This window comes from Nocardiopsis sp. SBT366, assembly GCF_001083815.1.
Taxonomy (GTDB): Bacteria; Actinomycetota; Actinomycetes; order Streptosporangiales; family Streptosporangiaceae; genus Nocardiopsis; species Nocardiopsis prasina.
On sequence record NZ_LAVM01000036.1, the window covers coordinates 1 to 56501 of the forward strand.

Annotated in this window: 57 protein-coding genes, 3 tRNA genes and 2 pseudogenes (1 of these 62 running past the window's edge); 28 read left to right on the top strand and 34 right to left on the bottom strand. The window is 68.1% G+C overall.

Annotation, left to right across the window (positions count from 1 at the left end; translation table 11 throughout):
- Window positions 1-42: 42 nt before the first annotated feature.
- Entirely contained in the window at window positions 43-1092 is a 1050-nt protein-coding gene (locus tag ADX84_RS12905; protein WP_082206455.1) for a DUF4037 domain-containing protein, read from the top strand.
- A 133-nt stretch (window positions 1093-1225) separates the two neighbouring features.
- Complete coding sequence (locus ADX84_RS12910) at window positions 1226-2080, top strand: oxygenase MpaB family protein (protein ID WP_049572848.1); 855 nt, start codon at window positions 1226-1228, stop codon at window positions 2078-2080.
- Between the two features lie 22 nt (window positions 2081-2102).
- Here the strand turns inward: ADX84_RS12910 and ADX84_RS12915 are convergent, their stop codons facing one another.
- Together ADX84_RS12915 and ADX84_RS26330 are read right to left on the bottom strand one after the other, a co-directional pair.
- Entirely contained in the window at window positions 2103-5081 is a 2979-nt protein-coding gene (locus ADX84_RS12915) for a BTAD domain-containing putative transcriptional regulator (protein ID WP_304413746.1), read from the bottom strand.
- A gap of 186 nt (window positions 5082-5267) precedes the next feature.
- Window positions 5268-5423: a hypothetical protein gene (locus tag ADX84_RS26330; RefSeq protein WP_199776575.1), complete on the bottom strand. Its 156-nt coding sequence runs from the start codon at window positions 5421-5423 to the stop codon at window positions 5268-5270.
- 1071 nt (window positions 5424-6494) lie between these two features.
- On the opposite strand from ADX84_RS26330, the gene ADX84_RS12920 reads away from it, so the two are divergent.
- Window positions 6495-6971: an NUDIX hydrolase gene (locus ADX84_RS12920; protein ID WP_049572966.1), complete on the top strand. Its 477-nt coding sequence runs from the start codon at window positions 6495-6497 to the stop codon at window positions 6969-6971.
- 337 nt (window positions 6972-7308) lie between these two features.
- On the opposite strand, the gene ADX84_RS12925 is transcribed toward ADX84_RS12920, so the two are convergent.
- Window positions 7309-7857 (bottom strand): TIGR03086 family metal-binding protein, encoded by a 549-nt coding sequence (locus tag ADX84_RS12925; RefSeq protein ID WP_049572857.1) that lies wholly within the window; start codon window positions 7855-7857, stop codon window positions 7309-7311.
- Window positions 7858-8265: 408 nt separating this feature from the next.
- Here ADX84_RS12925 and ADX84_RS12930 point away from each other — a divergent pair, with 408 nt between their 5' ends.
- Entirely contained in the window at window positions 8266-8703 is a 438-nt protein-coding gene (locus ADX84_RS12930) for a hypothetical protein (protein ID WP_017546658.1), read from the top strand.
- Window positions 8704-8848: 145 nt separating this feature from the next.
- Window positions 8849-9661 carry a DUF2786 domain-containing protein gene (locus tag ADX84_RS12935; RefSeq protein WP_049572860.1) on the top strand — a complete coding sequence of 271 codons (813 nt, stop codon included), beginning with the start codon at window positions 8849-8851 and terminating at the stop codon, window positions 9659-9661.
- Window positions 9662-9873: 212 nt separating this feature from the next.
- Here ADX84_RS12935 and dnaN read toward each other — a convergent pair whose 3' ends face one another.
- On the bottom strand, window positions 9874-10995 hold the full coding sequence (gene dnaN, locus ADX84_RS12940) for a DNA polymerase III subunit beta (RefSeq protein WP_199776584.1): 1122 nt from the start codon (window positions 10993-10995) through the stop codon (window positions 9874-9876).
- Between the two features lie 73 nt (window positions 10996-11068).
- Complete coding sequence (locus ADX84_RS12945) at window positions 11069-11527, bottom strand: DUF4442 domain-containing protein (protein ID WP_049572865.1); 459 nt, start codon at window positions 11525-11527, stop codon at window positions 11069-11071.
- A 127-nt stretch (window positions 11528-11654) separates the two neighbouring features.
- Between ADX84_RS12945 and ADX84_RS12950 the strand changes: the two genes are divergently transcribed.
- Window positions 11655-11743: transfer RNA gene (locus ADX84_RS12950), tRNA-Ser, on the top strand.
- Between the two features lie 143 nt (window positions 11744-11886).
- Here the strand turns inward: ADX84_RS12950 and ADX84_RS12955 are convergent.
- From ADX84_RS12955 to ADX84_RS12995, 9 genes and pseudogenes are all read right to left on the bottom strand, one after another.
- Window positions 11887-13086 (bottom strand): site-specific integrase, encoded by a 1200-nt coding sequence (locus ADX84_RS12955; RefSeq protein WP_049572868.1) that lies wholly within the window; start codon window positions 13084-13086, stop codon window positions 11887-11889.
- Between the two features lie 19 nt (window positions 13087-13105).
- Window positions 13106-13315, bottom strand: a complete 210-nt coding sequence (locus ADX84_RS12960) for an AlpA family transcriptional regulator (protein WP_049572871.1) — start codon at window positions 13313-13315, stop codon at window positions 13106-13108.
- Window positions 13312-14996, bottom strand: a pseudogene (locus tag ADX84_RS12965) (replication initiator). The gene ADX84_RS12960 and the pseudogene ADX84_RS12965 overlap by 4 nt, the downstream one beginning before the upstream one ends.
- A 230-nt stretch (window positions 14997-15226) precedes the next feature.
- Window positions 15227-16656, bottom strand: a pseudogene (locus ADX84_RS12970) (FtsK/SpoIIIE domain-containing protein).
- A complete protein-coding gene (locus tag ADX84_RS12975; protein ID WP_049572875.1) occupies window positions 16656-16916 on the bottom strand; it encodes a hypothetical protein in 261 nt (86 codons plus the stop codon). The pseudogene ADX84_RS12970 and the gene ADX84_RS12975 overlap by 1 nt, the downstream one beginning before the upstream one ends.
- Window positions 16917-17017: 101 nt before the next feature.
- A complete protein-coding gene (locus ADX84_RS12980) occupies window positions 17018-17425 on the bottom strand; it encodes a hypothetical protein (RefSeq protein WP_049572878.1) in 408 nt (135 codons plus the stop codon).
- Between the two features lie 115 nt (window positions 17426-17540).
- On the bottom strand, window positions 17541-18284 hold the full coding sequence (locus tag ADX84_RS12985; protein ID WP_049572881.1) for a GntR family transcriptional regulator: 744 nt from the start codon (window positions 18282-18284) through the stop codon (window positions 17541-17543).
- Window positions 18285-18488: 204 nt separating this feature from the next.
- Window positions 18489-18920: a hypothetical protein gene (locus tag ADX84_RS12990; protein WP_049572885.1), complete on the bottom strand. Its 432-nt coding sequence runs from the start codon at window positions 18918-18920 to the stop codon at window positions 18489-18491.
- Window positions 18917-19126, bottom strand: coding sequence for a hypothetical protein (locus tag ADX84_RS12995; RefSeq protein WP_049572968.1), 210 nt, complete (start codon window positions 19124-19126; stop codon window positions 18917-18919). The genes ADX84_RS12990 and ADX84_RS12995 overlap by 4 nt, the downstream gene beginning before the upstream one ends.
- A gap of 524 nt (window positions 19127-19650) precedes the next feature.
- On the opposite strand from ADX84_RS12995, the gene ADX84_RS13000 reads away from it, so the two are divergent.
- The 9 genes from ADX84_RS13000 to ADX84_RS13020 all read left to right on the top strand — a co-directional run bounded on the left by ADX84_RS13000 (window position 19651) and on the right by ADX84_RS13020 (window position 25603).
- Window positions 19651-20853 carry an XRE family transcriptional regulator gene (locus ADX84_RS13000; RefSeq protein WP_234003945.1) on the top strand — a complete coding sequence of 401 codons (1203 nt, stop codon included), beginning with the start codon at window positions 19651-19653 and terminating at the stop codon, window positions 20851-20853.
- The gene (locus tag ADX84_RS26630; protein ID WP_234003946.1) at window positions 20838-21059 is read left to right on the top strand and encodes a hypothetical protein; all 222 of its coding nucleotides are present in this window, start codon (window positions 20838-20840) and stop codon (window positions 21057-21059) included. The genes ADX84_RS13000 and ADX84_RS26630 overlap by 16 nt, the downstream gene beginning before the upstream one ends.
- Window positions 21052-21564 (top strand): flavoprotein, encoded by a 513-nt coding sequence (locus ADX84_RS25435; protein WP_082206461.1) that lies wholly within the window; start codon window positions 21052-21054, stop codon window positions 21562-21564. The genes ADX84_RS26630 and ADX84_RS25435 overlap by 8 nt, the downstream gene beginning before the upstream one ends.
- 166 nt (window positions 21565-21730) lie before the next feature.
- Window positions 21731-23419, top strand: coding sequence for an AIPR family protein (locus ADX84_RS25440; protein ID WP_199776576.1), 1689 nt, complete (start codon window positions 21731-21733; stop codon window positions 23417-23419).
- Window positions 23420-23841: 422 nt separating this feature from the next.
- Window positions 23842-24072 (top strand): hypothetical protein, encoded by a 231-nt coding sequence (locus tag ADX84_RS13005; protein WP_234003947.1) that lies wholly within the window; start codon window positions 23842-23844, stop codon window positions 24070-24072.
- A 527-nt stretch (window positions 24073-24599) separates the two neighbouring features.
- Window positions 24600-24812: a hypothetical protein gene (locus ADX84_RS13010; RefSeq protein WP_049572888.1), complete on the top strand. Its 213-nt coding sequence runs from the start codon at window positions 24600-24602 to the stop codon at window positions 24810-24812.
- 65 nt (window positions 24813-24877) lie between these two features.
- On the top strand, window positions 24878-25012 hold the full coding sequence (locus tag ADX84_RS26970) for a hypothetical protein (protein ID WP_255352570.1): 135 nt from the start codon (window positions 24878-24880) through the stop codon (window positions 25010-25012).
- Between the two features lie 9 nt (window positions 25013-25021).
- Window positions 25022-25243, top strand: a complete 222-nt coding sequence (locus ADX84_RS13015; RefSeq protein ID WP_049572891.1) for a hypothetical protein — start codon at window positions 25022-25024, stop codon at window positions 25241-25243.
- A 150-nt stretch (window positions 25244-25393) separates the two neighbouring features.
- Window positions 25394-25603, top strand: coding sequence for a hypothetical protein (locus tag ADX84_RS13020; protein ID WP_110051936.1), 210 nt, complete (start codon window positions 25394-25396; stop codon window positions 25601-25603).
- Between the two features lie 30 nt (window positions 25604-25633).
- Here ADX84_RS13020 and ADX84_RS13025 read toward each other — a convergent pair whose 3' ends face one another.
- The 3 genes from ADX84_RS13025 to ADX84_RS25445 form a co-directional block, all read right to left on the bottom strand.
- A complete protein-coding gene (locus ADX84_RS13025) occupies window positions 25634-26566 on the bottom strand; it encodes a universal stress protein (RefSeq protein WP_199776577.1) in 933 nt (310 codons plus the stop codon).
- A 104-nt stretch (window positions 26567-26670) separates the two neighbouring features.
- A complete protein-coding gene (locus ADX84_RS13030) occupies window positions 26671-27588 on the bottom strand; it encodes a universal stress protein (RefSeq protein WP_049572973.1) in 918 nt (305 codons plus the stop codon).
- Window positions 27589-27666: 78 nt separating this feature from the next.
- The gene (locus ADX84_RS25445; protein ID WP_082206465.1) at window positions 27667-29427 is read right to left on the bottom strand and encodes a MinD/ParA family protein; all 1761 of its coding nucleotides are present in this window, start codon (window positions 29425-29427) and stop codon (window positions 27667-27669) included.
- A 194-nt stretch (window positions 29428-29621) separates the two neighbouring features.
- On the opposite strand from ADX84_RS25445, the gene ADX84_RS13040 reads away from it, so the two are divergent.
- Window positions 29622-30596: an NAD(P)H-quinone oxidoreductase gene (locus ADX84_RS13040; RefSeq protein WP_049572895.1), complete on the top strand. Its 975-nt coding sequence runs from the start codon at window positions 29622-29624 to the stop codon at window positions 30594-30596.
- Between the two features lie 33 nt (window positions 30597-30629).
- Complete coding sequence (locus ADX84_RS13045) at window positions 30630-31178, top strand: bacterial proteasome activator family protein (RefSeq protein WP_049572898.1); 549 nt, start codon at window positions 30630-30632, stop codon at window positions 31176-31178.
- 55 nt (window positions 31179-31233) lie between these two features.
- Here ADX84_RS13045 and serS read toward each other — a convergent pair whose 3' ends face one another.
- Window positions 31234-32514, bottom strand: a complete 1281-nt coding sequence (gene serS, locus ADX84_RS13050; RefSeq protein ID WP_049572980.1) for a serine--tRNA ligase — start codon at window positions 32512-32514, stop codon at window positions 31234-31236.
- 149 nt (window positions 32515-32663) lie between these two features.
- Here serS and ADX84_RS26335 point away from each other — a divergent pair, with 149 nt between their 5' ends.
- Window positions 32664-32840, top strand: a complete 177-nt coding sequence (locus tag ADX84_RS26335) for a hypothetical protein (protein WP_199776578.1) — start codon at window positions 32664-32666, stop codon at window positions 32838-32840.
- Window positions 32841-32850: 10 nt separating this feature from the next.
- Here the strand turns inward: ADX84_RS26335 and pheA are convergent, their stop codons facing one another.
- From pheA to ADX84_RS13085, 7 genes are all read right to left on the bottom strand, one after another.
- Window positions 32851-33798: a prephenate dehydratase gene (gene pheA, locus ADX84_RS13055; RefSeq protein ID WP_049572901.1), complete on the bottom strand. Its 948-nt coding sequence runs from the start codon at window positions 33796-33798 to the stop codon at window positions 32851-32853.
- 38 nt (window positions 33799-33836) lie between these two features.
- Window positions 33837-34424, bottom strand: a complete 588-nt coding sequence (locus ADX84_RS13060) for a DUF4446 family protein (RefSeq protein ID WP_049572905.1) — start codon at window positions 34422-34424, stop codon at window positions 33837-33839.
- A gap of 36 nt (window positions 34425-34460) precedes the next feature.
- Window positions 34461-35315: a glycosyltransferase gene (locus ADX84_RS13065; protein ID WP_199776579.1), complete on the bottom strand. Its 855-nt coding sequence runs from the start codon at window positions 35313-35315 to the stop codon at window positions 34461-34463.
- 4 nt (window positions 35316-35319) lie between these two features.
- Window positions 35320-35676 (bottom strand): STAS domain-containing protein, encoded by a 357-nt coding sequence (locus ADX84_RS13070; protein WP_199776580.1) that lies wholly within the window; start codon window positions 35674-35676, stop codon window positions 35320-35322.
- A gap of 128 nt (window positions 35677-35804) precedes the next feature.
- Window positions 35805-36395: an ATP-binding protein gene (locus ADX84_RS13075; protein ID WP_049572911.1), complete on the bottom strand. Its 591-nt coding sequence runs from the start codon at window positions 36393-36395 to the stop codon at window positions 35805-35807.
- Between the two features lie 227 nt (window positions 36396-36622).
- Complete coding sequence (locus tag ADX84_RS13080; protein WP_049572914.1) at window positions 36623-38548, bottom strand: PAS domain S-box protein; 1926 nt, start codon at window positions 38546-38548, stop codon at window positions 36623-36625.
- 89 nt (window positions 38549-38637) lie between these two features.
- The gene (locus ADX84_RS13085; RefSeq protein ID WP_049572918.1) at window positions 38638-38970 is read right to left on the bottom strand and encodes a rhodanese-like domain-containing protein; all 333 of its coding nucleotides are present in this window, start codon (window positions 38968-38970) and stop codon (window positions 38638-38640) included.
- Between the two features lie 82 nt (window positions 38971-39052).
- Between ADX84_RS13085 and ADX84_RS13090 the strand changes: the two genes are divergently transcribed.
- Entirely contained in the window at window positions 39053-39529 is a 477-nt protein-coding gene (locus tag ADX84_RS13090; protein ID WP_049572921.1) for an SSI family serine proteinase inhibitor, read from the top strand.
- Window positions 39530-39588: 59 nt separating this feature from the next.
- On the opposite strand, the gene ADX84_RS13095 is transcribed toward ADX84_RS13090, so the two are convergent.
- Window positions 39589-40200: a TenA family protein gene (locus ADX84_RS13095; protein ID WP_049572925.1), complete on the bottom strand. Its 612-nt coding sequence runs from the start codon at window positions 40198-40200 to the stop codon at window positions 39589-39591.
- A 426-nt stretch (window positions 40201-40626) separates the two neighbouring features.
- Window positions 40627-40712: transfer RNA gene (locus tag ADX84_RS13100), tRNA-Leu, on the bottom strand.
- Between the two features lie 233 nt (window positions 40713-40945).
- Here ADX84_RS13100 and ADX84_RS13105 point away from each other — a divergent pair.
- The 8 genes from ADX84_RS13105 to ADX84_RS13140 all read left to right on the top strand — a co-directional run bounded on the left by ADX84_RS13105 (window position 40946) and on the right by ADX84_RS13140 (window position 50554).
- On the top strand, window positions 40946-41704 hold the full coding sequence (locus ADX84_RS13105) for a DUF3662 and FHA domain-containing protein (RefSeq protein WP_082206478.1): 759 nt from the start codon (window positions 40946-40948) through the stop codon (window positions 41702-41704).
- A gap of 244 nt (window positions 41705-41948) precedes the next feature.
- On the top strand, window positions 41949-42500 hold the full coding sequence (locus ADX84_RS13110) for an FHA domain-containing protein (RefSeq protein WP_082206467.1): 552 nt from the start codon (window positions 41949-41951) through the stop codon (window positions 42498-42500).
- Window positions 42497-43885: a Stp1/IreP family PP2C-type Ser/Thr phosphatase gene (locus tag ADX84_RS13115; RefSeq protein WP_049572928.1), complete on the top strand. Its 1389-nt coding sequence runs from the start codon at window positions 42497-42499 to the stop codon at window positions 43883-43885. Before ADX84_RS13110 ends, ADX84_RS13115 begins: the two co-directional genes overlap by 4 nt.
- Window positions 43886-43889: 4 nt before the next feature.
- Window positions 43890-45296 (top strand): FtsW/RodA/SpoVE family cell cycle protein, encoded by a 1407-nt coding sequence (locus tag ADX84_RS13120; protein WP_017546633.1) that lies wholly within the window; start codon window positions 43890-43892, stop codon window positions 45294-45296.
- Window positions 45293-46756, top strand: coding sequence for a penicillin-binding protein 2 (locus ADX84_RS13125; protein ID WP_049572931.1), 1464 nt, complete (start codon window positions 45293-45295; stop codon window positions 46754-46756). The genes ADX84_RS13120 and ADX84_RS13125 overlap by 4 nt, the downstream gene beginning before the upstream one ends.
- Window positions 46756-48237, top strand: coding sequence for a serine/threonine-protein kinase (locus ADX84_RS13130; protein ID WP_049572934.1), 1482 nt, complete (start codon window positions 46756-46758; stop codon window positions 48235-48237). The genes ADX84_RS13125 and ADX84_RS13130 overlap by 1 nt, the downstream gene beginning before the upstream one ends.
- 80 nt (window positions 48238-48317) lie before the next feature.
- Complete coding sequence (pknB, locus tag ADX84_RS13135) at window positions 48318-50126, top strand: Stk1 family PASTA domain-containing Ser/Thr kinase (protein ID WP_049572937.1); 1809 nt, start codon at window positions 48318-48320, stop codon at window positions 50124-50126.
- 173 nt (window positions 50127-50299) lie between these two features.
- Entirely contained in the window at window positions 50300-50554 is a 255-nt protein-coding gene (locus ADX84_RS13140; RefSeq protein ID WP_049572940.1) for a cell division protein CrgA, read from the top strand.
- Between the two features lie 246 nt (window positions 50555-50800).
- Here ADX84_RS13140 and ADX84_RS13145 read toward each other — a convergent pair whose 3' ends face one another.
- Both ADX84_RS13145 and ADX84_RS13150 read right to left on the bottom strand, forming a co-directional pair.
- Complete coding sequence (locus tag ADX84_RS13145) at window positions 50801-51517, bottom strand: rhomboid family intramembrane serine protease (RefSeq protein ID WP_234003950.1); 717 nt, start codon at window positions 51515-51517, stop codon at window positions 50801-50803.
- A 246-nt stretch (window positions 51518-51763) separates the two neighbouring features.
- Window positions 51764-52288 (bottom strand): peptidylprolyl isomerase, encoded by a 525-nt coding sequence (locus ADX84_RS13150; RefSeq protein WP_049572946.1) that lies wholly within the window; start codon window positions 52286-52288, stop codon window positions 51764-51766.
- Window positions 52289-52532: 244 nt separating this feature from the next.
- Here ADX84_RS13150 and ADX84_RS13155 point away from each other — a divergent pair, with 244 nt between their 5' ends.
- Window positions 52533-53090, top strand: coding sequence for a hypothetical protein (locus tag ADX84_RS13155; RefSeq protein WP_049572949.1), 558 nt, complete (start codon window positions 52533-52535; stop codon window positions 53088-53090).
- Window positions 53091-53208: 118 nt separating this feature from the next.
- Here the strand turns inward: ADX84_RS13155 and ADX84_RS13160 are convergent, their stop codons facing one another.
- From ADX84_RS13160 to ADX84_RS13175, 5 genes are all read right to left on the bottom strand, one after another.
- The gene (locus ADX84_RS13160; RefSeq protein ID WP_082206469.1) at window positions 53209-53859 is read right to left on the bottom strand and encodes a DUF1707 and DUF4870 domain-containing protein; all 651 of its coding nucleotides are present in this window, start codon (window positions 53857-53859) and stop codon (window positions 53209-53211) included.
- A 260-nt stretch (window positions 53860-54119) separates the two neighbouring features.
- Window positions 54120-54449: a WhiB family transcriptional regulator gene (locus tag ADX84_RS13165; protein ID WP_049572951.1), complete on the bottom strand. Its 330-nt coding sequence runs from the start codon at window positions 54447-54449 to the stop codon at window positions 54120-54122.
- An 888-nt stretch (window positions 54450-55337) separates the two neighbouring features.
- Window positions 55338-55410: transfer RNA gene (locus ADX84_RS13170), tRNA-Ala, on the bottom strand.
- A gap of 150 nt (window positions 55411-55560) precedes the next feature.
- Window positions 55561-55683 carry a DLW-39 family protein gene (locus tag ADX84_RS26635; protein WP_014912962.1) on the bottom strand — a complete coding sequence of 41 codons (123 nt, stop codon included), beginning with the start codon at window positions 55681-55683 and terminating at the stop codon, window positions 55561-55563.
- A 185-nt stretch (window positions 55684-55868) separates the two neighbouring features.
- Window positions 55869-56501, bottom strand: partial view of a helix-turn-helix transcriptional regulator gene (locus ADX84_RS13175; RefSeq protein ID WP_082206471.1) — the 3' portion only. Its footprint extends 198 nt past the window's final position; 633 of the gene's 831 nt are visible here — the last part of the coding sequence; its start codon lies off the right edge, out of view; the stop codon is at window positions 55869-55871.

Genomic DNA, 56501 nt, shown 5'->3' on the forward strand with positions numbered 1-56501 from the left:
CCCCCTGAGGCATCCCCTCCCCCTGAGGCGGACCGTCCGTTCCTGCCCGGGCTGGAGTTGTCGCGCGCCCTCTACGAGGAGGGGGTGGCCCCCCTCCTGCACGGGATCCCCCACGCCGCGGCCCTGGTGGGCGCGGGTTCCGAGGTGCTGGGCCTGGACACCGCCCGCTCCACCGACCACGACTGGGGGCCGCGCCTGCAACTGTTCGTCCCTGACGACCACGAGCGTGTCCGGGCGCTCCTGGAGCAGGGCCTGCCCCGACGGGTGCGCGGTTGGCCCACGCGGTACGAACCGGCACCCGACGACCCCGGGGTGCACCGACTCGCCGACGGCCCCGGCGGGCGGCACCTGGTGAACGTGGTCGAACCCGGCGCCTGGTTCACCGGGTGGCTGGGCTTCGACCCGAACGCCGAGGTGACCACCGCCGACTGGCTGGCGACCCCGACCCAACGGTTGGCGGGGGCTGTCGCCGGTGCCGTGTTCCACGACGGCGTCGGGGAGCTCACCGCCGCGCGCCGGACCCTGCGCTGGTACCCCACCGACGTCTGGCGATACGTACTGGCCTGTCAGTGGCTGCGAATCGCCCAGGAGGAGCCTTTCGTGGGACGATGTGCGGAGACCGGTGACGAACTCGGAGCACGGGTGGTCGCCGCACGTCTGGTTCGCGACCTCATGCGCCTGTGCCTGCTGCTCGCGCGCCGCTACCCGCCCTACTCCAAGTGGTTGGGGTCGGCCTTCTCCGCGCTGCCCGAGGCGGCCGAGGTGGGCCCCGTACTGCGCGGGGTGCTCTCCGCGCCCGACCCTCAGCACGACCTGGCCGAGGCGTGCCGGATGGTCGCGGCCTGGCAGAACCGGACCGGGTTGGCGGAGGAGCTGTCCCCCGAGCCCCGCCCGTTCCACTCGCGGCCGTACCCCGTCCTTGACGCCGCACGCTTCACCAGGGCCCTGCTCGAAGAAGTCAGGGACCCCGCGCTCGTCGGTCTGCCGCCGGTGGGCGCCGTCGACCAGTACGTCGACAGCACCGACGCCCTGGAACGTGTCGGACTGGCTCGAGACGTGTCCCGTGCCGTGGGTCGGCTCGGTTCCGGTTAGGGCCCGACCGGGTGCCCCCGGGCTCCGGAAGGGCGGTACGGAGGGCCGGTCGAGACGAACGCGGAGGAAGCGCCATATACCAGGGTGGGCGCGTCACCTGCGACGAAGCTGGGCGCTGCCCTACGATCCAGGCATGGACCTATCCCACGCCCCGCCTGTTCTCAGGCGGCTCAACACAGAGGCCAGCATCCTCGCCGGAGCCGGTTACGCGATTCTGCTTCAGGTCGCCCACCCGAGCGTCGCCCGAGGAGTGGCCGAGCACAGCGACTTCGCCGCGCGCCCTCTCGACCGGCTGCGCGGCACTCTCTACTACGTCTACGGAACCGCTCTGGGCACGCCGGAGGAGCGCGAACGCGTCCAGGCGATCGTGCGCGCCGTGCACCGCAGGGTTCGCGGGCCGGGTTACGACGCCCTCGACCCCGAACTGCTCATGTGGATCGGCGCGACGCTCTACCACAGCGCGGTGCGCGTGTACGAGATGACCGTCACCGAACTGACCGAGGAGGAACACGCCCAGTTCCTGCGTGAGACCTCGGTGTACGCCACCGCACTCGGCCTGCCCCAGGAATGGTGGCCCCAAAGCATCGAGGAATTCTCGGAGTACTGGGAGAACGCCTACGCCCGCCTGGAGGTCGGCCCGGACGCCGTGGGCCTGTCCGAGGGCTTGTTCCGCCCGAACAACCGGCTTCTGTGGCCCATGTGCGAGACACAGCGGTTCCTGAGCGGTGGCCTGTTGGAGCCGGAGCTGCGCGAGCAGTTCGGAATCCCCTGGTCCGAGGCGCGCCAGCGCCGCTTCGAGCGCCTGATCCGCCTGACCCGCAGGGTGTACCCGCGCCTCCCGAAGGCCGTCCGGAGTCTGCCCTCGACCCTGTACCTGAGGTCGATGAGGAAGAACGGCGGCTGGAAGCCGACGAAGCCGTCGAAGGCGTCGAAGTCCACGAGACCGACGTGCCCGATCGGCCACGGCGGCGAAGGTTCGCGGGACTGAACGGCGACCACGGAAGTGGGGCTCAGAGGTCCTTGAGCGCTTCCCGCGCCTGGTCGACCTCGGGCAGCCCCATCTCCTCGAAGGCGTGGAGGGCGTCGGTGAGCAGCGACCGCGCGCGCTCGGCGTCGACCACCGGCGCGGGCAGCCTCCCGAGCGCCAGTGCGGCCCTGGCCTCGGTGTAGCGCTCGCCGCGCTCACTCGCGTTGGCCAGCGCCTTCTCCAGGGTTCGCGCGGCTCTGGCGGGCTGCTCGGCGGCGGAGTAGGTCATCCCGAGGTCCGTCAGGATCTCCGCGTCGGCGCTGCGGTTGCCGCTCCGGTCAGCCAACTCCAGGGCCCTGCGGTGTTCCGCGACGGCCTCGTCGAACCTCCCGCCCGCACGGTAGGCGGCCCCCAGGGAGTTGTGGGCGTACATCTCCTTCATGCTCTTGCCCTGGGCCATACTGACCGCGACCCACAACGCCTCGTAGGCGCCCTCCAGGTCACCGAGGGCCGTCCTGGCCTCACCGGCGACCAGCGCGGCCTGGGTCCGGCTGTTGTCCAGACTCTCGTCCGCGCCCAGGGCCAGGACACCCTCGCTCTGTGCCAGGGCCTCCCGGTACCTCCCGAGGTTCAGGTGCAGCACGCTGAGGTTGGCCCGCTGCATCACCTCCAACTGTTTGTCCCCCTGGGACACCGCGTAAGCGAGTACGCCTTCCAGGCACTCGGCGCTCTCCCGGAACCGTCCCATGCGTTCGTAGACCATGCCCAGGTTGGCCAGGGCCCGGATGATGCCTCGTTCGTCACCGAGTTCCTCCAGGAGTTCGCGGGCCTCCTGAAGGAAGGAGAGCGAACTCTCGAACCGCCCGGAGAGGCAGTGCGCGATTCCCATGCCGATGAGGGTGACCGCGCGGCCCCGTTTGCTGCCACGACGCTCGCTGGCTCGGAGAGCCTTCTCCTGGGAGGTGAGCAGGAGGCCCATTCTTCCGCGCTGTGCGTAGAACCTCCACACCGCGTCGGCCATCCTCCAGGCCTCCTCGACGCTCTGCCCGTCGCTGTAGAAGTCGATGACGTCGGCGACATTGTCCTGGTGGAGATCGAACCAGGCCTCGGCCTCGGCCCGGTCAAGCAGCTCGGCGTGGTACCGCGAGCCTCCAGCCTCGTCCGGACTGCCGTGCGCGCGTGGTCCCAACAGGTCGGCCGCCCGTTGTGAGACGGACATGTACTGGTTGGCAAGCCGCGCCCTTGCCTCGTCGGCCTCCCCAGAGCTCAGGTCGGACGACCCCCGGTAACGCGAGAAGTCGCCGATGAGGTCGTGTAACCGGTACACGTCACCGTCCGGTTCCTCCAGCAGACAGACGCCGACCAGCCCTTGGAGGAGGTCGTCCGCGTCCTCGGGCTCCATGTCCATCAGGGCCGCCGCCCCGTGCAGGTCGACGGTTGTGCCGATCAGCACCCCGAGCAGGAGGAAGGCCCGCCGCTGGTCCGGGTTGAGGCTCTGGTACGAGAGGTCGATCGCCGCCTCGACGTCCTGGCCGTCCATCTGGAGCTCGCGGAAACGGCGGCTCTGCTCGCTCAGCCGACGCTCGACGTGCCCGAAGGACCACTTCGGCCTGCTGAGCATCCGCCCGGCGACGACCCGCAACGCCAGGGGCAACCCTCCGCAGATCCGAACCACCCTCAGGGCCCTCTCCCGCTCCCGAAGGACCCTGTCCTCCCCCAGGACCTTTCCGAGCAGTTCCAGTGCCGACTCCTCGCCCAGCATGCTGAGGGAGACGTAGTCCGTACCGCTGAGACCGGCCAGGTCGTTCCGGGTGGTGATGAGTGTGAGCGTGCCCTCCGCCGAGGGCAGGATGGGGTTGACCTGCGCGTAACTGACCGCGTTGTCCAGGATCACGAGCAGGCGCCTGCCCCGCAGGGTCGCTCGCCAGAGCGCGGACCGCTCATCCACTGAGTCGGGCAGATCCTCGAAGGGCACGCCGACCGCACGCAGGAGGGCGCCCAGCGCAGCGCCCTCGTCCAGGGGCCTCTTCTCGGCCGTGTACCCGTAGAGGTCGATGAACAGCTGTCCGTCCGGGAAGTGAGACACCAGTTCGTGTCCGGCACGAACAGCGAGCGTGGTCTTCCCGGACCCCCCACTGCCCGAGATCACACAGACTCTGGCCCGTTCGCCCTGCGAGGTGCCCACTCCGACCAGGTGGTTCAGGCTCTCACGACGTCCAGCGAAATCCTGGATGTCACGAGGAAGATCGTTGCGGACCACGAAGTGGTCCTTCACCGCGGGGAAGGGTGAGGGCAGTCCCTTCACAGGTGTGTGCTCGGGTGTGTCCGCACGCAGGATCTGGGTGTGCAGCGCCGTGAGGTCCGGGTCCGGGTCCACGCCCAGTTCCTCAGCCAGGCGGGAGCGGATCTCCTCATAGGCCGACAACGCCGCAGCCCGTTCGCCGCTGTGCCAGAGGGCGGAGACGAAGAGGTGGTGCAGCCGTTCCCGGAGCGTCTCCTCCCGCACGATCGGGGTGAGGTAGGAGACCACCTCGCTGGCACGGCCCTGTGAGAGAGCGCAGGAGGCCCACTCGGCCACCGCCGCCCAGCGCTCCTCCAGGAGCGGGGAGACCACCGAGTAGTAGAGGTGTTCGGCCCCGACCCCGGAGAAGGGGACCCCGCGCCAGCACTCCAGCGCCTCGGAGAGGCGTTCGAGAGCGGTCTCCGGGTCGGCGGGGTCGGCGCTGTCACGCAGGCGCCGGAACCGGTGCAGGTCGACGCGGCCCGGGTCGACGTCGGCCAGGTAACCACCGGAGGTGGTGCTGATCATCCCGGGGAACTCGCGGCGCAGGTGGGAGATCTGGACCTGGATGACCGAGCGGGCGGTCCGCGGAGGATCGTCGCTCCAGAGGTAGCTGATCAGCTGGTCAAAGGTGACCTCACGCCCCGCGTACACGAGCAGCGCGCCCAGAACACACCGCTGGCGTGGTCCACCGACAGGCAGGGGCCGTCCTTCGGACCACGCGGCAATGGGGCCAAGCACGCCGAATTCCACAAGGAGCAACCCTAGCAAGCTCGACTTGTGGAATTCGGTGTGCGTCGGAGCCGCTCACACCGAGTCAATCTCTTACCTGGGACCCGGAGCAGCGGCGCCTGGAGTCGGGGCCGTCCACGCCGAGTACCCCCCTCTTCTGCAGCACTCGGTGCGGCGCCCCCGAAAGGAATCTGGCTACTTCTCTTCCTTCTTCTCCTCGGGCTTGTCCTCCCGCTCGGCGGGAAGGCTCTCCTTCGGAGCGGGCTCCTGGAAGGGGTCAATTCTCGCCGTGATCTCGACACCGTCGACGATCGCGTCGAACTGCTCGTTGACTGTCAGCATCTCGGGCACTCGGACTCCTTTACGTACGGCACTCGCGTAGAGCCTGAGAGTCGCCCTACGTCGTCTACGAAGCATCAAGGGGAACCCCCTTCCGACGGAGCCGCCATCCGTGGCGCTGCCGCCTCAGCTACGCCACGGATGGCATGTGTCCGACGGACGCCGGACGCACTGGAAGCTGCGAGCCGTCCTCACGCAGCTACCGATCCGACGAACGTGCACCACACTAGAGAGATCCTCTTCCGCTCCGCTTTCAACCGGCTTTCAATCCCGAGCGGAAAACCCAAGGTCACAACGCCGCTACCCGTTGTTCACTTCTCGTGCCGCCGCGAACTCCCCAGCGTCGCCCCACCGCTTCCCGTCACCGCGCGAACACGAATCACCGGATTCTCGACACCCCTTGAAGGCGGGCTGGGAAGTGGAGGCGGCTTTCGGAAATACGAACGGCGGCGGGGAACGGCCCCACACCAAGGGGCACGGTTACCTCTCCTACCCCCACAGGCGCTCCCGCGAACATTTCCGGCCCTTCCTTGGCCCCTCGAACCCTCGGCCGTCACGGTACCGGGCACCGAAATCCTTCCCCGCGCCGGGACGTTCGCACTGTCCTCTTTCGGTCACGTTCAGGCCCGCCCAGGAGGAGATCTCGAGGCGTCGACCCCGGTTCGCGGACCCGTTCCGCCTGCGACGGACGACCTCCGCGCCCGGTCCGACGTCCGTCATCGGCGGTCCTGTCCGGGCAGCTGGAACGTGACGAGGGAGGTGATCGGGGTGACGAGGAGGGTGAGACCGAGCCCTGCCAGGGAAAGGGTGGGATTGGCGTCGGTAAGGGCGACCAGTCCGCGGATGAGGCACGTGTGGTGAGCATCCGGCGGTGTGGACGCACGGCTGGGAAACTCCGCGGCTCATGGCTGGGCCGCGGGCGTACACGGGTAGAGGCTCCGGGAGGCTGCGGAAGAGGTCGTGCGCGCCGTAGGTTCAAGAGAGCAGCGGGAATGGTCTCGGTGGACTCCGGTTGTCCACAGCGCCGTGGGCCGCAGAACCCTGATCGTGGGAAACGAGCGACAGCTCTGGTTGGAGGGCTTGATGCAGGAGGTCGACGGGAACGGCTGGGTGGAGCTGGCCGACGGATCCCGCAGGTGGGGGCGGTTCGGCGCCGCCGGACTGCTGTTGTACGCCACCGACGTGACCGGATCCGGCCACGTCCTGCTCCAGCACCGGGCGGGCTGGACGCACATGGGCGGCACCTGGGGGATCCCCGGCGGGGCCCGCAACCGGGACGAGACCCCGCTCGAGGCGGCCGTGCGCGAGTTCTGTGAGGAGGTCTCCGGTGACCTCGGGGAGTACACGGTCCTGGGTCGCCACGAGCAGGACCTGTCCGTGTGGCGCTACGACACGTTCCTGCTGCGGGTACCGACCCTCACCCCGTTCCGGCCGGGAAACTCGGAGAGCAAGGAGATCCGGTGGGTCCAGGTGGACGCCGCCGAAAGCCTCCCGCTGCTGCCCGCCTTCCGTTCCGCCTGGCCGCACCTGAGCGCCGATCTGCGCTCGGCGACGGCGTAGGCGCAGGGCCGGGGGTGTCCTGGGCTTCCCCGGCCGTCCTGCGGGCGGTCACCGCTTCGGAGGCTCCGACGCGTGACGGAGTGGCGCGGCCAGCACCGCCCGTTCCGTCTCCGCCCGGGGCGGAAGTCCCTCCCCGCCGGGCGGAGAAGGGTGCGGGAGGGTGCCAGAGGTGCCCACGCCCACGCACGCCACTCCCAGTCGTCGCACCGATCGACCGCCGGACGAGCCCGGGGACGGCGGTGTTGCCCGACACCCCACGCAGGAGACCACGTTCGTGCCGACGCCCCGAACGGGACCGGGGAGTCCGGCCTGCCCCGGGGCCCCTCCACTGAACCGGCTACACGCCCCGGCCCATCCTCGCGAGGACGCGCTCCTGCCGAGAGGCCCCGGGCGGCGCCTCGGGGCCCCGCACGAACACCCCCTCCATGTACGCGTGCTCGCCGAAGGTCTCCAGAGCCGCCTCCAGACGGTCGACCTCCGCCTCGGTGAGCTCGGTGTCGCCGCCGACGGCCCGGGCGACGTCCCAACGGTGGGCGATCATGTCGAACACGTAGTAGGTGTCGAGGGTCCGGGCGACGGTGGTCGTGCCGAACATGCCTTCGTAGGACCTCTCCGTGACCTCGGGATCAGAGAGCAGGTCGAGCATCACCCTCTCGTGGACGGTCCAGGCCTCGGCCGGATCGTCGTCCACGTCGGGGACGTCCGGGAGCGCGACCCCAACGCCCTCGAGGAACGACCTCTGGGTTCCGATCAGGTGGCGTACGACGTCGGCGGCGGACCACCCCTCGCAGGGTGAGGGGTCGGGCCAGCGGTCGCCGCGCACGGTGCGCAGGAGCTCACCGAGGGGCCGGGCCGCGGCACGGTAGTTCTCATGGACGGTCGACATGGACCCATCCTCCCTCCGAAGCCCGACCCGGGTCCTGAGGAGTGCCCGACTAGCGGGGGCGTGTCCTTCGAGTCGTTCGAGTCGTTCGAGGACGCGACGCTCCGAGGACTCCCAGAGTCCGCCGCGCACCCGTGCGAACACTGACACCCCAGGTCGAGGCCGTGAGGAGCACGATCCCCGTGAGGCGGGCACTTCCGGGCCCCGTCGATCGTTGGACTCGGCAGAGGCGGCGACCACACGGTTCTGGGATGATTCGTCTCGGCTTCCCCCGCGTGCCAGGTGCCAGAACACCGTCTCGGGGGTAAGTCAGGGACGGGCCCTGATGTGCTTGACCGCCCCGACCCCGCATGCTGGAGGGGACGGCCCTGCGAAGAGTGGGCGCCACGCGATTCGACTGGAGCTGTGAACATGACGCTGGAGCGCGGTAACGCATTCACTCCCGTCGCCTCGGCGACGATGATCTGGCCGTGGGGGGCGTCCGTTGTCGGCGGCACCGTGGCCGGTGCCCTCTCCTTCCTCGCCAACTTCGGACTGGCCGGCATCCCGGCCGCCGTGACCACTGGAATCTTCTTCTTCGCCCTGATCGGCGGGGTCGGCGGCGTGCTGAGCAAGAAGGGCGACCGCCGCGGCCGCCGCTGGGCCGCCGCCTACCCGTTCCGCTACGCGAGCGCACCGGCGATCCTCGGCGGTGGCGCCACCGCCGTGGTGAGCTACATCGTGTCCGTGATCACCGACTTCGCCATCATCGGCGGCCTGTTCGGCGGTCTCTGGGCGGGACTCGGTGTGGGGCTGGCCCTGTGGCTCATCATCGGCGTCGTGGCCATGGTCGCGGGCGACAAGAAGTAGGCGCCCACCGGGGTGGTTCGGCGCCGCCGTGATGGTGGAGGGGAACAGAAGGGCCTAGGCTCGAGTTTTCCGCCAAGGAGCGGATGGACCACACCTCACCTACGGGAGACAACCGGCGCCGATGACTGAAGCTGCTCGTCAGAAGATGGTCGAGCGGGTCCGCGGGCTCCTTCGCATGGCGGAGGACCCCGCGGTCACTGATGCCGAGAGCCAGGCGTTCACCGCCAAGGCCGCCGAGCTGATGACCCGCCACGCGATCGCCGAGGCCGAGGCCCGCGCCGAGAGGGGCGAGGAACCGGACGCGATCAGCCGCATGGACTACACCGTCCCGGGGGTGGGGGGTCACGGCAAGGCCCGGGTCAGAGCCCTCGCCGACATCGCCGCCGCCTACGGGTGCCAGTCTGCGGTGCGCGGGAACAACTCCGAGAACACCGAACGGACCATCATCCTGGTGGGGACGGTCAGCGCCCTGGACGCGCTGCGGATGCTGATGCCGTCGATCTCCATGCAGATGGAGGCCTCGGCCAGGTTCATGAGTTCCTCGCACGTGGCCGACATCCGGGAACTGCGCAACTACACCCGCTCCGAACTGGAGACCGAGCGCAAGCGCTACTACCGGTCGTTCGTACGCGCCTACGGCCGGGCGGTGGCCGAACGCATTCGCGAGTTCCGGGCGCGACTCCAGGAAATGGCCGAGCACGACGGAGAACCAGGCGTCACTGAGGGTGACGGCGAGAACGGTTCGGTCCGTGGTGCGGAGTTGGTTCTGCGGGACGACGTGAACCGGGTGAACGAAGAGTTCCACAAGCAATTCCCACAGTTGCGTAAACACCGCCCCGAGCGCACCCACAGCGCCGCCGGATACCGCGCCGGCTACCGGCGCGGACGCCAGGCGGAGCTGGGTCTGGACACCCCGGTGACCAGCGGACGGTCATCCTCTCTGGCCGAGGGCGAATAGCTCCTCACCCCGAGTTATCCACAGGGTGTGCAGAGAATCCACAGGCTCACCGTTTTCCCATGTCACATAGGAAATACGAGTCGATTCGAGAGGCCGTTCGGGCCCCGATGAGGGCCGATCACCCGGGGTTATCCACAGGCTGGGGAAGCAGCCTGTGGATAACCTGTGGACAGTCCTGTGGAGAACTTTCCCAAGAACACCAAAACCCCTGGTCAACTAACCCGAAGCGGTTGTACCAGGTAGCGGAAGGCGGGGCTGTCGCCCTCCTTGGCCGGAACATCCGTGAACACCGCGGGTTTGGTCGGCTCGGTGAGGTGCAGGTGGGCGGTGTCGGTCTCCACCCCGTTGAGCCCGTCCGTCAGGTAGTCGGGCCGGAAGGCGAGCCGGATCGGGTCCCCCTCGAAGCCGACCTCCAGGGCCTCCACGGCCTGGGCGTCGTCACCCGAACCCGCCTCCAACACCACCTCACCCTCCGTGAAGGCGAGCCGCAGGGGCGTGTTTCGGTCCGCCACCAACGCGACCCGCTTGACCGCTTCCAACAGCGGCGCGACGGGCACCTCGGCCCGTGCGGAAAAGTCTGTGGGGAACCAGGAGGCGTACTTGACGAAGTCGCTGTCGATCAGCCGGGTGGTGGTCCGGCGCTCACCGTTCTCGAACCCGACCATGCCCTCGGCGGGACCGGCCCCGGTGGACAGCGCGACGTCCACGTTGCTCCGGTTGATCAGACCCCGAACCGTGTTGGCCAGGGTGCGCGCGGGCACCAGGGCGGCGGCGTCGATCCCGGCGTTCTCCGGCCGCCACCAGAGTTCACGCACCGCGATGCGGTAGCGGTCGGTGGCCACGACACTCAGCTGGTCGCCGGTGAAGTCGAGGTAGGCGCCGGTGAGCATCGGCAGGGTGTCGTCCCGGCTGGCCGCCGGGGTCACCTGGCGCACCGCCGCGGTGAAAGCGTCGGCGGGCACGGAGCCGATCCACCCGGGCATCCCGGGCAGGCTCGGGTAGTCCTCCAGCGGCATGGTGATCAGGGTGAACCTGGCCGCACCGGCACTGACCAGCAGCCTGGCACCGTCGGTCTCGAGGCGCACCGTGCCCGAGGGCAGGTTGTTGACGATCTCGGCCAACAGTCTCCCGGGCACCAACGCGGCGCCCGTCTCCTCCGAGAGGACCTCCACGGAGGCCCGGGTGGAGACCTCGTAGTCGAAGCCGGACATGTGCAGGGCGCCGCCGTCCGGCGCGACCTCCAGCCGCATCCCGGCGAGCACGGGGACCGCGTGCCTGGTCGGCAGGGCCCTGGCGGTCCACGCGACCGCCTCCGCGAACGCGTCGCGGTCCACACGTACTCTCACTGCGCCTCCCGGTCGTTGCTTGCGGTCAACGTAACCAGCGGCACCGACAATCGACGGGTGGCTACTTCCGGTTCGGACGCAGGGTCCACACCACGGTCATCCGGCCCGTGACGGTGCCGTCGTCCGTGCGCAGCTCGATCTCCACCGGGAACTCGGGACGCTTGCCCTCGTCCAGTTCGGCGAGGACCTCGTCCCGCGAGCGGCCCAGCGTGGCCTCGGCGGTCACGTCGCCCATGGCGAGCTTGAGGTAGCGGATCTCGGCGCTGACGGCCAGCGGGACCGCACGCTCCAGCTGGTCGCCGAAGGTGCCGATCACGATGGCGCCCGAGGCGGACTCGGCCAGCGTGAACATGGCGCCCGCGTGCGGGCCGCCCACGTGGTTGTGGTGGTCGGCGTTGTCGGGCAGCCGCATGGTGGCGCGCCCGTGGTCGAGGTCGCTGAAGGTCACACCCAGCGTGCGCGCGAAGGGAACCGAGGCCAGGAACCCGGACTTGACCATCTCCGCCGTCTCGGCGTCCATTTTCTGCATGCCCCCAAGGTTACTCACGAGTAACCCGAGAGCGCCACCCCCATCCAAGCCCGAATACTCCCGCGAAGCCGTCCCCGCCGTGGGCTACCATGTCTGGCGGAGAGGACTCCTCTCCCAAGGAGGGTTCGCATAGCGGCCGAGTGCAGTGCTCTTGAAAAGCACCAAGTCCTTGACGGGGCTTCATGGGTTCAAATCCCATACCCTCCGCAGAATCGGGAAGTTTGCCCAGGTGGGAGGCTTCCACGAAACACGGCGAAGGCCGGTGGTCCCGGGCCGGTGCACATTCAGTGCACACGGTCCGCAGGCCACCGGCCTTCGGTGCGTCCGGGGCCGTTCCCGTCGAGGAGGGGTCACGCGGCCAGCGCGGCGAGGCGGGCGGCGTCCATGGCTTCTGCGACCTCGTCCAGGCGGTCCGGGAACAGGTGCCCGTACCGGTCCAGGGTCATCGTGGCCGTGGCGTGCCCGAGCATCGACTGCACCACCTTCACGTCCGCCCCGGAGGCGATGGCGAGCGAGGCGGCTGTGTGCCGGAGTTTGTGCGGAGTGAGCCCCATGCCCGCCAGACCGGCCGCCTTCACCGCGTTGCCGAACTCCCGGTAACGCCAGTTGCGGATGCGCAGCGGAGCGCCCCGACGCGTCGTAAACACCAGTTCATCGGGGTCGCGCCCTTCCAGGAGCGGCCGTAGTTCGGGCACCAGAGAGGGAGGGACTGGCACAGTACGGGGCTTGCCCGACTTCGGGGTCTGTTCGATGAGTTCCCCCTCAATCTCGGCGAAGGCCACCACCACCCGAACCCGGCGCCGCCCCAGGTCCACACGTCCCACCCGCAGCGCGGCGGCCTCGTTGAACCGCAACCCCGTGTAGGCCAGCAGCAGGATCAGCGCACGGTTGACGGGAGCGGTCGCGGCGATCTGCTCGTACTTGGTGCGCAGCCCGCCAGCGGCGTTGGCCAGAGCCTCCACCTGGACGTGGTCGAGGTAGACGTGTTCGGCCTCGGAGGGCTTGGGCAGCGGGACGCCCTTGGCCGGGTTGTAGGGGATGCGCCGGGGCACGCACCAGCCGAGCACCATCGACAGCACGACGTGCGCGTGCCTTGTCTGGGAGGCCCCGAGGTTCGATCCGCCTTCGTCCCGCGGCTTCTGCAACCGGGCCACCCACACGGCGATGTCCTCCCCGTGGATTGCCGAGAGCGGTTGCTCTCCCCAGCGCGGAAGCACGTGGTTGTCGAGCACGGCCCGGTACTGCCACCAGGTGGACCGCTTGATGTCGGTGCGGGTGGTCAACCACTTCTCAGCCATCTGCCCGAGGGTGACCTTCGCGGCCGAGGGGTCGCGGTAGGAGCCTTCGCGCAGGCTGTTCTCGATCTCGGTCTGCCGTTTCTCGGCGTCCGGCTTCTTCTTGTAAGTGCCGGCGCTTTTGATCTTCCCGGAGGGGTCGTAGTAGCGGACCATCCACCGGGCGGGAGGGGTGCGTTTGGCAGCCTTGGCCTTTCGTACGGCTTCGGTGTACGCCTTGTCCTTGGTGCGGTCGTAGACCCAGGCACGGGCCATCGTCAGTCTCCTTCGGGGGTTACCGGGTTCGGACCCAGGCGTGCACCTCAGCGGGCACGTAGCGCACGTACCGGCCGATGCGGTGGGAGGGAGGGCCGTCGCCCTTGTAGCGCCACTCGTAGAGGGTCTTGGGAGGCACGCGGAGGTAGGTGGCCGTGTCCTTGACCGACCACAGCACCTCGTCTGTCCGGGGCCGGGGAACGATTGGAGTGGTGCCAGCGGTTCTCATGCGGCCCTCGTCTCGGTGGTTGCCGAAAGATCGTTCTGCCGTGCGGCGTCGAGCTGGGAACGGCGTTTGAGTGCTTCACCCACGGCCCGCAGCAGGCGTTGCTCTCGGGGTGCCACGTCCGGATCGGTGGGACCCGCGAGTTCCCAGGCGAAGTCACCGGAGTTGACCGAGGTCAGCACCGAGGTACGCGGGTTACTTTCGTCGCCCTGGCCCTCGTTGGCGGGATCGACACCGAGCGCGTCCAGGACCCAAGCCAGCCGGTCCGCCTTGTGATCGGCCAGGGTCTTGCCGGACCACTTCCGGGAGACCAGGACGCGGCGTCCGGCGTATCCGAGGTGTTCGCGTCGGTGGGCTTTGGAGCGGCAGAACCCGGGGCGCTGACCGGCCTTGGGGTCTTGGGGTTGGATGCCGTACCGGAGCCAGTTCGAGCAACGGGGAGAGCACGGCTCGAATCGGAGTGCTTCCATGAGTCGATCCACGTGCTGTTCCTGCCGAACCGTTTCGGCCGCGTGGCAGTCCGCGATGTCCTTGGTCAGGTACTTCGCCAGGTAGCGCACGCACCGGGCGGCGTCCTCGGTACCGGCCACGACCCCCTTGGCGTCCACCTGCTTTCCGAACCGCACCACGTGGAAAGGCTCCGGATCGGGTTGGGCGTCGATCTCGTCCAGCGCCTCATCCCAAGTTGGGAGAACTTCCCCCGTGGCAGGGTCGAGGTAGGTGGCGTTGTCCGCATCCCACACCGGCAGGGTCTCCCCTTCGAAACGAACCGTGTCAGCGGAAGGCCACCACACCTGGTGGTAAGTCGCGGCGGCGATCTGGCGCAGCTCAGCCCGGGGCAGGGTTCCGCGTGTGGCCATGTGCAGATGCGGGGCCAACCTGCGCTGCGGCTCCACGGCCGCGAAGTACTGGACGTCGAACCCGGCGACCCGGCGCAGGTTCTGCACGAACCGGTCGATGAGCTTGGAGAAGTGCAGGGTGTCCCGGGCGGCCCGCCGGTAGTCGTAGGTGGAGAAGTCCACCGGAGTGCCGTCCGAGCGCACCCGCCCGTAGGAGTCCAGGGTGAGGGTCAGGAACAGGGAAGGTCGGAACACCTTCCCCGAGGCAGAGTCAGTGAAGGCCCGCCCAACGGTCTTCCTCGTCATGGGTCGCTTGGGCAGATCCGGGGCGTCCTGACGCCTTTTGGTGGAGCGAACCCGACGCGGACCCGACTCAGCAGACTTCGAGCGGGTGACCGAGCCCCGTAGGCCGGAAGCGGTGATCTCCTCGTCCAGGTCCGCGATCACAGCGTCCAGGGCGGCGAGCTGTTCAGGAGCTGCGCCCCCGGTCGCCGCGAGCCGGTCGCGTTCGGCGGTGACCATGGCCTGCTGCTCCACCCACGCTTGTTGTTGCTCTGTGGGTGGGTCGGGTTCCACGACGGGTTCGACCGCGAGGTGCCAGCCCTCTTCACACTGGGAGCGGCGCAGGGACCGTTTCCTCTTCGCGCAGGCCGGGCACCGCGATTCCAGCGTGACCCGCACGGGACGTCGATCACCTCAGTCCGCCCGGTGCCGATATCGGTACGCCGAAGAGAGACCGGTCGGATGCACACCCCGTGGTCGGCGGCGACCTGTTCGGCCACTTCCCGGGCCAGGGGTTGCGCGAGGCGCTCGGCCCGGGTTGTCTTACCGGTAGGAGTCGGCATCAGAGCCACCCCCACTGTGCCGAGGAGAAGAAACAGGCATGCGTATCGTCGGAGTTTTCAACCTGGTGATGGCACTCGTGTGGGTACCAGTAGCGATATTCGCGCCCCACGAGGGCGATGGCTTGGTGCGGCACGCCCAGATCTTCAACGCGGTGATCTTCTCCATGTTCACGGCCATATGGGCCGCTCAGGAGTTCGGCACGTACCAAGCGGAAGAGGAACGGTCGGCATCAGGCTTCCTCTCCCGTCATAGAGGAAGCGGTCCCGTAGGGACCATCCATGGCGGTGATGTCGTCATCGGATACGAACGCGGCCCGTACCCGCACCGGGGAAGGTGAGGCTTCCAGGCGGACGTAGGCCACGCCGGGAAGGGTGGGGGCGATCAGGTGTGCCTCAGCACCCCGCTCCCGTGCTCCTTCACCGAGGACCATGTCCACCTGTGATGCCTCGTCCAACCGCAGGGCGATCTTGTCCGGGAACAGGTTCCGAAGGTTCATCACTTCCTTGCGCGGGTCCTGGAGTGCTGCCAGCACACAGAAGCCGACCGAGCGCCCTTGTGATGTCAGGGTGGCGATGGCGTTCTCCGAGCGCTTCCGCACGTCCCGGTCGGGGTGGTAGGCGGTCAGGAAGGCGACTTCGTCCAGGACCACGACCACGAACGGGTCAGCCGTGGTGGGGGTGTGTGAGCGCTGTTTTCCGGCGTAGCGTTCGGCGCGTTCTTGCATCTGGGCCACGGCGTGTTCGAGGAGTTCCACCGCGGATTCCCCGGTGTCCGCGTACCGCGCGAACAGGTCCCGCCCGTAGGCGAGTTCCATGCGTTTGGGGTCGATCCCCCACACCTGCGCCGACCCGCCGGAGATGGCGGGGAGCATGGCCCGGATGGCCGACCAGAGCACGGAGCCTTTCCCGGCCCCGGTCACGCCGACGATCAGGACGTGGGTTCCGTGCAGCCGGAGCTTCCACGGGGTGCCGTCTTCGCGTTTGCCGATCGGCAGCGCTGACAGGTCGACGTGGTGGGTCATCGGGAAGGCGTCGAGGGGTTCGGCGAGGGTGTCGTGTCGGGGGAACTCCAAGGTGATGTCCCGAGGCCCGTTCACGGTCACCCGGCAGGAGGGGGCGGCGAACCCGTGCGCCAACTCCACCACCCGGTGCTCAAAGTCGGTCGGGGAGGTACCGGCCACGAGGGAGACGCGGACGTAGTCAGCCCGGGCATTGCACCGGACGGAGCGGATGCGGGGCAGGTAGCGGCGTTCCTGGTAGGACTCGGCCAGCCCGGAGATCACCAGCACGGGTTGCCAGTGCCTGCGGTACACGACCAGGTGCCGCCACCACGCCAGCAGCCGCCACGTGACGCAGTACCGATACGAGGTCGGCCAGGTACGCCACCACACCAACGAGACGACAGCCAGGCCCCCGGCCAGGGCAGCGAGGCCGACCCATCCGAAGAACCACCAGGACGCGGCCACGAAGGTGGACGAGGTGACCATGACGGGGAAGCGGAACGGCAACGACACCACCAGGCGCACCAGACGGTAGATCCAGGAGCCCAGGACGACGATGCCGGGGGTCTCCACGATCGGAGTCGTCCACCGCACCCCTGAGCAGGGGTCGGCAACGTGGGTGAGGACTGGGAAGCCCCGATCTTGGGTTGGCGCATCATCACCGACCACCCCCATTCAGAGCCTCAGCAGCGGCGATCTCGGCCCACAGAAGGTCGGAGTCAGCACGAGCGCACGCAGCGAACCGGGCCGCGTCAGGGTTGCCGTCCCGCTTCGCGATGGCGGCGAAGATCCGTGACTTGAAGTCGAAGAACTCCGCCCGCTCCGCCTTGGTAGTGCGCGGCTTGTCGTACTCGGCCAGGAACACCCGCACCAGCTCAGGGCCGGTCAGAGCGGACAGGTCTTCGGGAATCTGGGACATACTGGGGGCACCTCTTCTGAGATTTCGCAGTCGCGGGAGGGGATCAGGGGCGGCTAGGTGTTGGAGCACCAGGCCGCCCCGCTTCATGTGTCAGGAGGCGGTCAGGCCGCTTCCTTGGCCGGAGCGCGACGACCAGCAGCAGCACTGCCGGGGGCCTTCACGCCCCGAGCACGCAGGGAGTAGGCGATCCGGGGGCGGCGACCGTTGTCGTCCACGTAGGGCATGACCGCCATCGCCTCGAACTCGATCGGCCGGAACGGCAGACCGGGAACCTCGTCGGGCAGCGTGGGGCACACGTTCGCGGCGACCTTGACCTTCACCGACTTGGCCTTGCCCCGCGCTTCGGGGTCAGCGTCGATCACGTCCACCGCCCACAACGGCAGCCCGGAGTCCTTGTCCATCTGCGGACGCTTGGTCTCGAAGTCCGTGATCGCTTCCACCCCCAGCGCGAACGCACCAGCGGGGAAGACCACGTCGAACGCGACCGGCAACGCACCCTGAATAGCCATCTGATCAGCCTCTCGCTTGCTGTCCACTCAACCACTTGTTCGGTCAAGTGGATATCAGGATAGCCAGCAGTACTTGTCCGGACAAGTGGATAAGACTGCGAGAGGGCCGTTTCAGCTACACAGCCGGGTAGGAGTCCTCCAGTTCATGCAGGTCACCCGGGAGGACGATCTCCGCGACAGAAATAATGCGATCGGAGGCGTCCAGTACCCGCGCGGTGATGCCCAGCACCGGAGTCGACTGCTCCAACCCCAGGGCCTCCCGCTCCTGATCCGAGGCGACCCGAGCACACAGCCGCTCCACGACCTTGGCCGGTCGCAACTGCTTGACCATCTGCACGTGCTCACGCGCACCGATGCTGATCGGAGCATCCGAAGCAAGGTCGGCCCCCTCAGCCACGTCCAGCGGGAACCAGAGGGTGACCAGTTCACTCGGGGTCGCCTTGTCGTCAAGGACCAGACGGCGACGCATAACCGCTGGAGAGCCCTCGGGAACACCCAGGGCCTGAGCCAGCGAGGCCGGAACCGGAGCGCGGCCAGCGGACAGCACCCGGCTTCCCTCGGGGCTTTCGGAGGCGTCGAAGGCGCTGGCCCCGGCGTGGGAGCGCTCGGAGGTCTGTTGCGGGACCCCCCGCACGAACGAGCCGCGCCCGTGTTCGCGTCCGATCCAGCCCTGCATACTCAGGATCTGCAAGGCCCGCACCACCGTGGAGCGACCGGCCCCGAACTCACGGACCATGCGTGCTTCGGAGGGGAGCATCTCCCCCACGGGATAGGTCCCGTCCTCAATGCGCTCTTGAATCGCCCGCACGATCTGTACGTACTTGGGCGGAGCGAACTCCAGACTCGACATATTGTCCACCTGGTGACTCTAGTACTCGTGTGGTCGAGTAGCTTACTCGTGTGGTCGGCCCCTGTCAGCAGGTGGGGCCACATGTGAACCCCGCACCCTGTTCAGAGGTCAGGCGGAAAGCACACCGCGTCGCGGGTGCACGTCGCCGCAGAGGAAGGCCCGCGTGCCCTGGCCGCCGTGGTCTCGAAGAGACGTCAGGGCACGCGGGGGTATCTAGAACGGTCGCCAGTTAGCGGCCCGTTCCACGACGTAGACGCTCAGGTTCTCCACGGTGGCACCGCACAGGGCACGGCGTTCGCCCTCAACCAGGGCAGCGGCCACCAAGCCCACGTCATGCCGGGCGGCGACCTCACCCGAGGTCAGCACCGGAGGGGTGACCGCACGGACGTGGTTGCACACCGCACCGTCCACCACGTGGCACAGACCCACGACGTAGGACAGCCGCAGCCGGCGCCGGGCTACCTGGGGCGGCAGCTCACACCGCAGGCGCTGCACCACGGGTTTGCCGTCAGGGCCGGTACCCACGGCTTCGTAGGTGATGGACTGCCAGTCCTCAAAGGCCACCCGCACCCGCACACCGTGTGCGCGAGACCAGGCGTAGAACGCGGCACGATCCGCCGGAGGTGAGGCGTATTCGGTGCTCATGCGCGCACCACCCCGACCGCGATGGCCGTGCGCACCAGGTCACGCAACTCGGCCATGTCATCGACTGCCGAGGGCGGAGCCGAGATCTGTTCGAGCAGACGCAGGCCCCGCTTGTCCCGTTCGATCCGATGCGCAGTGCGCTTGTGCTCGAAGTGCGCGTAGGGGCCGCGCAAGAGGTTGTAGGCACGAGGGTCGCCACTGTCCATCACGATGGGTTCCGGTGCGGGCCACAGCTCCACCCGCACAGGCGAGGGAAGGTGCACCGTGCGGGGTCCGTTCCGGTGATGCCTTCCCCGTGGTTTCGGTCGTATCAGAGTCACCAGCGCCCGAATCAGGGCGATAAGGTCGCTCACGTCAGCCTGCTTTCATCAGGTTGGCCGCGCCCCCGGACGCCTTGCCCGCGTCGCGGGGGTCTGTCATGTCATGGATCAGCAGGCGAGACCGGTGTCAGTGGAGGGCTCCGCCGTGACGGAGCGCTCTCCCGTCCCCTTGCAGAAGGGGCAGGCCGCTGCACGCGTTGCCTGCTTCTCACCAGGCACAGATCGAACGACGACCAGTCGTCGCGGTCGGACGGACTTCCAGCCCCGCCCACGGCATGACCTGCACTTCATTCCGTTCCTGGCATCCATAGGGCTAACAATCCCGGGTTGAGATTCCGAAACCCATTCCTCCTCGGGATGACAAAGAGGGATACTGGCGGTCCCCGTACTCGCAGCGCCGAGGAGTCAGGATGCAGGGACACCCGACGAGCCGGATCACCATCCCGTCGTGGGCATGGGAGCGAGAACACACGGCCGAGTTCCTGCGCAGGCCCGATGTCCAGGCGCTTTTCCAGTTCGTGCGCCAGTACGGCGGCGCGAGCCAGATGGCGATCTCAGCGGCGACCGGTCTGTCTCAGGGGCGGGTCAGCGAGATCCTGAATGGCCGCAAGACCGTCACGGCCTTCGAGGTGTGCGAGCGGATCGCCGAGGGCATCAGCATGCCCGACACGTCCCGGATGATGTTCGGCCTTGCCCCGAGGAACCCGGACGCGTTCACTGGATATGAGAGAGCGGTGGCCTCGGCAGTCCCGAGCTTGCCCGCGCAGAGGAGCCCAGGCCCAGGGGAGGTCTCGAAGGTGCGCCGCCGCGAATTCGTCGGACTGGCCGGAACGGCCCTCTTCCAAGCCACAGGTGGTTCGATGCTGGACATGGACGAGATCGCAGCGGCACTCACCAGGTACGCGGGAGCCAACCGAAGCGCCTCCCGAGCGGCGACCAGCCTGAGAGAACTCGCCCAGCGAACGCACTCCGCCAAGGTCGGATACCAGGCGTGCCACTACACGGCCGTGGCCAAGCGGCTTCCCGAGTTGCTTCGGAACCTGGATGATGCCGCCAGCGGAGTAGACGGGGACGACGCCGCCAAGGTCCATGCACTCCGTGCGGAGGCGTATCACGTCGCGGCGAGCCTGCTACTCAAGTGCGAGGAGCGGGGATTGTCCTACCTCGCAGCCGATCGGAGCATGCGAGCCGCTGAAGACAGCGAGAACCCCGCGGTCGTGGGAGCCAGCGCCCGAGCGTTCACCCGAGCGCTCATGCGCGAACGGCACTACAAAGCCGCGACGGAACTGGCAACGAACACCGCCGAACGTGTGGACAGCGCTATGGACGAGCCCACGCCGGAATCCCTGTCGGTATGCGGGTCACTTCTAGCGGCGCGGTATCAGCGGCCAAGCGCGAGGACCGAGGCCAAGCGCTCAGCCTGCTTGACGAGGCAGGCCACGCAGGCGAACGTCTCGGCGGCGATTTCAACTACCAGTGGACGGCGTTCGGTCCCACCAACGTTCTCCTTCACCGTGTCAGCGCAGCCGTCGAACTGGGCGACGCGGGCAGCGCCATCGACTATGCGCGGCAGGTGCAGTTGGACAACATCGAGGTCATGGAGCGCAGGGTAACGCTGTTCATCGACGCGGCCCGTGCCTACCAGCAGTGGGGGAAGACCGAGCACGCCTACCACGCGTTGCGCAACGCCGAGGAGATAGCGAGCGAGGAACTGACCACGCGCCCGGTGGTGCACCAGTTGATCAACGACATCCGTAACCGCGCCAGCGGTCACCTGTACGGGAACGTCAGCGAACTTGCAGAAAGGGTCGGTGCCTGAATCAGTGAGCGAGCAGAAGACGCTCTATCTGGTCGTATGCGCAGCCGGACCGGCATCGGAAGTTGACACTCTGGTCGGCTTGGCACAAGGCCGAGGCTGGACCGTCCAAGTCATGGCTACCCCTGCCGCACTCAGTTTCATCGACGTCGAAGCGTTGGAGATGCAAACTGGCCGACCAGTGCGAAGCCAGCACCGTGCATCAGGCGACCCCCGATCTCCCAAAGCGGATGCCATCATCATCGCCCCGGCCACGTTCAATACCATCAACAAGCTAGCCAACGGCATTGCTGACAACTACGCCCTGGATGTGACGAACGAAGCAATCGGGATTGGAATACCGATCGCAATCCTTCCTTTCGTGAATTCTTCGTACGCAAAGAGAATACCCCTCCAATCCAGCATAGACTGTCTTCACAGAGAGGGAGTATCCTTTCTCATGGGAAGAAAAATGTTCGAGCCACATCAACCAGGACACGGACGAGAGGCAATGCAAAATTACCCCTGAGAAATGACCCTTGACGAAGTAGAAAACATCACAAAACAAGAGATTAAATAACTCAATCCAGAAATAAAGCCTGAATAAAAATGGAGAAGAATTGAAACAGAATCCAAGCATCGCGGCCCTTCGCGATCGAAGTGACTTGATGAAGTACGGCGAAGAGAATGCTCTGATGCTATTCGCACTGCAACTGAAGTTTGGCATTGAGGACATAGATTCAGTCGCTTCAGTCGCCTTGACCGATGGGCCGAATGACAAAAAGTGTGACTTGGTTTATATAAATCGGGACAATGGGATTGCAATTGTCGCCCAGGGATACCTATCACCAAACGAGCAACGAAGGGCGGCCAGGGCGAACAAGGCCAGCGATCTCAACACCGCTGTATCTTGGCTAATATCCGGAGACGTAACGACTCTACCTGAGGTGCTTCGTTCAGCAGCGTTGGAACTAAGGGACGCTCTCGAAAAAAACCAGATCAATGATTTCTACATTTGGTACTGCCACAATCTTTCCGAATCCGATCCGGTACAAAGGGAGCTGGAAACTGCCAGAGGCACCGCAGCAAGCCTGATTCGCACGCACTATTCTTCTACTCAAAACCCTTCCGTAACTTGGGAGGAAATCGGAAAAGACACGCTTGAATCGCTATACACCCGCACACAAGCACCGATCATCGTCCCGGAAGAATATAATCTCGCCATACCCGGCGGCTTTGAGACCTCTGGGGACCGCTGGAAAGCATACTGCACATCAGTCAACGGTAAGTGGCTGTACGACATTTGGCAGAAACACAAGTCAGATCTAATGTCTCCCAATGTTCGAGGATACCTCGGAATTGTTCGAAGCGAAAGAAACATCAATAATGGAATTAAGACCACAGCCCGAGAGGCGCCAGAAAACTTCTGGATATACAACAATGGCCTAACAATGCTAGTAAACAGTTATCATGTAACTAGAATCGGAGCCAGTAAAAACCTCAAAATATCTGGGGTGGGAATCGTCAATGGAGCGCAGACGACAGGCTCATTGGGGAACCTCACCGAGGCAGAAGCAAAAGAAATAGAACAACTACAGGTAATGGTTCGCTTTGTTGAGTGTAGCGACCCGGAAGTTCTCGGTCAGATCGTTAAGTTTAACAATACGCAAAACAAAGTTGAAGCTAGTGACTTCAGAAGCAAAGATCCCGTGCAGGAGCGACTTCGAACCGAATTCGAAAATATCCCTGATTCCGATTACAGAGGGGGGAGGAGGGGTGGAATTAGAGATGCTATTGAGCGATCTAAGAATCTTCTCGCAGACAACACTGTAGCTCAATCACTCGCCGCGTTTCACGGGCAACCAAACATTGCCTACAACGAAACTAGGAGAATATGGGACGATGATGCAGTTTATGCAAGCGTATTCTCGGAAAAAACTAGCGCTCGGCATGTCGTTCTTACCTACTCGCTCCAGAGGGCAATTGAAGAAATCAAACGCGACCTTCAGCGGACTGAAGAATCCGAGCGGACACAAGCCGCAAATAGCCACATCTCGTTCCTTCGAAAGCGCGGATCAACATCCCTCTTCGTCACAGCAATCTCCGAGAGTCTAGAAATTCTGACTGGGAAAGTAATCCCAAGCAAATGGTCACTAGCATTTTCAGATAAATGCTCACCCAGGGAAGGCATAGAGAAATGGAAGCCCGCCGCACGGGCCCTGATGCCTTTCGTTCGCCAACTGGACAGTGCTGTGGACAACAATCTGAAGAGCCAAGAGAAAGTTCGCGAAGCAATCAAAAATTTCCAAGCAATGGTCGAATCATCCGTGGAGATTGACCCCTCGGGATACAAGAGATTTTCAGATATGCTCGAAGTAGCATAGATCAAATTGCCGAATGAGGCTATATAGAATCAAGGCGACGGCGCGAGCGCCGTCGCTGCGACCGGTCGGTGGTCGCGCTCGGGCTGCGGGCTGTCGCCCGGTCCCGAGCGCGACCACCGGTCGTTCTGTTACTAGCTTGACGTGCTCCCACGACGAACGGTTGCGATTTCTTCGAAACCAATCGACAACACCATTGACCGTGTTGTATTAGTGCTGTTCAGGGACTGGTGGTACCAAGGGGCTCGCGCCCCCTGGACCCCCCGAACCCACACGGAACCTGGCGCGACACAGGACGTGCGGGAGTACCGACCGATCGCGCCAGAACCCGCGCGGGACCATAACCGTGGTGACCCACCCCGGATGGCGCTGTGGTGGTGTCCAGGGTGAGCACACCAGACACCCGCCCGAGGAGATACCCCGTGTTGAGCGAACACCAGGGAGTGACCGTGCTCGAAGATTGGGACCGCATCGACGAGCTTCTCTTCCACGGACACACGATCCAGGCAGCGCACGCCATCAGGAAGCAGTTCGGCCCCATGCCCCTACGAGCCACCATCGAGGCCGTGAGCGAGCGCTTCGAGCACCTGCGCGCAACCCGCTCCGAGGACTTCACCGTCAGCCTTGATGACTACTGGGACGGCTTCTACTCATAGTCGTTGCCGTGCCACACACGTGCCACACGGGGCAGGCAACACCGGGGAACCACGGTCGCTCGGACAGCATCCTCGCAGGTAGACAAAGCGCGAGGTCAGCCGTCAGAGGCGTTCTCGGCTTCCCAATCTGAAAACTTTGCTGACACTCGTGCGCGCCCTCAAAACAGCAGGAGCACGCTCCCCAGTGATGCACATTCAGTGCACATAGCTCCAAGATGACTCCGGAAGCGCTGGGAAGCGCCCGGAACATCCACGCAGGTCAAAGGACCATTCACCGCTTTGTCGACAGGGCGCCAGGGCCCCTCGGCACAACGGGGCTTCATGGGTTCAAATCCCATACCCTCCGCAGAAGAGAAGGCCGGTGAGCCGGGTCCGCGCGGGACCCGGGCCACCGGCCTTCGTCGTTCCAAGATCCAGAGCCCCAGGTGTTCAGCTGGTCAGACCTGCAGCCGACCTCGGCCGCGTTTGACCGGTTTCGGGCGCGGTAAACCCTGAGTAGCGGCCGCCCCCGATCCCCAAGGACACAGATGACCTACCTCCCCCGCTGGCTCACCTCGCCGGGAGCTTCGATGGTGCTTCTCGTGGCGGTGGCTGTCACCATCGGCGTCCTGATCGGCTGGATGTTCGCCCCACCACCGTGGGTCGTTGGAACGATCGTCGGCCTCGTGTGCGGTATCGGCGCTCCCCTGGTCGTCAAGAGAGCGATAGCCCCGGAAGCGCGAGAGACGGACGAACGATGACGGGAGGGCCTCGGGAAGACCTGCCGAGGCGGACGGCTGTCAGCGCGGTCCTTGTCATGGTGAGCATGCTTCTGACCGGCTACTCCGCCCACCTGAACGCCAACAACTGGCTGCTCCTGGCGTGCTCCGTGGTCTTCCTGGCCTCCACCGGGGTGCTCATCACATGGATCGTCCGAGGCCGAACCGTGGACCCTGGTTAGGAGTCAGCCGTGCTCAGACAGATCAAGCGCCCCCTGGTTTGGCTCAGTCTTCTTGCCGGTGCGCTCTTCGGCGCGGAGTCGATCCTGCACTTCGTGAGCGCTGGGACGACGCCTTGGCCGGCTCTCCTCGCCTCGCTGTGCTTCACGGTGACGGGCGTCGGCTACATGCACCGTTTCCGGCATGACGACCCTTCGAAGACTTCTCGAACAGGCTCGCACCGGAAGGCCTGAGGGAAGCGAGCGATCGCGCACCCGGTGGTCGCGGCTGGGACCTGTCGCTTTGTCGACAGATCGCCACCGGGGGTTTGGGGCGGCTCTGGTTCGGTATGCCGGAGAGTGACCGGTTCGACACTGGTCCGCAGCCATCCACGGAAGTTCGAGGTGAGGACGATCGGAAAAGCCCCCTGGAGACAGAAGGTCCTGTGGATCACCCTCGGGATCGTCTTCGCGGCCGGTGCCCTGGCGGTGCTGGTCCCCACCCTCGGAGGGTCGTGGACCGTCTACTTCTTCGTCCTGGCGCCGTTCGTGGTGAGCGGTGTCTGGGTCCTGGCCAGCGGCGGATCCCGCAGCAGGTCGGAGCTGGGGAGCTAGCACTGGGGCGGCCCTCGGGCCGCCCCTTCGCTAGTTCTCCTCGTCAGCGTGCTTGGGCAGCACCACCACGGGAATCTTCGCGTGGTGCAGCACGCCCTGGCTCACCGAGCCCAGGAGCAGACCTCGGATGGTGCCCCGGCCACGGGAGCCCACGACGATGGCGTGGGCACCCTCGGCGGCCTCCAGGATCGCGTCGACGGGCCCCGACTGGGTCCGCACCACGGTGACCTCGATGTTCACGTCCTCGCGCTGCTCGTCCATGGCCTCGGCCAGCAACTCGGCGACGAGCTCCTCGGACTGCCGCTCGAAGATGTTCTCCTGCGGCTGGTGCCCCGCCGCCGTCATTGCGATCGGGTCGTACGGGTAGGGGACCTCCCAGCTGTTGACCACGACCAGCTCACCGTCGGTCTCGGCCGCCAGGTTCACGGCGAGTCCGAGGGCGCGCCGGGAGGGGTTCGACCCGTCGACGCCCACGACGATCCGGTCCAGCTTCGTGGTCGCGGGCTTCCCCTTGGCTCCGGTGGGGACCACCACGACGGGGCACGGGGCCTGCGCGGACACCCGGACGCTCACGGAACCCACGAACATCGAGGCGAAGGCCCCGAGGCCGCGGGTACCCAGCACGATGAGGTCGTGCGGGTGGCTGTCCCGGATCAACGCCAGCGGCGGCTCCTCCAGAGCCGTGAAAGTCTCCACCCTGACGGACGGGTGTTCCTTACGGACCAGTTCGATGGCCTCGGAGAGGATCGTGGTGGCCTGCCCCGAGATCTCGTCGGAGGGCTCGAAGCGGGTCGGCCCCCCGTAGGCGGACACGATCAGCGGCATCCCGAGTGCGTACACGACGTGCAGCTCGACATCCCGGCGCGCGGCCTCGGCGGCCGCCCATTCGAGGGCCGCCCGCGAGTGGTCCGATCCGTCCGCGCCCACGACCACCCGGCTGGGACGTTGTCGTTCGCCTGACATGGTTCCCCCTTGAGACGAGTTTCCCTCTACCCATCATCATCACCGAGTCCAGCACGAACACACGTGAACGGCACAGGGAAAACGGACCCGTGTGTGAGGGACCTTCAGTCCTCCTCGTCGGAGTGCGGCGGCAGCACCGCCACGGGGCCGCGCGCCCGACTCAGCACCCCCTGGCTGGTGGAGCCCATGACCAGGCCCCGCACGCCTCCGCGCCCACGCGAGCCCACCACGATGAGGTCGGCCTGCCCACCGGCTTCGAGGAGGGCCTCCACCGGGTCGGCCTGCATCCGCACGGCGCTGATCTCCACTGCCTGGGTCCGGTCGTCGATCACCTCCGCCAGCACCCCGGCGACCACCTCCTCGGACTGGCGGTCGAACATCTCCTCGTGGAGGGACTGGGTGTCGGCCGAGAGAGAGTCCGGATCCTCCGGGAGCGGCACCTCCCAGCTGTTGACCACCACGACCTCGGCGCCGGTGGCCAGCGCGTGCTCCAGGGCGAAACGCAGCGCCCGGCGTGAGGACTCCGAGCCGTCCACCCCCACCACCACCGTGTTCCGCGGGCGCTCCGGGGCCGGTTCGGGGACGACCACCACCGGGCAGGGGGCGTGGGAGGAGGTGCGCAGGCTCACCGAGCCGAGCATGATCGCCCGGACCGCGCCCAGCCCTCGGGAACCGACGACGATGACGTCACCGTGCCGGGCCTCGTTGAGCAGGACCGCCGGGGCCTCCTCCGGCGCGAGCACGGTGGCCACGTCCAGGTCGGGGCGGGCGCTCCGGACGTACTCGGCGCTCTCGGCGAGCAGCGCGTGCCCGGCCTCCCGAGCCGCCTCCCCGGCCTGGTAGCGCTCCGGCGCGGAGTCGGCGAAGGTCCCCGTCACCGTCGGCAGGCCGAGCCCGTGCACGATCCTGATCTGTCGCCCGTACCTGGCGGCGGTGTCGGTCGCCCAGGCCAGCGCGGCGCGGGCGGTGGGTGAGCCGTCCACCCCCGCAATGACCGCTGGCGGGCGTTCCTGTGTGTTCATGTCCACCTCTTCCCCTCACTGTTCATTGTCGGGACCGTTCGGCGGGAAACCCGCGAGGGAGGGCCCGCGCGTCTTCCGTCAGCGCGCGAAGGCCTCCCCCACGCTCGCGGCCAGTTGCAGGTACGCGTCCTTGGTCGCGGGGGCGAGCTGTTCCAGGTCGACCTCGGCTCCCTCTTCCAGGTGTCCGTCCCAGGGCACGCGTACGACGGAGCGGCACCGTCCCGCGAAGTGGTCCTCCAGCCGGTTGAGGTCCACGCTGCTCTTGCTGTTGGAGCGGACCATGGACAGCACGACGGCGGCGCCGCGTACGAGGTCTCCGTGGCCGTGCGCGTCCAGCCAGTCGAGGGTGGCGCTGGCGCTGCGCGCGCCGTCCACGGAGGCCGAGCTCACCAGCACCACCTGGTCGGCCAGGCCGAGCACCCCGCGCATGGCGGCGTGCAGGAGTCCGGTTCCGCAGTCGGTGATGCAGATGGAGTAGAAGTGCTCGACGATCCGGGCCACCTCGCGGTAGTCGGCGTCGCTGAACGCCTCAGAGACCGCCGGGTCGCGGTCGGAGGCGAGGATCTCCAGTCGGCTGGGCGCCTGGGAGGTGAAGCCCCGGATGTCGGCGTAGCGCGACACCAGGTGGCGTTCGTTGAGCAGGTCCCGGATGGTGGCCGCAGTCTCCAGGCGCACCTTGTCCGAGAGCGTGCCGCGGTCGGGGTTGGCGTCCACGGCGAGCACCCGGTCCCCGCGCAGGGAGGCCAGGGTGGCGCCCAGGGCGACCGTGGTGGTGGTCTTGCCGACCCCGCCCTTGAGGCTGAGGACCGCCACCCTGTGGTGCCCGGACGCGACCGGGGTACAGGCGCGGGCGACCAGCTCGCGTTCACGCAGCACCTTGGGCGACTCCCCCGGGTTGATCAGGCCGAGGCTGGCGTTGTGCACGGCCTTGCGCCAGCCGCTGCTGGGGCCGTAGCGCCGGTTGCGGACGAGGGTGGCCGCGCTGAGGGAGTCGGAGGTCTCCCCCTGGTCGGTGTGGGGCGCGGGCGGTCGGGCCGGTGCCTGGCTCCCGCTCCAGGGGTTGGGGCCGGGCCCGAGCCCGCTCCCGGGGCCGGTGTCCCGGGGTCCGGTCAGGGACGCCGGCGGCGCGGGGCGGTCCGGCAGCGGCTCCGCGCGTTCCACGGAGGCCGCACCGAGCCCGGGCAGGCCCCAGGGGTTCTGGAGGCCCGCGTTCTCCGTGCGACCCGCACCAGCGAACCCGGGGTCCTCCGCGGCACCAAGAGGCGAGGGCGGTTGGGGAGCGGGCCCGGCGGCCCAGGGTGACGGACCCGGGCGCTCCTGTTCCGGGGGTTCGGGGCGCTCGGCCTCCAGCGGCGGCAGCTGTTCGGGCTCGGGGACGTCCGAGTCGCCGGGCGTCCTGCGCGGGGCCAGCGGGTCCCTCTCATCCCCCGCCGGACCTCCGAGGCGCTGGGGCCGCTGGGGACGGCGCTCCTCCTGCCACGGGCCCGAAGGCGGCCGGTTTCGGGCGCCGGGCAGCAGCCGGACCGTGTTGCTCGGCAGCTCCTCGGGCTCGTCCGGGGTGTCGTCCCCTCCCTCTTCCGGCGCGGGTGCCCGGAAGGCGGTGCCGGGGGTCGGGGGCGGGGTGTCCTCGGGCAGGCGCGCGTACGGCGGCGGAGGCGGGGCCGCGCCCTCGAACCCGCCGAACCACTGTTCCCTGGGGGTGGGTGCGGACGGACCCGGCGCGCCCTCGACCTCCTCCGCGAAGTCAGCCGCGTCGTCGTCCGTCCGGCGCCGGATCGACTCCGTGCGCTCGTGCGACTCCGGCTCGGCTCCTGACCCGTTCTGTTCCTGCTGTGCCACCGGGGCTCTCCTGCGTCGAGGGGGTGTGCTGTGGAGGAAGGGCCCTGTCGGGGTTGCCGGGGTGGGCCCTCGGGGTTCTCATACCCGCGCTGAACAAGAAAAGCATCCTCCTCGACGCCCTGAACAGAGTGATCCCGCTTCTCAGCGCGGAACCCTCCTCCCCTTCGGTCCCGTCTCTGGGTACTGTCGGCCCCATGCACGCGATCACAATCACCGAACCCGGCGGCCCCGACGTCCTGGCCTGGTCCGAGGTCCCCGATCCCGTCGTCCGGGAGGGCGAGGTCCTGGTGGACGTGGCGGCCACCGCGGTCAACCGGGCCGACGTCGCCCAACGCCAGGGCGTCTACCCTCCGCCTCCCGGCGGCTCCGAGTACCCGGGCCTGGAGTGCTCGGGCACGATCGCCGAACTCGGCCCCGGCACGGACGGCACCGGCTGGTCCGTCGGCGACCGGGTGTGCGCCCTGCTGACGGGCGGCGGGTACGCCGAGAGGGTCGCCGTCCCGGTCGGCCAGCTCCTGCCGGTGCCACGCGGAGTGAGTCTGACCGACGCGGCGGCGCTGCCCGAGGTGGCCTGCACCGTGTGGTCCAACCTCGTGATGGTGGGCGGGTTGCGTGCCGGGCAGACCGTCCTCGTCCACGGCGGCGGCAGCGGGATCGGCACGTTCGCCGTCCAGTTCGCGAAGGCGCTGGGCGCCCGTGTGGCGGTCACCGCGGGCAGCGAGGAGAAGCTGGAGCGCTGCCGTGAACTGGGCGCCGAGATCACCGTGAACTACCGCACCGGGAACTTCACCGAGGTCCTGCGGGCCGAGGGCGGCGCGGACCTCATCCTCGACATCATGGGCGGTTCCTACCTGGACGCGAACCTGCGCTCACTGGCCACCAACGGACGCCTCGTGATCATCGGGCTGATGGGCGGGGGCACCTCCGAGATCGACCTCGGCCGCATGCTGGTCAAACGCCTCTCCGTGCAGGCCACCACCCTTCGCTCCCGGCCTCCCGAGGAGAAGGCGGCCATCGTCGCGGGAGTACTGGAGGAGGTTTGGCCGTTGATAGAGGAAGGAACCATCCGCCCCGTCGTGGACCGCGAACTGTCGATCGAGGACGCGGCGGAGGCCCACCGCGTGTTGGAATCGAGCGCGCACACCGGCAAGATCCTTCTCACCCGTTGACAGCGTGCCGGACACAGCCGAACTAGGGGATCGATGAGCAACGCAGACGACCAGAAGGAACCGCAGGTCCTGGTGGTCGGAACCGACGACAGCCACGGGAACGGCGACGGGGACGACTCCGGGGAACCCCGCACCCTCGCGGACATGGTGGAGCAGCCCGCCAAGGTGATGCGGATCGGCAGCATGATCCGTCAGCTCCTCGACGAGGTGAAGGCGGCCCCGCTGGACGAGGCCAGCCGCACCCGGCTGAAGGAGATCCACACCTCCTCGATCAAGGAGCTGGAGGACGGGCTCGCGCCCGAACTCATCGAGGAGCTGGAACGCCTGACCCTGCCGTTCGCCGAGGGGTCGGCGCCCAGCGACGCCGAGCTGAGGATCGCCCAGGCGCAGCTGGTGGGCTGGTTGGAGGGTCTGTTCCACGGCATCCAGACCACCCTGTTCGCCCAGCAGATGGCGGCCCGGGCGCAGCTGGAGAACATGCGCAAGGCGCTCCCGCCGGGGGTGTCCGGGCTCCAGGCCCAGGGCCCCGGCGCGGAGTCGCAGGAGGACCACCCGCACATGGGGTCCGGCCCCTACCTGTAGGACCGCGCACGACGGAGCCCGCCCCTCACGTGAGGGGCGGGCTCCGTCGTCGTGCCTACTTCTTGCCCTTGGCGGCCTGGACGGGTTCGAGTACGTCCTTGCCCAGGTAGGGGCGCAGGGCCTCGGGGACCACCACGGAACCGTCCGCGCGCTGGTGGTTCTCCAGGATCGCGACGATCCACCGCGTGGTGGCCAGCGTGCCGTTCAGGGTGGCGGCGAAGCGGGGCTTGCCGTCCTCGTCCCGGTAGCGCACGTTGAGGCGTCGGGCCTGGAACTCGGTGCAGTTCGAGGTGGAGGTCAGCTCGCGGTAGGTCTCCTGAGTCGGGACCCACGCCTCGCAGTCGTACTTGCGGGCGGCGCTGGTGCCCAGGTCGCCCCCGGCGATGTCCACCACGCGGTAGGGCAGTTCGAGCTTGTCCAGCATCTCCCGCTCCCAGGCGAGGAGCCGCTTGTGCTCCTCGTGCGCCTGCTCCGGGCGGGTGTAGACGAACATCTCCACCTTGTTGAACTGGTGGACGCGGATGATGCCCCGGGTGTCCTTGCCGTAGGAACCGGCCTCGCGGCGGAAGCAGGACGACCAGCCCACGTACCGGTTGGGCAGCGCGTCGGCGGGCAGGATCTCGCCGCCGTGGTACCCGGCCAGCGCCACCTCGGAGGTGCCCACGAGGTAGAGGTCGTCGGCGGGCAGGTTGTAGACCTCGTCGGAGTGCTCGCCGAGGAACCCGGTGCCCTCCATGGTCTCGGGCTTGACCAGCACCGGCGGGATCATCGCGGTGAAGCCTGCCTCGATGGCCTGGTTCATCGCCATGTTGAGCAGCGCCAGCTCCAGCTGGGCGCCCACACCGGTGAGGAAGTAGAAGCGGGCGCCGGAGACCTTGGCGCCGCGCTCCATGTCGATGGCGCCGAGCATCTCCCCCAGCTCCAGGTGGTCGCGCGGGGTGAAGTCGAACTCGCGGGGCTCGCCCGCGGTCTCCAGCACCACGAAGTCGTCCACGCCACCCTCGGGGGCGCCCTCCTCGACGAGGTTGGGGACGCGCGCCAGCACGGCGTCGAGCTCGTCTCCGAGCCGTCCCGCCTCGGCCTCGGCCTCCTTGACCTCGGCCGAGAGGGCCTTGGCCCGGGTCAGCAGCTCCTCGCGCTCCTCCGGAGAGGCCTTCGAGACGGACTTGCCCACACTCTTCTGCTCGGCGCGCAGGGTCTCGAACCGGGTCAGCGCGGAGCGCCGACTGGAGTCCAGTTCGAGCAGCCGGTCGGCCACGGCGGGGTCCTCACCGCGGGCCCGCTGCGATGCACGGAGTCGTTCGGGGTCTTCTCGAAGAGCGCGAAGGTCGATCACGTCTTGCAGGTTACCGCCCACCCCACCCGCGCCCCACATCTTTTGCCGACACTCACGTCATGAACCGTCCCCGCCCCCGTATCTCCAACGAAGGACCGAACGGGGAGCGTAAGCCCCCGGGCGGCACCGACGACGATGGGGGGAAAGTCGTGAAACCGCTGGGTGAGATGACCACCGAGGAACTCTCCGGTGCCCTGGAGGCCCTGGACGACGCGCGCCCGGAGGACACGGCGCTGAGGCTGGCGCTGTACCTGGAGCTGCGCCGGGCGGCTACGGAGGAGTGGCCCTCCGAGGAGGGCGCGACCGCGCCCGTCGAGGCCACCTGACGGGTTCGGCTCAGCCTGTCTCGCCCGCCCGCACGCGGGTGAGCCAGAGTTCGGCCTCAGCGAAGTCCGCGTCGGTGGCCGGTCGGGGGAGCATCGCCGGGGTGATCTCGGTGTCCCGGTCACCGCGCGGGTAGCTGCCGAGGAAGCGCACGTCCCGGCAGACGCGGCGGATGCCCATGAGGGCCTCGCCGACGCGCGCCTCGGCGACGTGTCCCTCGGCGTCGATGCAGAAGCAGTAGCTGCCGAGGCCGTCGCCGGTGGGGCGCGACTCCAGGCGGGTGAGGTTCACACCGCGCACGGCGAACTGGTTGAGCACCTCGATGAGCGCGCCGGGGTGGTCGTCGGCGATGAAGGCCACCAGGGAGGTCCGGTCGGCGCCGGTGGGCTCGGGAAGGGCCCCGGCGCGGGACAGGTAGATGAAGCGCGTGGCGGCGTCGGGACGGTCGCCCACCCCGGTGGCCAGTGCCTTCAGCCCGTAGCGCTCACCCGCGATGACCGCGCAGATCGCGGCGTCGTAGGGCGCTCCCGGCTCGGACACGGCGCGCGCGGCGGCGGCTGTGGAGGACACGGTGTGGGTGTCGGCCTCGGGCAGGTTGCGGGCGAGCCAGCCACGGCACTGGGCGAGGGCGTGCGGGTGGGTGGCCACCCGTTTGACGTCCTCCAGCACGGTTCCGGGCCGGACGAAGAGAGCGAACTCGACCGGGACGGCGGTCTCCCCGGTGATGAGCAGGGGCTCGCCGCCGATGAGCTCGGCGATGGTGGCGGTGACCCCGCCCTCCACCGAGTTCTCCAGCGGGACGACCCCGCCGTCCACGACCCCGGCTCGGACCGCGTCGAAGACCGCCGCCACACCGTCGCACGGCACGCGCGCTTCTTCGGTCGCTAGCGGACGCAGATCGCGCAGGGCGGCTTCGGTGAAGGTGCCCTCGGGGCCGAGGTAGGCGTAACGGTTGGGCATGCTGTTCAGGCTATACGCAGCCGGTGGCCCCGGGGTGGTCACTTCCCCGGGCGGGGCGCCGGAGGACCATGGGTTCCCCCACCGCCCTCGGGCGAGGTGTCGGCGTCCCCGTCGCCGCTCTCCTTCACGTCGGCCCCCCGCACCACCGTGACCAGGGCTTCCGCGTCCTCGTCGGGTTCGTCGGCGGACGGACCGGCGGGTCCGGCCGGTGCGGGGTCGGGCAACGTGGCCCCGATCCCGTTGCCCAGGCGCGCCGAACGGATCACCCGGTACTCCTCGGGGCTGAGCAGGTGGTCGGCCTCGCCCCTGGTGACGGCCTTGGCGTAGGTGCGGGTCTCGGTGCGCCCGTTGATGGACGTGACAACCACTCCGTCACCGTGGCTGTTGAGCATGGCCAGGGAGAACGAGCGGGCGCCCGACATCTCCTCTAGGGCGTCGTAGTGCAGGACGGCCACGTCGCGGACTGCCCTGGGGTCGGCCCCCGAGGCGTTGACCGCGAGGGCGCGTTGGGCCAGGACCTGGTACTCACCGCGGACCTGGCGGGTCCGGTACAGCGCGTACACACCGAGGGCGAGCCCGGCAAGCCCGGCGAACAGTGCGATGGATGCGATGAAGGTAGTGAACACAGCGCGAGCGTATCCCTACGCATCGCGCCCATGGGGTCACTCTTGGCGATTTTTGCGAGTAATGTGCCCGCTTTTTCGGATGTGTTCACGCCCGCCGCCGGTGCTCCTCGCCGTCACTCCCTGCCAGGTCCGGCGCAGCGCCGGCCGCAGTTCACGGGCGGTCAGGGCACGTGCGACGTCCACGAACTGGTGCGCGCGGTGCAGTTGGGCGCGCAGGTCCGTGCCGGTCGCGCGGTGTTCGAGCGGGACCGCGACCTCCATGACGCGGAAGCCCGCGTGCAGGACGTCGATGGTCAGTCCGGTCTCCACCCCGAACCCCGGGGCGAGGGGGCGCGCCGCCTCGAAGGCCGCACGGCTCATGCAGCGCTGTCCGTTCAGCGGCTGCTCGGGCTCCCACCCGGTGCTCCTGCGCACGCCCTCCCGGGCCAGGCGGACCACGAACCCGTGCCCGCCCAGACGCAGCCGGGTGGCCGGGAACAGCGCGATGGTCATGTCCGAGGTTCCCTCGAGCACCGGTTCCACCAGGGGCGCCGCGTCCTTGGCGGTCTCCCCGAGGTCGGCGTCGAGGAAGAGCAGGTGGCGCGGGGCACGGATGGCCCCCTCCGCCGCCTCACGCTCCTCCGTCAGGCGCACACCCTCGGCGCCCGTCTCCATTGCGGCGCCCTTGCCCCGGTTGCGGCTGTGCCTGAGCACCCTGGCCCCCGCCTCGAGGGCGAGGTCCGCGGTGCGGTCGGTGGAACCGTCGTCGACCACCACGACCAGGTCGACACCCGGCAGCGTGTGGGCGGCCACGATGGTGGCGCCGATGCGGTCGTCCTCGTTCTTGGCGGCGATCACCACGGCGACCGCCGCGTCCGTCGGCTCTTCGGGCCGTCCTCGTACCACGGACACCCGACTACTGCGCCGAGCCGGTTCCCGCGGCCACCAGCGACGCGTCGACGTCCGGGTGGATCACGAAGACCTCGTCCAGACCGGTGACCTGGAGGACCTTCATGACCGCGGGCTTGGGCGCCACGAGTTCCAGGTCCCCGCCCCGGTCACGGGAGCGCTTCATCGCGGAGAGCAGGACGCTGATCCCCGTCGAGTCGCAGAACTCCGCCCTCGACATGTCGACGACCAGGCGCCGTGCCCCCAGGGCGAGGGACTCGACGAGTTCGGTGCGCAACTGGGGTGCCGTGTACAGATCGATCTCACCACCCACGGTTACCACTGCGACGTCATCCTGAGATCGGCTTGATATCTTCAACTCCACGGTCGTGACTGTAGCGTCCACGCCGGGGCCGGGCCACCTCGTTGGCGGCGTTTCGCTACATCGGTCACGTTCTCCGCTCGGAACAACCGAAAGCCCAGTTCAAAGCGGATCAGACCGGCGATTCCGGGTCAGGGCAGGACACTCCAGGCGGGTTGGCCCTCGCGGACACCCAGGTCGAGCTCGACCACGTCGGCCGCGTACGACCGGGCGCATCCCTCGTCCGAGGCGGGCGCCGCCGCGACGGTGTCGCCCGCTTCCTCGGCGATCTCCAGCACCGCCCAGACCGTGGTCGTCGTCGCGTCCATCTCGGTACCCCAGCGGCCCGCCAGGGACTGCACGATGCCCAGGCCGCGCCCGCCCAGACCCGAAAGCGAGGGGCGGGACACGCGGGGCATGGTGGTGGAGCCACCGTCGCGCACCGAGATCTCCAACCAGTCCGCCGTTGGACCCTCCGGGTCGATCTCGGCCCGCCAGCACACACCCACCGTGTCGTCCGGAAGGGCGCTGGCGTGTCTGAGGGCGTTGCTGACCAGTTCGCTGAGGATCAGGGCCGCGTCGTCGATCCGGTCCACCCTGATGCCCAGGGCGCGCAGGTCGGCGCAGAGCGCCTGTCTGGCCCCGGTGACGCTCTCGGGAACGTAGGGAAGGATGACGCTTCGCTCGACCTGCCGAGGCGCGTCGTGGCCCCCGTCGTCGTGTGCGGCGTTGTCTCCTGACACAGCTTTCGTCCCCGCGAGTTCGTGCTTCTCGGTCGGTCCGGAACTCGCCCGAAGTGTGCCAGCGAATTCCACCAGGGGTGGAAATGCCCCGATCCCCTGCAGGGGAAACCAGCCCGTGGGCGAATCCGCGGGGACGATCCCGGTCACGGCCCTGTACAACTCCGACGTGACAGGGCTTGCGGGGCCGTTGAGGTTTTTGTTGTTTTCTGTGTGTCGCCGTGTCCGTTCTACGCCTTTGCCGGGGAAACCTCCGGCTCCTCCCTGCTCTTCGGCGTTTCGGACACCAGGACGCCGAGCTCGGCGTCCTCGCCCCGGTGCCGGGGCAGGGTGACCCGCATCCGCGTACCGTTCTCCATCCGGTGCGCGGTCACCTCCCCGCCCTGTTCCCGCACCAGCTGGCGCACGATGTACAGACCGATCCCGAGCCCGCTGTACCCCCGGCGGTCGCCCCGTTCGCCGCTCTGGAAGAAGCGCTCGAAGATCCGTTCCTCGTCACCGGGGTCGATCCCGATCCCCTCGTCGTCCACGTGGATGGTGACGATGTCCTCGTCCTCCTGGACCGTGACCCGCACGGTCCCGCCGCTGGGCGTGAACTTCAGCGAGTTCTCCAGCAGCTGGTCGATCACCATCCCCGTGACCAGCGGGTCGCCCACCGTCCACAGGGTCCCGCCGGAGTCCAGGATCAGCTCCTGGCGCTCGGCCAGGGGACGGAAGGCCGTCACGGACTGACCCAACAGCTCGACGAGGTCGAAGGGGACCTTGTCCACGGTCATCTCGCCGCTGGCCACGTCCGACCCCAACCGCAGCCGCTCCACCAGCTTGGCCAGCGCACGGGCGCGGTCGAGGATGATCTCGCTCGCCTCCTGGCGGCCCTCCGGGCCCAGCCGTTCACCCTTGCGGGACAGCAGCGCCGCGTACCCCTGGATCACCGTCACGGGTGTGCGCAGCTCGTGCCCCGTGCTGGCCAGGAAGAACTCCCGTTCCTCCTCCAGCGCCTTCTGCGCGGTGATGTCGCGGAAGTCCACCACCCACTCGTCGGTGTCCGGGATGCGCGCCATGAGGATCTCCAGCCACCGGCCGCCCTCGTTCTTGTGCTTGACGGGCTCACCGTGCGCGGCCGGTATCGGGAAGGGCGGGTGCCGGCCCTCCATCTCCTCGAACGAGTAGCCGGTCAGCTCCGCGGCCGACCGGTTCCACTTGCGGACCTTGCCGGTGGAGTCCAGCACCGCGATCCCGTCCGCGCTGGAGTCCGACACCGCCTGCTCCCTGGCCCGCTGGAGCTTGAGTTCCTCATAGGCCATCGCGTTGCCTATGGCCACCCCGGCGTGCTCCGCCAGCAGTTCCAGGAGCTCCAGCTCCACGTGCCCGACCCTGCGCTCGCTGTACAGCGCGTACAGGGCGCCGTAGGGGCGGCCCTGCACGTTGGACACGCACAGGGCGATGGTGTGCAGGCCGGGCAGGTCGGCCCAGACCAGGTCCTCCAGGCTGCGGGTGGCGCTGTTGGCCAGGAGCACGGACTTGCCGCTGCGCAGGAGTTCACCGAACAGGCTCGACTCCAGGGGCGCGCTGACCCCGTACAGCTCCTCCGACAGGTGAGTGAGGCTGACCAGCTCCACCCGGTTCTCGTTGAGCAGGACGAACCCGCCCGCGTCGGCACCGGTCAGCTCGGTGAGGCTGCTGATGATGCGGTCCAGGACCGACTTGAGGCTGAGGTCCGCGTTGATGTCGGCGACCACGTCGGTCAGTCGTCGCACCAGGCGGGCGCGCTCCATGGCGGAGGTCTGCGCCTGGACCTCCTTCTCGCTCGGGTAGAGCACCAGCACCCACCCGGCGTGGTTCCCGCGTTCGTCCCGCACGCAACCGGTGCTGACCCGCACGTCGACGGCGGCGCCGTCCCTGCCCATGCGGCGGGTGAAGATCGTCAACGGCGTCCCGTTGCGCACCTGTTCCAGCACCGCGCCGTGTTCCGGCCGCAGTTCCTTGGGGATGATCGGCAGCTCGCCGCCGAGCACCTCGGCGGCGGGCCAGCCGAACATCCGCTCGGCCGCCGGGTTCCAGACGGTGACCCGCAGCCGGTCGTCGATGCCGATGACCGCGTCCGCCGAGGACGCCAGCACGGCTTCGGCACTGAGGGGCGCGCGGTCGGAACTCACGTCGTCATAGTGCCATTCGTGGGGCTCCGCGTGGCGGGGCTTCGCACAATCCGACCAAATTCGACGACCGCCACTTCACAGCGTGACCACTAGATGACTGTGGGCTCACCTTCACCCTCGGCCGCCATGTCACGGGCGGCGTGCTGCCAGGCCTGCATGCCCCCGGCGACGTTGACCGCGTCCCAACCGGCCTGGTTGAGCGCCATCGTCGCCTGGGCCGAACGGCCGCCCACCCGGCAGACCACGTAGACCCTGCGGTCCTTGGGCACCTCGCCCGCGCGCTCCCCCAGCGTCCGCAGCGGGATGTGCGCGGCGCCGGGCGCGTGGCCCGCCCTCCACTCGTCGTCCTCGCGGACGTCGAGAAGGTAGGCGCCCTCGGGCACGTCGTTGACGAGGACCTCGGCGACCTGCTCACCGAACATGTTGGTGACCCCCTGTGTCGAGTGTGTTCCGAAAATCGAAAAAACGGTGGAACCCGGGAACCGGGCCCTCCGTCCAACCAGTATGCGTAAGCACACCTTCGCAACGGCCCTGCCGACCCGCCTCGCCGCACTCGCAGCTCTTGGCCTGCTCATCACGGCCTGCGGCAACGAGCCCACCGAGGTGAACGCGCCGGCTCCCGACCAGACAGCCCCCGACGAGACCGCCGAAGTGGAACTCGTGATCGAACGCTCCCTGTCCGAAGAGGACGCCCTGACCCCCGAGGAGGGGTTCGAGGAGGGCGAGTGGACGCTCACCTGTGCCCCCGCGGGCGGTGACCACCCCGACCCCGAGGCCGCCTGCGCGGAGATCGCGGACGTCGGGACCGAACCCTTCACCCTCGACACCAGCGACTCCATGTGCACGATGCAGATCGGCGGCCCCGAGGTCGTCCGCGTCACCGGGCACGTGAACGGCACCGACATCGACACCGAGTTCAACAAGCGCGACGGTTGCGAGATCGAGCGCTTCGAAGAGGTCCACACGGTCCTCAACCCGTAGGACCACGGTCCTCGACGAGTGGAACCACGGAGGGGCGGACCCGGTCCGCCCCTCCACGTCTACGCGTAGGGGGTGTCCCAGAAGGCCACCTCGTGGCGCATGCCCTCCAGGAAGAAGCGCTCCGCCCTCGCCGGATCGGGTCGCGCCTCCTCCAGCATGCGCCCGTACCTGCGGGTCAGATCGGTGAAGGCCGGATCGGCGTACGTGTCGATCCACCGCTGGTACCTGGGGTCCTGCGGCCTGGCCCGGGCCAGTTCGAGCCCCAGTGTGTTGTAGCCCCACATACACGGGTAGACGGCCGCCAGTCCGTCCCGGTAGTCGGCGGCCGCGTCCAGGAGCCAGGACGTGTAGGCCTCGCAGGCGGCGCCCTTCTCCTTGGTCTCCAGGTCCGCGCCGAACTCCCCGGACAGGGAGCGGTGCAGCTCCAGTTCCTCGGTCAGGGTGCTGTGCGCGATCCCGACCAGGTCGGCGAGGTGGCCGTCCGGCGCCTGCCAGGCAAGCCGGGAGAAGGCCCGGGCGTAGTCCAGCAGGTACAGGTGGTCCTGCTCCAGCCAGTACCGGAAGGCCCGTTCGTCGAGGTCACCCCGGGCGATCCCGGAGACCGTCGGATGCGTGAGCTGTTCGGCGACCAGCGGCCGCCCGATGTCGTGAAGTCTCTCGATGATTCCCACGCCCGGAGTGTCCCATTCGCGTGGATGACCCCCGGAACCCGCCACCCTCGGTGTCCGCATACGGCCCCCGGACCTAACGATCGAAGATCGTTAGTGGGCAACCCCAGCCCGTTGGGGCAACCCGAATCCCGTACTCAGCGGCAGCCGAAAGCCGCGCCACGCCCGAAGTCCCGACAGAACTGCCAAAATCGGAGACCGACTCCAACGGAGGACCAACCCACAGGCCTGACCAGGCGCAGGACCCAGCCGTGGGCCGGAGTGCCCCGCCACACGGAGGGCCAGGACCGGCCCATCCACGGTCGTACCGGAAGCCGGAGGGCCGGAGGCCGAGTGGCACACCGGGGGCGCGGAGCGTCGTCCCCCACAGGGCACAACGAAACGACCCCGGAAGCTGGCCTGAGGCCAACGACCGGGGTCGTCTTCGTCTGGTGCGCGAGGAGGGATTTGAACCCTCACATCCTTTCGGACACACGGACCTGAACCGTGCGCGTCTACCGTTCCGCCACCCGCGCTGGTGTGACTCATGAAGTTGTGTTGCCAGGTGATCCGGGCTTTTTGCCTGTTCCCCTGGCGACATGAATAAGGCTAGCACGGCTTCAAGGCGGGTTGCACACCGTTTGTCGCGGACCCGGATCAGGGCTCCCGGAGCCTCCCGACGGGGGTGCGCCTGAAACCAGGGACACCCGGGCCCGGTTACGATCGTCTACACATACGGAGTGGAGTACAAGGGAGGTACCTCGTGGGAGTGCTCCAACGCTTCGAGCGCAGGCTTGAGGGCATGATCGAAGGCACCTTCGCGATGGCCTTCAAGTCTGAGCTCCAGCCGGTCGAGGTCGCGAGCGCGGTCCAGCGTGAAATGGACGAGCGCGCGGCGATCGTCGCCCAGGGACGCACACTGGTTCCGAACGACTTCATCGTCGAGCTTTCGGCCAGTGACAAGGAGCGCCTGGAAGTCTACGCCGACAGCCTCGGCCAGGAACTGTCCAAGCTGGCCCGCGACTACGCCACCGAACAGGGCTACTCGTTCGTCGGTCCGGTGCGGGTGCAGTTCAGGTCGGACGAGGGTCTGAAGACGGGTCGCTTCCGCATCCGCTCGGGCGTCGTCCGAGGAACGATGGTCAAGGACGGAGAGGTCCGTCAGCCCGTGGGCGACCCGGGCCCGGGCGGGGGACCGCGCCAGACCGGCCGCCCCCGACTGCTGATCTCCCCGGGCGGCGCGACCGCCGAGGGCAACATCGCCAGCCAGGGCATGCAGCAGTCCTTCGAGCTGACCACACCGGTCACCCTGCTGGGGCGCGGCACCGACTGCGACCTGCGCCTGGTGGACAACGGTGTCTCACGTCACCATGTGGAGATCCGGGTCGACGGCGAAGAGGTCATCCTGGAGGACAAGGGGTCCACGAACGGGACCTTCGTCAACGGACAGCAGGTCAGGCAGGCCAGGCTGGTGGACGGGACCCGGATCAGCCTGGGCCGTACCACGATGACCTTCCGCCGGGACTGACCACCCGGCCCCGATCAGTCGGACGATCTGGCCGAACCGGACCGCAACCAACCGCCCCGATTCGGCGTCTGAAAGGTCGTTGTCCGAGCCAGGCCTGGTATGGACCTGTGTCGGAACTCCGGCCGGGCGGGTAGTCTCCGCGATGACCTGACCGATCGGGGAGAATGGCCGCGCCCGGCTGGGCCGCGGACCAGCGACCCAGACTCACCGACTCGAAGGTGGGGCAGAAACGGTGGCGGCGCCGATGACCGCCACCCCGGCCGAAGCACGACAGGGGCTGAAGAGCAGTTCGATGTCCAACTTGACCCTCATATTGATCAAGATCGCGTACCTCGCGGTGCTTTGGCTGTTCGTCCTCATGGCGGTCGGCGTCATCCGCACGGACCTCTTCGGCCAGTCGAAGAAGAAGCCCGGGAAGAAGAAACCCCGCTCCTCCTCGTCGCGTCCGGCCCCGCGCCGCGCCGCGTCGTCGTCCCAGGACCGACCGCAGCGTCCCCGACGCAACGAGCCCACGGTCCTGGCCGTGACCCAGGGCCCGTTGACGGGAACCACGGTCAACCTGTCCTCACAGCCCATCCTCATCGGCCGCGCCCCGGACTCGACACTGGTCATCACCGATGACTACGCCTCGGGCCGCCACGCGCGCGTCTACTCCGAAAGCGGCCGCTGGTTCGTCGAGGACCTGAACTCCACCAACGGCACCTACCTCGGCCAGCAGAAGCTGAACCGCCCCCAGCCCATCACGGTGGGTCAGCCCATCCGTATCGGCAAAACCGTCCTGGAACTGCGCAAATGACAATCGCTCTCCGATACGCGGCGTACTCCGACGTTGGATGCCTCCGCGAAGGCAACGAAGACTCCGGCTACGCCGGCCAACACCTCCTCGCGGTAGCCGACGGCATGGGCGGTTACGCGGGCGGTGAGGTGGCCAGCTCCATCGCCATCTCGTCCATCCGCCAGCTCGACACCCAGGACGACCCCAGGTCCGAGGAGATGGCCGAGGTCCTCCAGCGCGCGGTCGAGCGGGCCAACGAGTCGCTCGCCATCCGCATCCGGCAGGAACCCCAGCTGGAGAACATGGGCACGACCCTGACCGCCATGCTGTGGTCGGGTTCCCAGGTCGCCCTGATCCACATCGGCGACTCCCGCGCCTACCTGCTGCGCGGTCCGCGCTTCGAGCAGATCACCCACGACCACACCCTGGTGCAGACCCTCGTCGACGAGGGCAAGATCACCGAGGAGGAGGTCGCCACCCACCCGCAGAGGTCGCTGATCCTGCGCGCGCTGGACGGCAAGACCCCGGTCGACCCCGACATCTCCATCAGCAAGGCGAAGGTCGGCGACCGCTACCTGCTCTGCTCCGACGGCCTGTCCGGCGTCGTCAGCAAGAAGACCATCCACGAGACGCTCGTCGCGGAGACCGACCCGCGCGGGGCCGCCAAGAAGCTGATCGAGCTGGCCATCCGCGGCGGCGGCCCGGACAACATCACCGCGGTCGTCGCGGACGTCATCGAGACGGACACCGACCGCGAGGGTCCGACCAACGTCTCCCACACGGTGGGCGCGGCCGACCAGCGCGACGAGTCGACGGGGCCGAACGAGACCAGCCCCGCCAGACGGGCGCAGGAGCTGCGCGGCGCCGGCGGCGACACCGCCGAACTCGACCCGGTCCGGGAGAACGCCCAGAACCAGGACCCCGCCTACGGCGCCCCCTACGAGGAGCGCTCGTACGACACCCACGACGACTACGACGCGCCGCCCTCGCGTGGCCGGGACGCCGAGCCCGAGTACCGCACGCGCAGCTGGTGGCCGATCATCGTGGTCTTCATCGTGGTGGTGGCCCTGATCGCGGGCGGCGGTTACTACTTCGGCCGCCAGTACGTGGAGAGCCAGTTCTACGTGGGCCTGTCCCCGAACGGGGAGACGGTCAGCGTCTACCAGGGCATCGACACCGACATCGCGGGCATCAGCCTCTCCGACGAGGTCGAGACGACCGATCTCCAGGTGGGGTCGCTCTCCGAGGCCGACCAGGAACTGGTCAGGAACACCATCACGGTCGACGACCGTGCCGACGCCACCCGCGTCGTCGGGGAGCTGGAGGAGGCCGCCGACGGCGCCGCCTCGAACGGTTCCACGACGGGCGGCGCCAACAGGGAGACCGAGACCGAGGAATCGGGGTGACCCTGTGAGTACCACCGCGCCCGAGGCGCCCACGGCACTCCCCCCGATCCAGCGCCGCAACGCGGAACTGGTCCTGATCGGGATCACCATCCTCATCACCATGGGTGCGATGGCGATCTCGGGTCTGAACCTCAACGGCCAGGTCCCCGGCGCCATGTGGGGCTACGGCCTCATCTTCGGAGCCCTGGCGCTCGCCACCCACGTGGCACTGCGCTTCATCGCGCCCTACGCCGACCCCCTCATCCTTCCGTGCGCGCTCTTCCTCAACGGCATCGGCGTCGCGATGATCTGGCGTCTGGACGCCGCGGACTCCGGCGAGATCGAGCACGCGGGCGTCGGCATGCAGCTGATCTGGACCGCGGTCGGCATGGTGATGTGCATCGCCCTGCTGTTCTTCCTCAAGGAGCCGCGGGTCCTCCAGCGCTACACCTACATCAGCGCGCTGGCCGCACTGATCCTCATCGCCCTGCCGATGATCCCGGGTCTGGGCGTCTCCGAGTACGGCGCCCGGCGGTGGATCGGCATCGCGGGCCGCACCATCCAGCCCTCCGAGTTCGCCAAGATCGCCCTGGTGATCTTCCTGGCGTCCTACCTGGTCACCAAACGGCAGGTGCTGTCGTTGGCGGCCCGGCAGGTGAAGATCGGCCGGTTCAAGATCCTTGACCTGCCGCGCGCCCGTGACTTCATGCCGATGGTCGTCGGCTGGGTCGCGGCGATCGGTCTGCTGGTCATCACCAAGGACCTCGGCACCTCACTGCTGCTCTTCGGCACCTTCCTGGCGATGCTGTACGTCGCCACGCAGCGCTCCTCCTGGGTGATCATCGGCCTGACCGTGTTCCTCGGGGCGGCCGCGCTCGCCTTCCAGCTCTTCTGGCACTTCCGCCAGCGCGTCGACATCTGGTTCAACGCCTTCGACCAGGAGGTCTACGACCGTCTGGGCGGCAGCATGCAGCTGGTCCAGGGCCAGATCGGCATGGCGTACGGCGGACTGTTCGGCACCGGCATGGGCGGCGGCCAGGCCCACAACATCTTCGCCGCGGACAGCGACTTCATCCTGGCCTCCCTCTCGGAGGACCTGGGGCTGACCGGCCTCATGGCGATCCTGATCGTCATCTTCATCCTGGTGGAGCGGGGCATGCGCATCGCCCTGGCCTCCCGTGAGCTGTTCGTCAAGATGCTCGCGAGCGGCCTGGCCTTCGTCATGTGCTTCCAGGTGTTCGTGGTGCTCGGCGGCCTGACCCGGCTCATCCCCCTGACCGGTATGACCACGCCCTTCATGGCCGCGGGTGGTTCCGCCCTCATGGCCAGCTGGTTGATGATCGGCCTGTTGCTCCGGATGAGCGACAACGCGCGGCGCCCGGCGCCGCAGGCCATCCAGGACGAGGGGGCCACACAGGTGATCCAGCGATGAACACACCCATCCGACGCCTCAGCGTCTTCTCGATGATCCTGTTCGCCGCCCTGATGGTCCAGCTGACCTACATCCAGGGGTTCCAGGCCGAGGCCATCCGCGACGACCCGCTGAACGCGCGCCAGTACACCGAGCGCCTCAGCGAGCAGCGCGGACCGATCGTGATCGGTGACGAGAACGTCGCCTCCTCCACGAACATCTCGGAGGAGGGTGACCCGGCCCGCTACCAGCGCGAGTACGTCGGCGGCAGCATGTACACCCCCGTCGTCGGCTCGTTCCGCCGGTTCGGCGCCTCGGGGATCGAGTACACGGAGAACGCGCTGCTGGACGGCAGCGACGACCGTCTCGCCGTGCGCAACTTCCGCGACATCATCACCGGCCGCGAGCCCGAGGGCGCGCGGATCGAGCTGACCATCGACCCGGCTGTGCAGGAGGCCGGTTACCAGGGCTTCGAGGCGCTGGGCAAGAACGGCTCCGCCGTGGCCCTGGACCCGAGCACCGGGGCCATCCTCGGTTCGGTCTCCTACCCGTCCTACGACGGCAACGACGTCTCCAGCATCACCGACGTCACCGAGGCCAACGAGAACTACGTGGCTCTGGAGAACGACCCCAACCAGCCGCTGCTCAACCGGGCGCTGCGCGAGCGCTACCCTCCGGGTTCGACGTTCAAGATCGTGACGGCCGCCGCCGCCATCGAGCACCTGGACGCCGGCCCCGACAGCACCATGGACGCCCCGGACGTCCTGGAGCTGGGGCACTCGCTGCCCAACGCGACGCCGGGCGGCACCTGCAACGGCGGGCAGCCGGACACCCTGGCCCACTCCATCCAGATCTCCTGCAACACCTCGATGGCCAACTGGGCGATCGAGATGGGCGGGGAGGCCCTGGCGGACCAGGCCTCGGCGTTCGGCTTCTCCAAGACGCCCGACGAGCGCGACACGCTCACTGTGCCCATGGACGTCGTGCCGAGCCTGGCGCCGGTCGAGGACGACCGCAACATCCTGGGGCGCGCGGGCATCGGGCAGTCCAACGTCGAGGCGACGCCGCTCCAGATGGCCATGGTCGCCGCCGGTGTGGCCAACTCCGGCGAGGTCATGCACCCGTACCTGGTCGACTCCGTGCGCGACGCGGACCGCTCGGTGGTCACCCAGACCACTCCCGAGATCCACAGCCAGGCGATGAGCGCCAGCACGGCGTCCACCCTCACGGACATGATGGTCCTGGTGACCGGCCCGGACGGGTCCGGCACCAACGGCGCCATCCGGGGCATCGACGTCGCGGGCAAGACCGGTACCGCCGAGACCGGCGGTGAGAACGGAACGCACAACTGGTTCATCGGATTCGCACCCGCGGACGACCCGCAGGTCGCGGTCGCCGTGGTGATCGAGCACGGCGGCGGCAGCGGTGGCGAACTCGCCGCGCCGATCGCCCGCCAGATGATGGAGGCAGTGGTCCAGTAGTGAGCGCCTACGAGCCGTCTTCCCATAACGGCCCCGGTGGACTGGCCGGGGCCGTTCTGAGCAACCGTTACCGCCTGGAGGAGCAGATCGGCTCCGGCGGTATGGGCACCGTGTGGCGGGCGACCGACACACTGCTCAACCGTTCCGTCGCGGTGAAGCTGCTGCACCCGGCCCAGATGGCCGAGCCGACGGCACGAGAGCGCTTCCGGACGGAGGGCAGGATCACCGCCGGTCTGTCCCACCCGGGCATCGCCCAGGTCTTCGACTACGGCGAGGAGGAGGGCCGCGCGTTCCTGATCATGGAACTCGTGGTCAGCGAGCCGCTCTCGCAGGTCCTGCGCGAGCAGGGCCAACTCAGCTCCGACCAGACCCTGGACTTCGTGTGCCAGGCGGCCAAGGCGCTCGCCGCGGCGCACGCCCGCGGTGTGGTGCACCGCGACATCAAGCCGGGCAACCTCCTGGTGACCGAGGACGGCCAGCTCAAGCTGACCGACTTCGGTATCGCCCGGGGCAACACCTCGGTGACCCTGACCCAGACCGGCATGGTGATGGGCACCGCCCAGTACATCTCGCCCGAGCAGGCGTCGGGGCGGCCCGCAAGTGCCGCCTCCGACGTGTACGCGCTCGGCGTGGTGGCCTACGAGTGCCTTGCGGGGACGCCCCCGTTCACCGGGGACAGCCCGGTCGCCCTGGCGCTCGCGCACACCCGCGACGATCCGCCCGAGCTGCCCGAGTACGTTCCGGCCGACATCGACGAGCTGGTCTTCTCGATGTTGCAGAAGGACCCGGAGGACCGCCCCTCCTCCGCGGGCGAGGTCGCGCACCTGGCCGCGGTCATCCGCTCCAACGCGGGCACCGGGCCGCCCACCCCGTCCACCGGTTTCCATGGCATGGCGCAGACGATGGTGGTCGGTTCCGTGCCGGACGGCGGTCCCCGTACCGGACCGTCCGGAACCGTGCGGCGAACCGCCGGGCAGTCGGCCGTAACCCCTGTTCAGGGCGGCGATTCGGCTAGTCTGGCCGAGGGTTCGGGCACGGAGCGACGCATCCGGACCCCCGTGGTGTTGGCCGCGGTGGCCGCGACCATCCTGATCGTGGCCGCGGCCGTGGCGGGGTTCGTCTTCAGCCCGGACCGCGACACCCAGAATGTCAACGACAGCACGAAGCCCCCGACCTCCGAGGTCTCCCCCTCGCCCACCCCCAGTGAGGACGAGGACGAGGACGAGGAGATCGAGCCCCATGTGCCGGTGGACGACACGCCGCACTGGACGCCCGATCCTGGCGGCTGGGAGGAGACGGAGAGCCCCCTGCCCGATGAGGGCGAGGAGGAGCCGACCCTCCCCGAGGACGACGAGAGCGACGGGTCCGAGGAGGATCCCGGCACCGACGAACCGGCACCCGACCCGGAGACCCCCGGCGACGGCGAAGGCGGGGGCAACGAACCCCCGCCCGGATCGGGCGGTGGCAACAATCCTCCGTGAAGAGGGAACGAGCCAGAGACGATCAGGGTAGGCGGCGGCCCTCGGGCGGCTTCCGGATGACACGAGGATGAGTGCACGACATGTCCCAGCCCCGGCTTCTCGGCGGCCGCTACGAACTCGACACGGTGGTCGGGCGCGGTGGCATGGCCGAGGTACACCGCGCACGCGACCTCCGGCTCGACCGGCTCGTCGCCATCAAGACGCTCCGCCACGACCTGGCACGAGACCACGTCTTCCAGGCGCGCTTCCGCAGGGAGGCGCAGTCGGCGGCGTCCCTGAACCACCCGGCGATCATCGCGGTGTACGACACCGGTGAGGACATGGTCGACGGGGTCTCCCTCCCGTACATCGTCATGGAGTTCGTGGACGGGCGCACGCTCAAGGAGCTCCTGGACGACGACCGCAAGCTGCTGCCGGAGCGTTCGGCGGAGCTGGTGGACGGCATCCTCAAGGCCCTGGAGTACAGCCACGACAACGGGATCGTCCACCGGGACATCAAGCCCGCCAACGTGATGCTGACCAAGAACGCCGAAGTCAAGGTGATGGACTTCGGCATCGCCCGGTCGATGGACGACAACCAGGCGACGATGACCCAGACCTCCCAGGTCATCGGCACCGCGCAGTACCTCTCCCCCGAGCAGGCGCGCGGCGAGCGGGTCGACCCGCGCAGCGACATCTACTCGACCGGCTGTGTGCTCTACGAGCTGCTCACCAACCGGCCGCCGTTCACCGGCGACTCCCCCGTCTCGATCGCCTACCAGCACGTCCGCGAGGACCCGGTGCCACCGTCCGATCTGGACGGGCAGATCCCGGAGTGGCTGGAGGACGTCACCCTCCGCGCGATGACCAAGGACCGCGAGGAGCGCTACCAGAACGCCGCCGAGATGCGCGCGGACATCCAGCGCGGTCTGGCCGGGATGCCCACCCAGGCGGGCACCATGGCGATGGCCGCGGCCGGTGCGACCACCGCGATGCCGCCCGCCGGCGACGACCGGTACGACGACTACGACGATGACGACTACGACGACTACCGGGACGAGAAGAAGCGCGGCGGGGGCAGGGCGGCCCTGTGGGCCCTGCTGGCCCTGGGCGTGATCGGCTCGATCATCCTGGTGTTCTTCCTGATGAACCAGAACAGCACGGAGGACGTCCCGACGATGGCCGTTCCCGACCTGGCCGGGAGCACACTGCCGGAGGCGGAGGCCGAGCTCACCGAGGACGGGTTCGAGAACTTCCGCTCCGAGCAGAGGGCCGACGACGAGATCGAGGAGGGGACGGTCATCGAGACCGACCCCTCGGCCGGATCGGAGATCGAGGCCACCACCTCCATCGTCGTCTACGTCTCCTCCGGCCCCGGGGCCGTGGAGGTCCCGAACGTGGAGAACCAGTCGGAGGCCGACGCGCTGTCGACGCTCAACGACGCGGGCTTCGAGAACGTCGCCACCGACCGCAGGGCGAACGACAGCATCGCCGAGGGCAACGCGGTGGGAACCGAGCCTGACTCCGGCACGGACGCCGACCCCTCCGAGGAGATCACGCTGATCATCTCCTCCGGTCCCGACCAGGTGGGTGTGCCCGACCTCCAGAGGATGACGCGCGAGCAGGCGGAGAACGCGCTCAGCTCCGCCGGGCTCAGCGGTGACTTCCAGGAGCAGGAGAACGGCGACGCCCCGGAGGGCACCGTCATCAGCCAGTCGCCCTCCGCCGGGCAGAACGTGAACACGGGGAGCACGGTGACCGTGACGCTGGCGGTGGCCCCGGCCGAACAGCCCACCGACCCCGAGGAGCCCACGGACCCGGGCGAGCCCACCGATCCCGGGGAGTCCGACGGCCCGACCTTCCCGGACTTCCCGGGCCCGGGGGACGACTTCGTCTTCCGCAGGGACTAGGACGAGGCCGACACGACGGCGGGCGGGTGCTCCGAGGAGCCCCGCCCGCCGTCGTGTGCGCTCCGGGAGCCCGAGGCGTTGGGCTATTGGAACCATCCTCCAGTGACGTGCGCCCCACCCGACCCGTAGACTGTGTTCGTTCCGAACCGCCGCTAATCCTTGGAGCAACGACCGTGCCCAAGTCCCGCAACGACCGCAAGAAGAAGGCTGTCTACACGCCGCCTCCTTCCAAAGAGAAGCCGAAGGTCAGTCCGCGTTGGCTCGTGCCGACGATGCTGGGGTTCTTCATCCTGGGCATTCTCTGGATCGCGGTCTACTACATCGCGGGTTCCCAGGTGCCCTACATGCAGGACTGGCACAACTGGAACCTGCTGATCGGCTTCAGCGGGATCATCATGGCCGTCATCCTGTCCACGCGCTGGCACTGACCCCCCGTCGCGCACCGCGCGGCACCCCCTGACCCGAGCGGTCCGACAACGGCGCCAACGTCCCCCGTGGGCGTTCCACCTGCCTTGATCAGGTTTTCCACAGGGTTATCCACAGGCTGTGGGTAGCTCTGTTCGCATGCCCGGAAACGGAACCGACCACCGGCGTCCCGGGGGGCCCTGGCACCAGGAAGGCCCCCGGAGGACTTCACATCCTCCGGGGGCCTTCCTGGTGCCGACCGAGTCGGCTCAGACGGACAGCACCGAGAACCAGAACGACGGCGCCAGGAACAACAGCACGATCAGCAGGACCACGAAGGCCACCACGAGGACCGTGTGCGTCAGGGTCCGCCGTCCCTCCCGACCCGACGAACCGGACGGCAGGTGGGCGAAGACCGCGCCGAGGGCCAGCCCCGCCACGAGACCGCCGATGTGCGCCGTCCAGGAGATGCCGGGGACCAGGAACGTGATCCCCAGGTTGAGCGCCAGCAGGACCAGGATCATCCGCATGTCCAGCCGGAGGCGCCGGCCGATCACGAAGACCGCCCCGAAGAGGGCGAAGATCGCGCCGGAGGCGCCCACCGAGAGCTGACCGGGAGCGAAGAGCGCGCTCATGACGGACCCGGCCAGGGCGCCCGTGACCCACAGAGCGATGAACCGGCCGTGCCCGAGCCAGCGTTCCAACTGCTGCCCCAGGAGATACATCGCGTAGCCGTTGAACAGCAGGTGCATGACACCGCCGTGCAGGAAGGCCGCGGTGATCAGCCGGTACCACTCGAATTGCAGGATCGCGGCGAAGCCGTGCATGCCGAACTCGACGACCAACGGTGACCGCCCGGCCTGGCCGACCGGGTCGGAGGTGCCCAGCTGAACGAGGAAGCCCACCGCCATCAGCGCCAGGATCGTCCAGGTCACATAAGGCTTCTGGACGACCCGGCCGCCGAAGGTGGTCCGTGCGGACCGCACGCTCCGGTTCCCCTCCGCCACGCACTCGGGGCACTGGAACCCGACAGACGCCTCGACCATGCAGTCCGGGCAGATCGGCCGCGAGCACCGGGTGCAGCTGACACCGGTCTCCCGGCCGGAGTGCCGGTAGCAGGTACGAGGTGTTCCCGGCTCGGAACCGGGTTCGGACGGGCTTCCTGGCGGAGGGGGATACGCGGTCATGGGTGGGTCGTCACTCCTCTGGGTCTCACCGCTGTGGTTCCAGATCTAGCGGGTGATCTCGACGCTGTTGATCACCACGTCCTCGTGGGGACGGTCCTGCGCGTCGGTCGAGACCTTGGTGATCTCGTCGACGACGTCACTGCCCTCGACGACCTCGCCGAAGATGGTGTGACGGCCGTTGAGCCAGTACGGCTCACCGACGGTGATGAAGAACTGCGAACCGTTGGTGCCCGGGCCCGCGTTGGCCATGGCCAGCAGGTACGGACGGTCGAAGCTCAGGTCCGGGTGGATCTCGTCCCCGAACTTGTAGCCGGGGCCGCCGCGACCGGTGCCCAGCGGGTCCCCGCCCTGGATCATGAAGCCGTCGATGACGCGGTGGAAGACCGTGCCCTCGTACAGGCTGCTGTTGGACGGCTTGCCCGTGCTGGGGTCCACCCACTGCTTGGAGCCGTCGGCCAGCCCGACGAAGTTGGCGACCGTCTCCGGCGCCTGCTCCTCGAAGAGCTTGACGACGATGGTTCCCTTGGAGGTGTTCAGCCGCGCGGTGGGCTGACCCGTGGAGTCCGACACCTCAGTGCCTTTCGGTCGAGTGAGATTTACGTGCTCACGTTACCCGTCCGTCCACCGCGTTTCGCCTGAACCCGATCGGCCCCTTGACGGTGTCGAAACGTAGATCACAGACGCAGAGGACGTATGTTGAGATAACACCCGGATAACGGGGAAGGACGACGGGAAGCCGCCCGGGGGGCCGCACGCGTCGGCCACCGGGTGGAGGAACCCAACGAACCTGAGATCGATCGAAGGAGCTGACGACGTGCCTATCACTGCCAAGCGTCGCAAGGCACGCAAGGAGGCCGAGGCCAGCCTCGCCCGCTTGCAGGACCTGGCCAAGGAGCAGGCCGACCGTTTCGGCCCGTACGCGGACCAGGCACGGGACCAGGCGGCGCTCAGGCTCCTCCAGGCGCGTGGATGGACCGCTCCTCGGCTGGAGACCGCCGCGCTCCGTGTCGAGGACACTGTGGCGCCCAGGGTGGCCGGGCTGCTGACCACGGCCGCGCAGCGGATCGACCCGAAGCCGACTCGCCGCGGGCTGCGGCTGCTCCGGCGCGGGAACCGCCGTGTGCCTCGAGGGGTGCTGATCGGTGGCGCCGCCGTGGTCGGCGGCGTGATCGTGTACTCGCTCATCCGGATGCGCCAGGCCTCACAGGACGCCGAGTGGCAGGAACACCTGGACCAGGCTCGCGAGCAGGTCCGTGAGACCCGTGAGCACCTGGAGGAGAAGGCCTCGGACGCCGCCGACACCGCGACCGAGACCGCCAAGGCCACCAAGGCCAAGGCGAAGGAGACGGTGCGCGCCGCCAAGAAGGACTGACGTCCCGGACCTGACATCCCCCTCCCGGTGAGGGCGGAGCCCCTCCGGGAGGGGCCCGCCGACCGGTGCGTTCTGTGAGCCGCGTCGAGGTCTCGGCGCGGCCTCAGTCGTGTTCGGGTCAGTTGTCCTTGATCAGGCGGTACACCAGCGGGTACTTCCAGCTCCGGCCCATCAGGGCCCCGGCGGCGGCGATGATCGGCAGGATGAACCAGCCGAGGAAGATACCGACCAGGACGAGGGCCGGTAGCACCAGCCAGACCAGCAGGAGGCTCGCGATCGCGCCGACGAGGCAGAAGAGTTGGAAGTTGAGCGCCTCCATGGCCTGTCGCCGCAGGTAGGGCGACAGCTCCCCGCCGATGAGCAGCAGTACCAGCGGGGCCAGGAAGGGCAGGAAGAAAGCGGACAGGTGTCCGGCGGCCGCCCCGACCTTCTCCACCGGGTTGTCGGTGGTCAGCTGCGGCTCCTTCTCCCCCTTGCCCTGCTGCGGGCCGGTGGCCCCGCGGGCGTTCCCGGTCCCGCCGGGCGAGACGCGGACCCCCAGGTCGGCCGTGAGCGGCACGAGGTCCGCGCTGACCTTGGCCCGCATGGCGTGGTCGAGCCGGTCGCCGAACTCGTCCTCGTCCAGCTGCCCCTGCGAGTACGCCTCGCGGAGCACCTCGGCCACGGCGTCGCGGTCAGCGTGGGTGAGCCGTATGTGCGGCTCGGGAACGGCGGGGCTCTGATCCCACGGGTTCCGCCTCGGCGGCTTCTGAGGGTTCTGCACGGCCATCCCCACTCCCAGTGTGCTCGGTGAGCACGGCCGTACGAGGATGACCGCGCTCCCCTCCATGATGCGGCATCACACGCGGTGCGGGTATGGGGGGCGTCCCTGATCCTCCCCTGATCCGGTCCTCCCCCCAAGGGAGGAGACCGGCATCGACTTTGGTCGGAACGCGCCACACACCGCCGCGGTCGCCGTCACGGATTGGCGCGAGCATCCCCGTGGCCGACCGTCATCCGTCCGGGCTCCCCTCCCAGACGGGTCTCACCTCACTGTCGCGCGGTGACGGGCACCCCGGGACGCGCGGGCTCCTGCTCGGTCCGCTCCTCCTCGTAGCGCCGCTCGGCGTTGGTGAGCAGGTCGAACCAGCTGGTGACGTCCTTGCGCCGACGCAGCAGGGCACGGCGCTCGCGTTCGGTCATGCCTCCCCAGACACCGAACTCGATCCGACTGTCCAGCGCCTCGGCGAGGCACTGGGTACGCACCGGGCATCCCCGGCAGATGAGCTTCGCGCGGTTCTGCGCGGCACCCTGAACGAACAGGGCGTCAGGGTCGATTTCGCGGCACTTGGCTCGGGCCGCCATCTTCTCATTCCACATGTTGCCCCACTCCCAAGATCAGCATGTGTGGTGATCGAATCCCACCGGAGGGCTCAGGCCTTCCGATGGACGAGGAACAGCGGACCGAAGCGAGGACGGTGCACGATGCCGGGCGGGGGGCCGCGCGGCTCGCCTTCGGGGGTCGTCGTTTCGGCGCGCTGTGTTTCTCGTTGTCGTTGGTGTCGAAACTACGGATCGCCGGAGTTCACCAACAGGCCCCAAGAGGCCTATTTCTCATATGGCCCACTAGGACCATTGCCTCCTGAGGAAGTGTCATCATACACACACGGAGAGTCACCGCATGTGATACAAGCACCCCCGCGCAACCACAATGAAAGGTCGGTCTCAGACCATTCCCTGAAAACCATGATGACCTGCGACTTCACACCATCCCATGGGCGAGAGTCCCCACTGCGACAGGCGTGCCCCAACAGGACACGCTGTCACCGAACCCACCCGATCGGGCTATGCGGACCCCCCGGACAGACGTGCAGGGCAACCACACAGGTCCCCCAATTCACTCCCACACGAACGCATACATAACTACCGTTTAGTAACCTCGGGGAATTTTTCGCGAGTCCGTTCCGGAGCGTCCCATCCAATGTGACCAAAGGTCCCAGCACCGGGATTTCGGCACGAATGGCTCACGGTCCATGATTCGCGGCATCCGTTGGCCCACGGTCAAGGTCGTCCAGGACCTGATGGGCGCCGCGTGCTCCGGAGTCACCGTTGCGGCCGACAAGATCATCACCGGCAGGTCCACCCCCTCCACGGGAGCGACCGCGAGGAACCCCAGGAGCCTGGGCGGCGCGCCTGCGCGCTCTGGGTGCTCACGCGTGCGAGGAACGACGAAGCGGCCCTGTGCCAAGCACAGGACCGCTTCGGGGGTGGAGCCAAGGGGAGTCGAACCCCTGACCTCCGGTATGCAAAACCGGCGCTCTGCCAGCTGAGCTATGGCCCCAACGGGCCCGGGAACATCCAGGCCACCTGGAGAGCATACCCGCATCGCGGGGCCGCACAGCACAAAGCCGTGGGTCGCACCACGGGATTGTCGGCCCACCCACGTCTTCGTGTCACCTGGAAAGCTCTCGGCCCCTGAGCCGAAGGGCGATCAGCTCTCGCTGGCCGCGGTGGCTTCCGTCCACAGGTCGAGCTCGGCGCGGTCCGCCTGGATCTTGCGGTAGACGGCGAAAGCCCCGAGGGCCACCAGCGCCAGAACGATGATCTTCTTCACTGTCCGGACCCTTTCACTGTTGGAAAACCGGTCGTACGCACGGGCTCCCTGAACGAGAGCCCCGTGGGCAACTTTATGAGGTTGTCACCTAGCAGACTAGCAAGCCATGGCGGGCGGTCCCTGCCATGGTGGACGGATTCACACCGTCTTCTTCCGCTGATCCGCCCTGAGGGGGTTCCGCACGGTCAGGTCAACAGCGCCATGCGCCCCAGAATCCCGACCGTGGACTGGGGGGAGGCCGCGATCCGGGTGAGTTCCTCCCAGACCCTCCGGCACGAACGGAGCGCGTCCTCAGCCTCGACGATCCCTCCGCCCTGGGTGGAGTCCACGTACGCGAGGTCGGCCTCGTCCTCCTCGAACTCGAGTATGGAGAAGGGTCCCGCGAACCCCGGATGGGGTCCCGCGGACGTCGGCAGCAGCTGGACCGTCACATGCGGCTCGGCGGCCAACTCGACGATCCTCCTCGTCTGCCCGCGCAACAGGCCCAGATCACCGGAGACGCGTTGGAGGGCGTCCTCCTCGACGACCGCGTGGTAGTGCCCCAGGGACCCGGAGTCGAGGATCTCCTGGCGTTTCAGATACGCGGCCACCATCCGCTCCGCCGCGTGCTCCCCGTGCCCCAGGCGCCGAGCCAGGGCGGCCGTGTAGTCCGGCGTCTGGAGGAGATCAGGCACCAGGATGCCCGCGTAGGACCTCAACGACACCGCTCCGGCCTCGTTCCCCACGTAGGCCGACGACAGCACGTCCTCGTACTCGGTCCACCAGGGCCGCAGGCGCGACTCCCGAACCAGCGTCAGGATGGCCTCCCGCTGTCCCCC

Bases quoted from the DNA above. Each gene is read 5' to 3' on its own strand.
- ADX84_RS12975 (WP_049572875.1), bottom strand. From the start codon at position 16,916: ATGTCCCAGATTCCCGAAGACCTGTCCGCTCTGACCGGCCCTGAGCTG.
- ADX84_RS13165 (WP_049572951.1), bottom strand. From the start codon at position 54,449: ATGTGGAATGAGAAGATGGCGGCCCGAGCCAAGTGCCGCGAAATCGAC.
- ADX84_RS13085 (WP_049572918.1), bottom strand. From the start codon at position 38,970: ATGTTCGGTGAGCAGGTCGCCGAGGTCCTCGTCAACGACGTGCCCGAG.
- ADX84_RS13000 (WP_234003945.1), top strand. From the start codon at position 19,651: ATGCAGGGACACCCGACGAGCCGGATCACCATCCCGTCGTGGGCATGG.
- ADX84_RS13040 (WP_049572895.1), top strand. From the start codon at position 29,622: ATGCACGCGATCACAATCACCGAACCCGGCGGCCCCGACGTCCTGGCC.
- ADX84_RS13110 (WP_082206467.1), top strand. From the start codon at position 41,949: ATGACCGCCACCCCGGCCGAAGCACGACAGGGGCTGAAGAGCAGTTCG.
- pheA (WP_049572901.1), bottom strand. From the start codon at position 33,798: ATGCCCAACCGTTACGCCTACCTCGGCCCCGAGGGCACCTTCACCGAA.
- ADX84_RS12995 (WP_049572968.1), bottom strand. From the start codon at position 19,126: ATGGACAGTGGCGACCCTCGTGCCTACAACCTCTTGCGCGGCCCCTAC.
- ADX84_RS25440 (WP_199776576.1), top strand. From the start codon at position 21,731: ATGCTATTCGCACTGCAACTGAAGTTTGGCATTGAGGACATAGATTCA.
- ADX84_RS12955 (WP_049572868.1), bottom strand. From the start codon at position 13,086: ATGGCCCGTGCCTGGGTCTACGACCGCACCAAGGACAAGGCGTACACC.
- ADX84_RS12980 (WP_049572878.1), bottom strand. From the start codon at position 17,425: ATGGCTATTCAGGGTGCGTTGCCGGTCGCGTTCGACGTGGTCTTCCCC.
- ADX84_RS13045 (WP_049572898.1), top strand. From the start codon at position 30,630: ATGAGCAACGCAGACGACCAGAAGGAACCGCAGGTCCTGGTGGTCGGA.
- ADX84_RS12930 (WP_017546658.1), top strand. From the start codon at position 8,266: ATGACGCTGGAGCGCGGTAACGCATTCACTCCCGTCGCCTCGGCGACG.
- pknB (WP_049572937.1), top strand. From the start codon at position 48,318: ATGTCCCAGCCCCGGCTTCTCGGCGGCCGCTACGAACTCGACACGGTG.
- ADX84_RS13030 (WP_049572973.1), bottom strand. From the start codon at position 27,588: ATGAACACACAGGAACGCCCGCCAGCGGTCATTGCGGGGGTGGACGGC.
- ADX84_RS13125 (WP_049572931.1), top strand. From the start codon at position 45,293: ATGAACACACCCATCCGACGCCTCAGCGTCTTCTCGATGATCCTGTTC.
- ADX84_RS12920 (WP_049572966.1), top strand. From the start codon at position 6,495: ATGCAGGAGGTCGACGGGAACGGCTGGGTGGAGCTGGCCGACGGATCC.
- ADX84_RS13025 (WP_199776577.1), bottom strand. From the start codon at position 26,566: ATGTCAGGCGAACGACAACGTCCCAGCCGGGTGGTCGTGGGCGCGGAC.
- ADX84_RS13010 (WP_049572888.1), top strand. From the start codon at position 24,600: ATGACCTACCTCCCCCGCTGGCTCACCTCGCCGGGAGCTTCGATGGTG.
- ADX84_RS12990 (WP_049572885.1), bottom strand. From the start codon at position 18,920: ATGAGCACCGAATACGCCTCACCTCCGGCGGATCGTGCCGCGTTCTAC.
- ADX84_RS13160 (WP_082206469.1), bottom strand. From the start codon at position 53,859: ATGGCCGTGCAGAACCCTCAGAAGCCGCCGAGGCGGAACCCGTGGGAT.
- ADX84_RS26630 (WP_234003946.1), top strand. From the start codon at position 20,838: ATGGAGCGCAGGGTAACGCTGTTCATCGACGCGGCCCGTGCCTACCAG.
- ADX84_RS12910 (WP_049572848.1), top strand. From the start codon at position 1,226: ATGGACCTATCCCACGCCCCGCCTGTTCTCAGGCGGCTCAACACAGAG.
- ADX84_RS12945 (WP_049572865.1), bottom strand. From the start codon at position 11,527: ATGGACGCCGAGACGGCGGAGATGGTCAAGTCCGGGTTCCTGGCCTCG.
- ADX84_RS12935 (WP_049572860.1), top strand. From the start codon at position 8,849: ATGGTCGAGCGGGTCCGCGGGCTCCTTCGCATGGCGGAGGACCCCGCG.
- ADX84_RS13115 (WP_049572928.1), top strand. From the start codon at position 42,497: ATGACAATCGCTCTCCGATACGCGGCGTACTCCGACGTTGGATGCCTC.
- ADX84_RS12960 (WP_049572871.1), bottom strand. From the start codon at position 13,315: ATGAGAACCGCTGGCACCACTCCAATCGTTCCCCGGCCCCGGACAGAC.
- ADX84_RS26970 (WP_255352570.1), top strand. From the start codon at position 24,878: ATGCTTCTGACCGGCTACTCCGCCCACCTGAACGCCAACAACTGGCTG.
- ADX84_RS13090 (WP_049572921.1), top strand. From the start codon at position 39,053: ATGCGTAAGCACACCTTCGCAACGGCCCTGCCGACCCGCCTCGCCGCA.
- ADX84_RS12925 (WP_049572857.1), bottom strand. From the start codon at position 7,857: ATGTCGACCGTCCATGAGAACTACCGTGCCGCGGCCCGGCCCCTCGGT.